Origin of the sequence: Nonomuraea sp. NPDC050478 (assembly GCF_044458265.1) — a bacterium.
Lineage (GTDB): Bacteria > Actinomycetota > Actinomycetes > Streptosporangiales > Streptosporangiaceae > Nonomuraea > Nonomuraea ferruginea.
In genome coordinates this window covers 1,476,196-1,532,290 of the sequence record NZ_JBITHT010000001.1, presented here as the reverse complement: position 1 = coordinate 1,532,290, position 56,095 = coordinate 1,476,196, and the positions used below count along the sequence as shown (strand labels likewise).

Sequence of the window (56,095 nt, the reverse complement as noted above, 5' to 3'; positions counted from 1 at the left end):
GCAGGCGTCCAGACACCTCCCCCGGCAATGGCGGAGAAAATTCCGTAACATCGGATCATGGGCGTTCGGCAGCGGGCCCGGGACGCGTGGTTGTTCTTACGACGCCCACGGGTCTTCGACGTCACGCTCGTGGTCGTGCTCGCCGCGCCGGGGGTCGTCGCCGCCCTCGCCATCTGGCTGACCCGGGGCGAGGGCCTGATCTTCGCCACGCTCTACCTGATCACCGTCCCGGTCCTGCTGATGCGGCGCGAGCGGCCGGTCCTGACCGCCGCCCTGCTGCTCGGGCTGGACATCACCGCCACCTTCCTCGGGGTCGCCTCCGGCAGCCCGATCCTGCTGATCGGCCTCTACAGCCTGGGCCGTTACCTGGACGGGCGCAGGGCCGCGATCGCCGGCGGCGCCGGCGCCCTCCTGTACGCGGCCGCGCTGATCCTCGTGGCCAGGCCGTCCCCGGCGGGCGACCCTCTGGGGATCCTGCTGGCGGGCCTGTTCACTGTCGGGATTCCGGTAGGGCTGGGCCAGTTCGTCCGGATCCGCGCGGAGCTGCGCGAGCGGGCGCAGCGGGAGGCGGCCGACTCGGCGGTGCGGGCCGAGCGGCGGCGCATCGCCCGTGAGCTGCACGACGTGGTGGCCCACCACCTGAGCGTGATCAACGCGCTGGTGGGCGGCGCCAGGGCCACGCTCCCGCCGGAGCAGGAGGTCGCCCGTGACGCCCTCCAGGGCGCCGAGCAGACGGCCCGCCAGGCGCTGGCCGAGATGCGCCAGCTCCTCGACGTGCTGCGGGCCGACGGCGGCGGCGGCGCCGACGCGGCGACCGGGGTGGGCACCGACCGGCTGCCCGCGCTGGTCGAGGAGGCGGGGACCGCGGGGCTGCCCGCCCGCCTGACCGTGCGGGGCGAGCCGGTGGCGCTGCCCACCGCGGTCGACCACGCGGTCTACCGGATCGTGCAGGAGGCGCTCACCAACACGCGCAAGCACTCGGTGGGCGCCCGCGCGACCGTGCGCCTGTCGTACGAGAGCGCGGCGATCGAGGTCGAGGTGCTCGACGACGGCGCGTCCAAGCAGCCGGCCGCCCCGGCCGGGTTCGGGCTCGGCGGCATGGCCGAGCGCGTGGCGCTGTGCGGCGGGCGGTTGTCGACCGGCCCCCGTGAGGAAGGCGGTTTCCGCGTGCACGCGCGCATCCCCCTGGAGAAGACGTGATCTCTGTGTTGCTGGTGGACGACCACGCGCTGGTCCGCAAGGGCTTCCGGCTGATGCTGGACGCGCAGCCGGACCTGACCGTGGTGGGCGAGGCGGGCGACGGCGCGGAGGCCGTGCGGCTCAGCGCTGAACTGCGGCCCGACGTGGTGGTGATGGACCTGCACATGCCCGGCCTGGACGGGGTGCGCGCCACGGAGCTGATCATCGGCGGGCAGCCCGGCGTGCGGGTGCTCGCGCTGAGCACCTTCGACCTGGACGAGAACGTGGTCGCGGCGCTGCGCGCGGGCGCCTGCGGGTTCCTGCCCAAGGACGTCTCGCCGGAGGAGCTGGTCGAGGGCGTGCGGGTGGTGCACAGCGGGGAGGCGGCACTCGCGCCCCGGCTGCTCACCCGGCTGATCGGCACGTTCGTGCGGGCTCCCGAGCCCCGGCGCTCCGCGTCGCGCGGGGCCGGCAGGCTGGACGCGCTCACCGACCGCGAGCGGGAGATCCTGACGCTGATCGCGCGCGGCCTGTCCAACGCGGAGATCGCCGCCGGGCTGGGCGTCTCCCCGTCCACGATCAAGAACCACGTGACGAGCCTGTTCGCCAAGATCGAGGTGCGCGACCGCGCCCAGGCGGTGATCGTGGCGTACGAGGCCGCGCTGGTCAGCCCGGGAGAGTAGGACCACGGTCCTATGGGGCCGGGCCGGAACCGTACCTCGGGCCGACGATAACGATCTTCAGGGCGATCATGCTGGGTCCATGACCGCGATTCGGGCAACCAACCTGAGCAAGCGCTACGGCAAGACCATGGCGGTGACCGACCTGTCGTTCGACGTGGAGCCCGGCCGGGTGACCGGGTTCCTGGGGCCCAACGGCGCGGGCAAGTCGACGACGATGCGCATGGTCCTCGGCCTCGACCACCCGTCGGGCGGGTCCGTGCTGGTCGACGGCAAGCCCTACCAGGAGCTGCGCCACCCGCTGCGCAAGGTGGGCGCGCTGCTCGACGCCAAGGCCGTCCACGGCGGGCGCAGCGCCCGCAACCACCTGCTGGCCATCGCGCAGAGCAACGGCATCCCGGCCGCCCGGGTCGAGGAGGTGCTGGAGCTCGTCGGGCTGGGCAACGTCGCCGGACGCCGCGTCGGCGGCTTCTCGCTGGGCATGTCGCAGCGGCTCGGCATCGCCGCGGCCCTGCTCGGCGACCCGGAGATCCTGCTCTTCGACGAGCCGGTCAACGGGCTCGACCCCGACGGCATCCTGTGGATCCGCACGTTGATGCGCGGGCTCGCCGCCGAGGGCCGCACGGTCTTCGTCTCCAGCCATCTGATGAGCGAGATGTCGCAGACCGCCGACCATCTGATCGTCATCGGCAAGGGCCGGCTGATCGCCGACACGAGCGTGCCGGAGTTCATCGGGCGCAGCTCGCAGGGCTACGTGCTGGTGCGCTCGCCCCGGCTGGCCGAGGTGGCCGAGCTGGTCAAGGTGGGCGAGCTCCACACCGACCACCTGCGGGTGACCGGGGTGTCGCCGCTGGAGATCGGCACGATGACCGCCAGGGCGGGGCTGCCGCTGGAGGAGCTGACGTTCGTCAAGCCCTCGCTCGAAGCCGCCTACATGGAGCTCACCAAAGACAGCTTGGAGTACACGTCATGACCGATGTCCTCCGGTCCGAGTGGACCAAGATCCGATCGGTGCGGTCCACGCTGTGGACCCTCGCCACCACCGTCGTGCTGATGCTGGGCGTCTCCGCCCTTCTCAGCGCCTCGGTCAGGAGCACGGCCGACGGGCCGGTCCCGGGCGAGCAGGCGATGATCGTCAGTTTGCAGGGCGCGTCGCTCGCCGCGCTGGCCATGGCCACCCTGGGTGTTCTGGTGATCTCCGGCGAATACCGCACCGGGGCCATCCGCACCTCGCTGATGGCCGTGCCCCGGCGGATGAGCCTGCTGACCGGCAAGATCGTGGTGTTCACGGCGGTCTCGCTGGTCGTCTGCCTGCTCGCGTCGGCCGGCGCGATCGGCGTCGGCTTGGCGATCTTCCAGCCGGCCTCCGTCGAAGCGGGCGAGATGGCGCGGTCGGCGCTCGGGTCCTCCCTCTACCTGACCGCGTGCGGGCTGTTCGGGCTGGGGCTGGGCACGCTGATCCGGCACACGCCGGGCGCGATCGTGTCGGCCATCGCGCTGATACTGGTGCTGCCCCCGCTGACCACCCAGCTCCCCGGCGAGTGGGGCAGGACCGTGTCCGAACACTTCACCACGAACGCCGGCGCGCTGATCGTGTCCGGCCAGAGCACCGGCTCCCTGGGCCCGTGGAGCGGGTTCGCGGTCTACCTCGTCTGGGTCGCCGCGGCCATGCTGGCGGGCGCCGTGCTGATGCGGCGGCGCGACGCCTGACCTCGGGTCAGCCCGACGCGAGCTCGCGGCCCCGGTCGCGGGCCGCTTCGATGGCCGCCAGGAAGGCCGCGCGCACGCTGTGGCGCTCCAGCTCGGCGATGGCCGCGATCGTGGTGCCGCCCGGGGAGGTGACCGCCTCGCGCAGGATCACCGGGTGCTCGCCCGAGTCGCGGAGCATGACGGCCGCGCCCACGATCGACTGGGTGACCATGTCGAGCGCCGCCGCCCGGGGCATGCCCAGCAGGATCCCGGCGTCGACCATGGCCTCCACCAGGTAGAAGAAGTAGGCCGGCCCGCTGCCCGACAGCGCCGTGGCGGCGTCCTGCTGCGACTCGGGGATGCGCAGCACCTTGCCGACCGGCCGCAGCAGGTCTTCGGTGCGCCGCAGATGGTCCTCCCCCGCGTACGCGCCCGCGGAGATCACGCTCATCGCCTCGTCGAACTTGATGGGCGTGTTGGACATGACCCTGACCACCGGCGTCTCGTGCCCCAGCCGCTGCTCCACGAAGGCCGTGGTGATGCCGGCCGCGGCGCTGATCACCAGGCGGTCGGCGGGCAGGTGGGGGGCGATCTCGTCGAGCAGCGCGCCCATGTCCTGCGGCTTGACCGCCAGGATGAGCGTGCCGGCCGACTTGGCGGCCTCGGCGTTGGAGACGGCGCGCACCCCGTAGGTCTCGGCCAGCGCCCGCGCCCGCTCCGGCCGGCGCACCGTGGCCAGCACGTCGCCCGGCTTGAACCCGGCCCGCAGCATCCCGGACAGCAGGGCCTCGCCCATCTTGCCGGTGCCGAGAATCGCGATCATCAGATGCCCCTCACGCATTAGACGCCGGTCGCAGCCTACCGGCGTCTCCGGTCAGCCCCGCGACAGCAGCGACCGGGCGAAGAACGCCAGGTTGGCGGGGCGTTCGGCGAGCCTGCGCATGAGGTAGGCATACCAGTCGGCGCCGTACGGGACGTAGACCCGCATCCGGGCGCCCTGCGCGGCCAGCCTCTCCTGCTCGTCCGGGCGCACCCCGTACAGCATCTGATACTCGAACCCGTGGTGGTCGCGCCCCTCCAGCACGGCCAGGGTGGCGGCGATGCCGATCAGCCGCGGATCGTGGGTGGCGACCATCGGATAGCCGGTGCCGCCCATCAGCACCCTGAGGCAGCGCGCGTACGAGCGGTCGATGTCGGCCGCCGAGGTGTAGGCGCCCGGCGCGGTGTAGGCCCCCTTGCACAGCCGCACCCTGGCCCCGTCCAGCTTGACGCAGCGCTCGGCCGAGTCGCGCAGGTAGGCCTGCACCACCACGCCCACGCCGGGGTGCTCCTTGCGCAGGGTGGTGTGGATGGAGTGGAGGCCGGGGATGGTGTCGTGCTCCTCGGCGTCGAGGGTCAGCGTGATGCCCCGCAGCGCGGCGGACTCGCAGATGGTGGCGGCGTTGTCGAGCGCGAGCTGCTCCGACAGCCGCAGCCCGAGCGCGGTGAGCTTGACCGACACGTCGGCGCCTTCGGGCAGCACCCGCAGCAGCTCCAGATAGGCCCGGACGGCACCCTCCGCCTGCGCCCTGTCGTGGACGTCCTCGCCCAGGTGGTCGACGGTGACGAGCAGGCCCCTGCGGGTCAGCTCGGCGACCGTGCGGGCGATGTCGTCGGCGACGTAGCGCCTGACCACGTCGCGGGTCAGCGGCGAGGTGGAGATGACGCGCTCGGCGCGCGCGCTCCGGGAGACGGCGAGTAGAGCCTGACGCAGCACGGCTCAACACTACTCACCGCGCCTGCGCCTGCCGCCCACTCCGGTGTCGCCGTACGGCCTGATTTCCCAAGGGGCCTCCACAACGGGGTCAACCGGCTGAACCGGAGGCCTGTCACATCCGTCGTAGGGGTTATGCGCACAGCGACAGCGACTCTCATCGCCGGATGTCTCGTCCTCGCCGCCGGGTGCGGCGCCGAGCGGCCCGCCGAGCAGGCCGCGTCCCCCGGGCCTGACACGCCGGTGTCCAGCACACCCGTGGCCGACGTGGTCACGACCACCCCGCCGGCCACGCCCAAGCCGGTCAAGCCGACGGGCGACGCGCTCAACCCGCGCAAGGTGCGCTTCACCGAGGCGACGCCGGTGTCGAAGGGGCGCCAGGTGCGGCTCACGTGGTGGTCAGGGGTGGAGCCGTGCACGGTGCTCCACCGGGTGAAGGTCAAGGAGACGAAGAAGCGGGTGACGGTCACCCTGTACGAGGGCACGTCGCCGAAGGCGAAGAACGTCTCCTGCATCATGATCGCCATCGAGAAGAGCACGACGGTCAAGCTCAAGTCCCCGCTGGGCAAGCGGAAGATCGTGAGCGGCGTATGACGGGGTAAGCGGGAACCCCTAGGGGAGATCTCAGGGGAACAGAACGCCCTTGTCAGGGGTTGAGTCGAGTACGCTCAAGGCGTTTGACAAAGCACGCCTCCATTCGTAGGTTGAGCGTAACCGACTCAACTTTGACTACAAGGACGTACTCATGGCACGTGCGGTAGGTATCGACCTGGGGACGACCAACTCCGTCGTCTCGATTCTCGAGGGCGGTGAGCCCACCGTCATCGCCAACGCGCAGGGCTCGCGGACCACGCCGTCCGTGGTCGCGTTCGCGAAGAACGGCGAGGTCCTGGTCGGCGAGGTCGCCAAGCGACAGGCCGTCACCAACGTGGACCGGACGATCCGGTCCGTCAAGCGGGAGATGGGCACCAACTGGTCCCAGGAGATCGACGGCAAGAAGTTCTCCCCGCAGCAGATCAGCGCCTTCGTCCTGCAGAAGCTCAAGCAGGACGCCGAGGCCTACCTGGGCGAGAAGATCACCGACGCGGTGGTCACCGTCCCGGCCTACTTCAACGACGCCCAGCGCCAGGCCACCAAGGAGGCCGGCACGGTCGCGGGCCTCAACGTGCTGCGCATCATCAACGAGCCGACCGCGGCCGCGCTCGCGTACGGCCTCGACAAGGAGGAAGACCAGACGATCCTGGTCTTCGACCTGGGCGGCGGCACCTTCGACGTGTCCCTGCTCGACGTCGGCCAGGAAGACGGCCACGGGTTCGTCGAGGTCAAGGCCACCAGCGGCGACAACCACCTCGGTGGTGACGACTGGGACCAGCGCGTCGTCGACGAGCTCGTCAAGCGCTTCCAGAACGCTCACGGCGTCGACCTGTCCAAGGACAAGATGGCTCTCCAGCGCCTGCGCGAGGCCGCGGAGAAGGCCAAGATCGAGCTGTCGGCCCAGTCCGAGACCTCGATCAACCTGCCCTACATCACCGCCTCCTCCGAGGGCCCGCTGCACCTCGACGAGAAGCTGACCCGCGCCGAGTTCCAGCGGCTCACCGCCGACCTGCTCGAGCGCTGCAAGGGCCCGTTCCACCAGGTCATCAAGGACGCCGGCATCAAGGTCTCCGACATCGCCCACGTGGTGCTGGTCGGCGGCTCGACCCGGATGCCCGCCGTCACCGACCTGGTCAAGGAGCTGACCGGCGGCAAGGAGCCCAACAAGGGCGTCAACCCGGACGAGGTCGTCGCCATCGGCGCCGCCCTGCAGGCCGGTGTGCTCAAGGGCGAGGTCAAGGACGTCCTGCTGCTCGACGTTACCCCGCTGTCGCTGGGCATCGAGACCAAGGGCGGCATCTTCACCAAGATCATCGAGCGCAACACGACGATCCCGACCAAGCGCTCCGAGGTCTTCACCACGGCCGAGGACAACCAGCCGTCGGTGCAGATCCAGGTGTTCCAGGGCGAGCGCGAGATCGCGGCCTACAACAAGAAGCTGGCCACGTTCGAGCTCACCGGCATCGCGCCGGCGCCCCGCGGCATCCCGCAGATCGAGGTCACCTTCGACATCGACGCCAACGGCATCGTCAACGTCTCCGCCAAGGACCTGGGCACGGGCAAGGAGCAGACGATGACGATCACCGGCGGCTCCGCGCTGCCGAAGGACGACATCGACCGCATGATGCGCGAGGCCGAGTCGTACGCGGAGGAGGACCGCAAGCGCCGCGAGGAGGCCGAGGTCCGCAACAACGCCGACGGGCTCGCCTACCAGACCGAGAAGTTCCTGCGAGAGAACGACGACAAGGTCCCCGGCGACATCAAGACCGAGGTCAACGACGCGCTCGCCGAGCTGAAGAAGGCTCTGGAGGGCACCGACACCGACACGATCCGCAACTCGGCGGAGAAGCTCGCCACGGTCAGCCAGAAGATGGGTTCGGCGATCTACGCGCAGAGCCAGGGCCAGACCGCGGGCGGCCCCGAGGGCGCTCCCCAGGACGCGTCCGCCACCCAGGAGCAGAAGGCCGACGACGACGTCGTCGAGGCCGAGATCGTGGATGACGAGCCGAAGAAGGACAAGTGAGGCCGTTGCGTGAGAACGGGCACGAAGAGCCGGTGATCCGCGACAACCGCAAGATCGACCCGGAGACGGGGGAGGTAAGGGTGCGAGCCGAGAACGATTCGGCCAAGCAGGACCAGCAGCAGGCGCCGGCGGAGTCCGCTCCGGCCGACGCCGAGCTCCAGGCCCAGCTGGACGAGCGGACGGCCGACCTGCAACGTGTTCAGGCCGAGTACCAGAACTACCGCCGTCGCGTGGAGCGCGACCGGGTGGCCGTGCGAGAGCAGGCCACCGCCAACGTCCTCTCGGAGCTGCTGCCCGTGCTCGACGACATCGGCAGGGCCCGCGACCACGGTGAGCTCACCGGCGGCTTCGCGGCGGTGGCCGAGTCGCTGGAGGCGGTGCTCACCAAGCTGGGGCTCAGCCCGTTCGGTCAGAAGGGCGACCCGTTCGACCCGGTGATCCACGAGGCGCTGATGCACAGCTACTCGCCCGAGGTGACCGAGCCGACCGCGGTCGAGGTGCTGCAGCTCGGCTACCAGATGGGCGACCGGGTGCTGCGCCCGGCGCGCGTGGCCGTGGCCGAGCCGGGCGACTCACCCGCGTCCGATGACGACGACAACTGACGAGGACGAAGGGCCGTAGATGAGCACCAAGGACTACCTGGAGAAGGACTACTACGCCGTCCTTGGTGTGCCCAAGTCAGCCACCGCCGACGAGATCAAGAAGGCGTACCGGAAGCTGGCCAGGCAGTACCACCCCGACACCAACCAGGGCGACACGGCCAAGGAGAAGAAGTTCAAGGAAGTCTCCGAGGCCTACGACGTCCTGTCCGACAGCAAGCGCCGCAAGGAGTACGACGAGGCGCGCACGCTGTTCGGCTCCGGGGTGGGCGGCCAGCGTCCGGGTGGTGGCGGCGGCGGTTTCCCGTTCGACTTCGGCGACCTGTTCGGCGGCACCGGTCAGCAGACCTCCGGCCAGGGGGCGGGCGACCGCTTCAGCGACCTGTTCGGCGGGCTGTTCAACCGGGGCGGCACGACCCGCCCCGGCACCACCACCAGGCCGCGCCGCGGGCAGGACATCGAGTCGGAGGTGACGCTGTCGTTCACGGAGGCCGCCGAGGGCACCACGGTGTCGCTCAGGCTGACCAGCTCGGCGGCCTGCACCGCGTGCAGCGGGACCGGCGCCAAGGCCGGCACCACCCCGCGGGTCTGCCCGACCTGCGAGGGCACCGGCGCGGCCAGCCGCAACCTGGGCAACTTCGCCTTCTCCGAGCCGTGCCGCGACTGCAAGGGCCGCGGGCTGCTCGTGGACGACCCCTGCCCCGTCTGCGAGGGCAACGGCCGGGCCAAGAGCACCCGCACGATCCAGGCGCGCATCCCCGCGGGGGTGGCCGACGGGCAGCGGGTCAGGCTCAAGGCCAAGGGCGCACCGGGCGAGAACGGCGGCCCATCCGGCGATCTCTACATCGTGACGCACGTCAAGCCGCACACCGTCTTCGGCAGGTCGGGTGACAACCTGACCGTCACGGTCCCCGTGACGTTCTCGGAGGCGGCGCTAGGCGCCGAGATCAAGGTGCCGACGCTCAAGGGACTGCCGGTGACACTGCGCATCCCCTCGGGCACGCCGAACGGGCGCACGTTCCGCATCCGCGGCCGGGGTGTCACGCGCAAGGACGGCACCAAGGGCGACCTGCTCGCCAGCGTCGAGGTCATGGTGCCGAAGACGCTCGACGACAAGTCTCGTGAGCTGCTCACGGAGTTCAACACCGCCACAGCGGCCGAGGACCCGCGGGCCGATCTCATCTTGAGAGCCAGAAGCGAGTGAGCCCATGGACGCCAACTACTTCGACCTGTCGGACGACACTCCTGTTTACGTGATCTCGGTGGCCGCGCAGCTGTCGGGTCTGCATCCGCAGACCCTTCGGCAGTACGACCGGCTCGGTCTGGTCTGTCCGGGCCGTACGGCGGGGCGCGGCCGCCTCTACTCCACAAGAGACATCATCCAGCTGCGCGAGGTCCAGCGCCTCTCCCAGGAGGAGGGCATCAACCTCGCCGGCATCAAGCGGATCCTGGAGCTGGAGAACGAGTCGTTGCGGCTGCGTGAGGAGGTTCACCGCCTCCGCGCCGAGCTACAGATGATCAAGGCGCTGATCCGTTACGAGCTGCCACCGGGGGCGTAGATGGAATACAAGCTCACTCAGAAGAGTCAGGAGGCGCTCTCGGGCGCCATGCGGCGGGCCGCCGCCGAGGGCAACCCCGAGATCTCCCCGCTTCACCTGCTGACCACGCTGCTCTCGCAGACGGGCGGCACCGCCGTCCCGCTGCTGGAGGCGGTCAGCGCCGACTGGCGGACGCTGCGGGCCAAGGCCGAGGAGCAGCTCGCGGCGCTGCCCAAGGCTCAGGGCGCGACCGTGGGGGCGCCGACGAGCTCCCGCCACCTGCTCACGGTGATGAACACCGCCGCCCAGCACGCCAAGCGGCTGGAAGACCAGTACGTGTCGACCGAGCACCTGCTGGTGGGCCTCGCCGCCGACGGCGGCCAGGCCGCCGACCTGCTGAAGTCCGCGGGCGCCACCCCGCAGGCGCTGCTCGACGCGTTCGAGAAGGTACGCGGCCACGCCCGGGTCACCAGTGAGACGCCCGAGGACACCTACCAGGCGCTCGAGAAGTACGGCATCGACCTGACCGGGCAGGCCCGCTCGGGCAAGCTCGACCCGGTCATCGGCCGCGACTCGGAGATCCGCCGGGTGGTGCAGGTGCTCAGCCGGCGCACCAAGAACAACCCGGTGCTGATCGGCGAGCCCGGCGTCGGCAAGACGGCCGTGGTCGAGGGCCTGGCCCAGCGGATCGTGGCCGGCGACGTGCCGGAGTCGCTGCGCAACAAGCGGCTGATCGGGCTCGACCTGGGCGCGATGGTGGCGGGCGCGAAGTACCGCGGCGAGTTCGAGGAGCGGCTCAAGGCCGTGCTCGCCGAGATCAAGGAGAGCGACGGCCAGGTCGTCACGTTCATCGACGAGCTCCACACCGTCGTCGGCGCGGGAGCCGCCGAGGGCGCGATGGACGCGGGCAACATGCTCAAGCCGATGCTGGCCCGCGGCGAGCTGCGGATGATCGGCGCGACCACGCTCGACGAGTACCGCGAGCGCATCGAGAAGGACCCTGCGCTGGAGCGCCGCTTCCAGCAGGTGTACGTGGGCGAGCCGACGGTGGAGGACACCATCGCGATCCTGCGCGGGCTGAAGGGCCGCTACGAGGCCCATCACCAGGTGCAGATCGCCGACAGCGCGCTCGTCGCCGCCGCAGCGCTCTCCGACCGCTACATCACCAGCAGGTTCCTGCCCGACAAGGCCATCGACCTGGTCGACGAGGCCGCCTCCCGGCTGCGCATGGAGATCGACTCCCGTCCGGTGGAGATCGACCAGCTCCAGCGGACCGTCGACCGGATGAAGATGGAGGAGCTGGCGCTCTCCAAGGAGACCGACGAGGCGTCCGTACAACGCCTGGAGCGGCTCCACCAGGAGCTGGCCGACCGCCAGGAGGAGCTGAACGCCCTGGTCGGCCGATGGGAGCACGAGAAGGCGGGCCTCAACAAGGTCGGCGAGCTGAAGAAGCAGCTCGACGAGGCGCGCGGCACCGCCGAGCGGGCGCAGCGCGACGGCGACTTCGAGACCGCGTCCCGGGTCATGTACGCCGACGTGCCACGCCTGGAGCAGGCGCTGAAGGCCGCCTCCGAGGCCGCCCCCGACGAGAACGCCATGGTCAAGGAGGAGGTCGGCCCCGACGACATCGCCGAGGTGATCTCGTCCTGGACCGGCATCCCGGCGGGCCGCCTGCTGGAGGCCGAGACGGCCAAGCTGCTGCGCATGGAGGAGGAACTGGGCAAGCGGCTCATCGGCCAGCACGAGGCCGTGCGCGCGGCGTCCGACGCGGTGCGGCGCAGCCGGGCCGGCATCGCCGACCCCGACAGGCCGACGGGCTCGTTCCTGTTCCTCGGCCCGACCGGTGTCGGCAAGACCGAGCTGGCCAAGGCGCTGGCGGAGTTCCTGTTCGACGACGAGCGGGCGATGACCCGCATCGACATGAGCGAATACTCCGAGAAGCACAGCGTCGCCCGGCTCGTCGGCGCGCCTCCCGGCTACGTCGGCTACGAGGAGGGCGGCCAGCTGACAGAGGCCGTCCGGCGCCGCCCGTACACCGTGGTGCTGCTGGACGAGGTGGAGAAGGCCCATCCGGAGGTCTTCGACATCCTGCTCCAGGTGCTCGACGACGGGCGGCTGACCGACGGTCAGGGCCGCACGGTCGACTTCCGCAACACGATCCTGATCCTGACGTCCAACCTCGGCTCCCACTTCCTCGTCGACCCGACGATGGAGAACGGCGCGAAGCGCGAGGCCGTGATGGGCGCGGTGCGCAGCGCGTTCAAGCCGGAGTTCCTCAACCGGCTGGACGACGTGATCCTGTTCGACGCGCTCGGCTCCGAGGAGCTGACGCGGATCGTCGACCTGCAGGTCGACCGGCTGGCCCAGCGGCTGGCCGACCGCAGGCTGACCCTGGAGGTCACGCCGGCGGCCCGCGAGTGGCTGGCCCTGACGGGCTACGACCCGATGTACGGGGCGCGCCCGCTGCGCCGCCTGGTCCAGTCGGCGATCGGCGACAAGCTGGCCAAGGCGGTGCTGTCCGGCGAGATCGTCGACGGCGACAAGGTCCTGGTCGACCTCGGCGACGACGAGCTGTCCGTCCAGCGGGCCTGACACACCCACGCGAACGCCCGGAGGCCATCCTCCGGGCGTTCGACGTTCCCGCCCGGGTCATCCGCGCACCCGGTTCGTAAGGTTCGGTCCAGCCTTCCGGCAAGCCGCCTCCAGTCCCTCGCGCGTCTGGCTAGCTTCGCGTTCGTCGGATCACCGAGAACGATCAGGGGGACGGGACGTGCCGACTCGAAGCATCCGGGGAATTCTTGCCATCGCCACTCTGACCGCGGGGGTCACCTGGCTGGGGGCGAGCTCCGCGGCCGCCGACGACTGCCGGGAAACCCGGACCAGCATGGGCTCGCCCGCCGCGGCGCTCTGCGACGAGCTCACCAAGGTGCGGCTGAGCGACAGCACCGGCCCGCTGCTCGGGTCGGAGAGCACCCACCTGGCCCTGGGCGCCGTCAGGCTGGCCGAGCACCTGGGCCTGACCGGGCTGGCCACCTCGCATTCGGCGATGGGGCTGTCGGACCTGGGCGGCGTCATGGCCACCTCGGCCATGCCGTCGGCGCTGCCCGCCGCGCCGACGGTGGCGGGCGTGACGAGCCAGGCCAAGCTGCCCGCCCTGCCCGCGCTGCCGGTGAACACCAGGACCGGACGCTATCCCTCGAAGACGGCGCCGCGCTCGTCGTCGGGCGTCCCGCTCGACCTGACGCGCCCGGTCGGCAAGACCAAGGACCGGCTCGTGCGCCGCACGCTGCCTCAGGGGCCGCGGCCGCTGAACGAGACCAAGCTCCCGGCCGACTCCCTCGACGGCGTGACGGGCCTGCTGCGGAGCCTCGACCTGCGCTGAGGGATCAGGAGACGAGGGCGTCGATCTCGTCCTCGGGCAGGCCCAGGTCGAGTCGGATGCGGTAGCGGGTGCGCAGCATCGACACCCGCTCCGGATCGTCGGAGTCGCAGGTCAGCAGGGCCTGGGTGACCCATTCGTGGCCCGCCTCCAGGTCACCGTAGGCGACCAGCGTCTCGACGATGCTGTGGGCGGTGGCCGCCGAGACACCGCCCTCGGCGCGGATCGCCTCGATGACCTCCCTCGCCTCGTCGTGCCGGTCGAGCTCGAAGAGGGTGTCGGCGATGCCTGCGCGCGGGTCGATGCCCGTCTCGCCGCCGTCTTCCAGCGCGCGCTGGAAACACTCCAGCGCGCGAGCGGGCTGGCCTGCCGCGCGCCACTCCTCCGCCGCCTGGACCAGGATGGACGCCCTGGATACGTCGCCGCTGGAGTAGTCGAGCGCTACGTCGTACAGCCGGCTGGCCAGGGAGCCGTGGTCGTCGGCCAGCAGCGCCTGCTCAAGCAGGCGATCAAGGTGCTCACGGGTCACATGCGCCACAACGCGAGACTACCGACCGCGGTGCGGTTTCGCCCGCTCAATACGCATCGCCGATGCCCTGATGAGACCACCACGAAACGTCATCGAGTCCTTACGCCATGCATATATGCGCAGGTCGTTGGGCATATACCGGTCACTTCGCGCCCGCGAGCGGAAGGGGCTGGGATGGGCAGGTCCAAGCAGATGACGTTCGCGCTGGCGCTCGCCGTGGTGTTGTCGGCGGTGGGGCCCGGGGTCGCGGGCTACCTTTCGGCCCGGCTCGAAGGGGTCGAGGCGGCCGAGCGGAGACTGCGGGTCCTGGAGGCCCAGCTGGAGGCGAGCCGGCAACGGTTGATCCGGCCGATGTCGCATTCCGAGGCGTGCGCGCGGCCCGGCGAGCCCCACTGGCTGCCGGAGCTGCTGGAGGCCGGGGGCTGACGCGCTAGTCGGGCTGCGGCGTGTACGACCTGAGCTGGCGGGACAGGAAACCCCGCACGAGCTGCCTGGCCGCGTCGATGATCTCCTCCGAGCCGTTCTGGTCGTAGCGGAAGGCCAGCTTGAGCACCGCGTCGCAGGCTTCGACGGCCACCAGCGCGGCGATGTCGAGCTCGTGACTGTCGGCCAGGCCGAACTCGTTGAGCAGCAGCCCGCGCAGCCGGCCCGCGATCACGGTGTTGTTGTCGGAGTCGGAGTCGAGCAGGTTGAGGTCGACCACGTCACCGAACTGGAGACTCTTGAACCCGGGCACCGAGCGATGCATGTCGACGTACTCGTCGATGATCGCGTCGATGGCCTCCCACCAGCCGCGGTAGTCCTCCTCCATGAAGCGCCGCCCGACCCGGGTGACGAACAGCTCCACGTTGCGCCGGGTCAGCTCCTGCGTGATGGCGCGCTTGTCGGGGAAGAACTGGTAGACCGAACCGATCGCGACCCCCGCCCGGTCGGCGATGCGGGTCGTGGAGAGCGATTCGTAGCCGATCTCGTCGAGGAGCTCGGCGCAGGCGTCGAGCATCCGCTCGACCCGTCGGGCGCTGCGGCGCTGCGTGGGCTGTCGCCGGAGCGGCTTCGGCGACGCACAGTCATCTTCCAGTCGCGGCATGGACACGACCTCATCTTCCCCCTCCAGGCCCGATCGTTACCCGCGATTGACCGGATTTCCTGGGAATCCACTGAGCCCGGCCGCCCGAATGTGGAGATCCCGGACATCTTCCACGCCGTCAGGGCCGGGCGTCCAGCTCGGTGCAGGAACGCAGCGCCTTCCAGTCGGCCACGGCCTGCTTCCTCGCGGCGCCGGTCATCGGGACCGGCACGCCGTTCTGGATGGTGGCGGGGGTCCACTGGTCCTTGAGGATCTTGCGGCCGTTGATGGTGAGGGTCAGCACGCCGGTGCGGCCCGTGGTGGCCGGGTTGGAGTTGTAGAAGACGAAGTTGCCGAGGCCGTAGCTGACGTACGCCTTGCCGAGGTATCCGGCCCCCAGCAGGATGTGCGCGTGCCCGCCGACCACCACGTCGGCGCCGGCCTTGACGAGTTTGGGGGCCAGGGAGAGCTGCGCCGGGTTCGGGCACTTCTGCATCTCGGTGCCCCAGTGCAGGTGGACGATGACGGTGTCGGAGTTCTTGCGCGCCTGCCGTACCGCCTTGATCAGGCGCGGCTCGTCCTTGGCCGACGCGAGCCCGCCCTTGCCGGGGGCCGCGGTCCAGGCGTTGATGAACTCGGAGTCCAGCACCTGTGTCGCGCCGATGATCGCCACCCGGTTGCCGTTCACCGTCTTCCTGAACGGCTTGAACGCCTGGTCGTCGTCCCTGCCGATGCCCACGATCGGGAACCTGGACTTCTTGATCGCGGCGAGCGAGTCGGCCAGGCCGGTCTCCATGTAGTCCATGCCGTGGTTGTTGGCCATGGAGGCCACGTCCACGCCGGCGGCCTTGAGCGCGGTCAACGCGCTGGCCGGGGCCCGGAACGTGTACTGCTTGCCGGGCGCCGGGGTGCCGCCAGTGGTGATCGCGGTCTCCAGGTTGATCATGGCGAGGTCGGCCTTGCGCAGCACCGAGGAGATGGGGCCGAGCGCGGTGCGCGGGTTGTCCAGCCGGGACCGCAGGAAGCCCTCGAAGTGCACGTCCCCGCCGAAGGCGATGGTGTACGGCTCGCGCTCCGGGGTGGCGGGGGCCGTCGGCTCGGCCGAGGAGGTGGCCGCGGCCTGCCGCTGCCGCTCGGGCGCCTCCGATCCGGCGGCCGTGCAGGCGGCGAGTGAGGCCATGACGGCCAGCACCGAGAGTGCGCGGGGGAAGTTCATCGGGGGCGCCATCCAGCTCAATCGGGACATCTGGGATTGAGCATGCCATGTGCTGCCGATTGCCGCGTAGTGCCCCCACCTTGACCTACGGGCAGTTATGGAGTTGTTGAGTCAAGTCATCGGGGCAGCCGAGCGCCGCCGGAGAAGTCCTGTGGTGCCCACCTCGTGGGCGAGATCATCGGCCCTTGCTCCAGGCCGGAGGTCACGGGTGAATACACGACTCCATCAACGGAGTAGTCACGACATCAGCGCGTACACGAGAGGCACCAGGAGGAGCGTCACGATCAGCCCGGCTACCACGCCCGCCCAGACGTGGCCCGCGAACCATTGCCACAGCCTCCAGGGCCAGCGCCACCATCGGCTCGCAGGCGGTGAGCAGTGGCGCTGAATCTCCGCCACGATGTCTTCTACGATGGAATCCGGCGGCTCGCCGTTGACGAAGAGCCGAACCTCCCTGGCGCGGGAGTCGCCGACCACCCTGATCCAGTAGCCGCATGAGGGCTTCCCGACGTTAAGGGTGATCTGCCTCAGCTTGCTAGCCAGTGCTTGGTCGACATCGGGACAGGTGCGCAGCGTGCCCGATCTGGTCTCTCCCTGCACCCGGCAGGCCAGGGACAAGCGGTTCGAGAACGCCTCCACTCTCCGAAGGCAGCGAGCAACGGTTGACCGGTCACTCACGGACCAGATCCTGTCCATGTCGCGGGGGGCGTACATGATGACTCCTGGCAAGTGCTCATGAGCATTACGTGAAATGGGTGGCCCGCGGGAGGCCGGCATGGGAGTATTCATGCGAGACATACGGCAGACGTCGCGGACGCATGGAGGGCGCAGCCCCCATGACGAGGGCACGACGAGTTGATCATTGAGCGCGGCTTGCGCCATGATGTGCGAGAAATCTTGCGTTCGCCAAGCGAACGGGGACCCGAGGGTCGTTGACGAGCCTCTTCTGGAACGGCCCTGTCCGGTTGTGCCATCAACCTGCCAGGGCCGTTTTTCACGCGCTGGCCTGCAGAGCCTCCAGGTCGAACTCTCCATCCCTGACCCCGGCCGTGAAGGCGGCCCACTCGGACGGGGTGAAGACCAGGACGGGTCCGTCCTGAACCTTGCTGTCCCTCAGCGCGACATTCCCGTCGGCGAGGGGGGCGACCTCAACGCAGCTGCTAGCGCCGTTGCAGAAAGTGCTCTTCTGCCATGCCGCCGTCTTGTGATGGATAGACATTTTCTCCCCAAATGGGCAAAGGGGCACCATTGCCCCTTTTGTTCTGATCGATCGCTGACCTCAGCCTCGCCACATCATCGCCTTGCGCTGGATGAGCACGCGTGTGTCGTCCTCGTCCAGTGCCTGTGACCTGATGTTTTCGAAGGCTGCCTCGTAGCCCGCTACCCGCTCGAGGTCGTCGACGAAGTCAGCAGTATAAAGCTGCTCCAGATACACCACATCGTCGAATTCCGCGAACTTGAGGTGGATGAACGCACCCGTGCTTACGGGGTGCAACGCGTCCATGGGCAATACCTGAACGCTGACGTGGGACAGAAGAGACAACTCCAGGAGATGCTCCATCTGTGCCCGCATCACCGAGGGCTCGCCGAAGCGGCGCATCAAGGCGGGCTCGTCCAGCACGAAGCGCATCTCACATGGATCGGGGCGGTGCAGCACGCGCTGCTGCCTGTCGAGGCGGGCCTCGACCCTGCTCCTGACTCCGCTGTGGGTGATGCGCGAGATGCCACGGACGGCCAGGACGACCTCTCTGGCGTAATCCTCGGTTTGGAAGAGGCCGGGCACAATCTGGGGTTCCCAGTTGCGCTGGATGATGGCCTCCGCCTCCAGCCCGAGGAATCTTGTGTACTCCTCAGGCAGGGCGTCTTCGTAATCTTCCCACCAGCCCCGCTGATCCGCATCCCGCAACAGGCCGAAGAGTTCGTCAAGTTTGGCTTCGTCGAGACGGTAGAGCTTCCCCATCGCCTTGACGTCGTCTGCGCTGGGCATGGTCTTGGCGGCCTCGATCCGCGAGACCTTGCTGGGGGACCAGCCGAGCTCCTTGGCGGCCCTGGCGCCGGTGAGCTTGCGTCGCTCGCGGAGAAGCCTGAGCTCCTGGCCGAGCCTGAGCTTGCGGACAGTCGGACTGCCCTGCGTCGGTGGCACCGTCGACTCTCCTTGCCGGGATGAAGGTGTAGCCGGAGTGAACCGTTTCGAGCCCGCAGTCTTGGGCCGTTCCACCAATCTTACACTGCAACTTGCACGAGTACTCCCATTTGCTCTTGCCAAGAGCCTTCCACGGAGAGACGGTGTCAAGCAAGCAGAGCTTCTGCCCGGGGGAAAACGGGGAAGGGGGCAAGGTGACGACCTCTTGTGCTGGCCTGACTACATTCAAGGCCACTCCGTGCAAGTTGCACAGCAACAAGAAGGCACCTTGCGGAAGAAACGGGAATATTTCTTGCGGGAGGCCTTGCAGCAAGGCAATCTCCGGGAGACGATCGAGACACGAGGGATCTCTCCAGAGGTGAGGAGGCCGACATGACCGCACGGCCCCGCCCGCAGAAGATCCCCACCACGACTTACGCGCGGCTGGTCAGGCCGCAAAACCGGCAACGGCGCCGTCCCGGAAATGGACACCATCACAGGGAGGCCGTCAGCCGGAAGGATCCCGCACTGAGTTAAAGAGTCATCGCCGCGATTGTCGCTCGCTTCAGAGCACACGAAGCAGGAACAACAAAGCCGGACCGAGGCCGCGCACTCATCCGCCGCAAATGGGCTGCCACCCAGCGGCGCGACGGTCGTCGGCCTGCAGTCCGGCGTAAGAAGCCACCTCTGTGATGCCGCGAAAGGGGTCTTCTCATGTACTCACAAGGTACCAAGGGACTCAGCCGACGCAAGTCCCGGGTGCTCACCCGCCTCCAGGAACTGCTCGCCTGGGCGGACCGCGAAATCTGCATGGAACCCGACGAGTTCGCCTACCGCCGGGGCTGGACGGTCACCAGGACCGGCTTCGCCTCCCGGCGCTACCGCGACCCACGCTTCGACCTGCTCAAGATCCCGCCACGGGTCCCGGAGGAGGTGTCCTGACATGGCGAGGAACCCGCGCAACCAGATCTACCCGGGCTACGAGGACCTGCCCGCCCCGCGCGGCTCGGGACCCCTCACCAGGCTCTGGCGGTTCCGTACCGAATTACTGCTCCTCGCCGGGCTCGCGCTGCTCGTGCCGGCCGTCCTGGGCGCCACCCAGGAGGGCAGATGGCTCCCGTTCGTCCTGCTGAGCAGCGCCGTCTCGGTGCCGGCCGCGACGCGGTTCGGCCGCAACTGGGCCGTCGCGCACTTCTGGTGCGTGGTGTCCCGCCACCGGCTGCAGCGGGTCTGCCTGGAGACCACCCTGCACACCCGCGCCGGCCGCATCCCGCTGGTGCTGTGGATCACCCCCACGGCCACGGGCGAGAAGGCCCTGATCCTTACCAGGGCCGGCATCAGCGCCGAGGAGTTCGAGGCCTACGCCGAGGAGATCGCGGCGGCCTGCTGGGCCAGGACCGCCGCGGTCTACAAGCACCGCACCCGCGCGAACCTGGTGATCGTCGAGGTCGTCAGGCGGGACGTGCTCCCCGGGGCCGTCTCCCCCGGTCTCGACCGGCTCTACGGCCGGCGGACCTGGATCCCGCTCCGGCCCGACCTCGACGAGCCGCCTGATCTGCACCGGCCGCTGGTTCTGCAGCGGGCGGGCTGAGGACCTAGGGACCCGCGCCTCCCTAGGAAAAGCCCCGGAGACCGCGGGGGCTCCGGGGCTTCCCCATGTCCCGCGTACGAGTCAAGATGAGTTCAGCTTACGAACTCAGGAGTCGTGATGACGTCGACCGTCCACCGGACCTGTCCCTTGTGCGAAGCCGTCTGCGGCCTGACGCTGACCCTCGACGACGGCGGCCACGTGACCAGCGTGCGCGGTGACAAGGCGGACCCGTTCAGCAAGGGCTTCATCTGCCCGAAGGGCGCCAGCCTCGGCAGGCTGGACGAGGACCCCGACCGGCTGCGCGCGCCGCTGATCCGGGAGGGCGACCGGTGGCGCGAGGTGAGCTGGGACGAGGCGTTCGCGGCCGTCGAGCGGGGGCTCGCCGAGGTGACCGCCGCGCACGGCCGCCAGTCGGCCGCCGTCTACCTGGGCAACCCGAGCGCGCACACGATGGCCGGCGCGCTCTACGGCGCCCCGCTGATCAAGTCGCTCGGCACCCGCAACGTCTTCTCCGCCAGCACCGCCGACCAGATGCCCAAGCACGTGGCCAGCGGGCTGATGTTCGGCCATCCGCTCGCCATCCCGGTGCCCGATCTGGACCGCACGGGCTACCTGCTGATGCTGGGCGCCAACCCGCTGGAGTCCAACGGCTCGCTGTGCACGGCTCCCGACTTCCCCGGCAGGCTCAAGGCGCTGCGCCGGCGCGGCGGGCGGCTCGTCGTGGTCGACCCGCGCCGCACCCGGACCGCCGCGTCCGCCGACGAGCACGTGTTCGTGCGCCCGGGCACCGACGCCTACCTGCTGTTCGGGATCGTCCACACGCTGTTCGCGGAGGACCTCGTCACGCTCACCCACCGGGTCAACGGGCTCGACGAGGTGCGCGAGGCGGCCAAGCACTTCCCGCCCGACCTGGTGGCCCGCCGCACCGGCGTGCCGGCCGAGGTGATCGTACGGCTCGCGCGGGAGCTGGCGGCGGCCGACAGGGCGGCGGTGTACGCCAGGATCGGCACCTGCACGGCCGAGTTCGGCACGATCGCGCAGTGGCTCGTGGACGTGCTGAACACGCTGACGGGCAACCTGGACCGGCCGGGCGGGGTGATGTTCCCCAAGGCCGCCACCGAGTTCGGCGGGCGGCGCGGCCCGTACCGGGTGGGGCGGTGGCGGAGCCGGGTGCGCGGCCTGCCGGAGGCGAACGGCGAGCTGCCGGTGGCCACGCTCGCCGACGAGATCGAGACGCCGGGCGAGGGGCAGGTCAGGTTCCTCGTCACGGTGGCGGGCAATCCGGTGCTGTCGGCGCCGAACGGCGACCGCCTGGACCGGGCGCTGGCCGGGCTCGACTTCATGGTGAGCGTGGACCCGTACCTCAACGAGACCACCAGGCACGCGCACGTCATCCTGCCGCCGCCGCGGATCCTGCAGTCGGGGCACTACGACTTCGCGCTGCTGGGCTTCGCGGTGCGCAACTACGCCCGCTACTCGCCGCCGCTGCTGCCGCTGGGGGACCGGCCGTCGGAGGCGCTGATCCTGTCCAGGCTCGCCATGATCGCCTCCGGGCTCGACGGCGACCTGGACGAGTTCGTGATCGGCCAGCAGCTGGCCAAGGCCGTGGAGACGCCCGGTTCCGGCGTCGAGGGCAGGGACCCGGCGGAGCTGCGCGCCCTGCTGGAAGGCGAGACCGGCGCCGAGCGGCGGCTGGACCTCATGCTGCGGCTCGGACCCTACGGCGAGTGGGCCGGCGGGGGCGACCTGTCGCTGCGCAAGCTGCTCGACAACCCGCACGGCATCGATCTCGGCCCGCTGGAGCCGCGGCTGGCCGAGGTGCTCAGGACCGCCTCGGGCGTGGTCGAGCTGGCGCCGCCGCTGCTGTTGGAGGACGTGGACCGGCTGCGCGCGGGGCTGGACGCCGAGCCTCCCGAGCTGGTGCTGATCGGGCGGCGGCACCTGCGCTCCAACAACAGCTGGATGCACAACGTGGGCCCGCTCATGGGAGGCAGCAACGCCTGCACGCTCCAGATCAACCCGGTCGACGTGGCCAGGCTCGGGCTCGGCGGCGAGGCCGTGGTCCGCTCGGCCACCGGCGAGCTGACGGTGCCGCTGGAGCCGACCGACACGATCATGCCGGGAGTGGTCAGCCTGCCGCACGGGTGGGGGCATCAGGGCAGCTCGCAGACGGTCGCGGCGAAGCACCCGGGGGTCAGCGCGAACACGTTGACCGACGAGTCCGCTGTGGACGTTCCGTCTGGTAACGCAGTGTTCAACGGAGTTCCGGTAAGAATTTCACCTACCAGTATGATCAGCGCACATTAAGGTGTCGCGCGTGACTATCGTGCCAGAAGAGGACCGCCTGACCACCCAGATCGCCTTCGCCGTAGAGATCGACAAGCTGAAGCGGATCGTCCGCCGCAACCTGCTGATGGACGGTTCCAGGCGGGAGAACGACGCGGAGCACTCCTGGTACGTGGCCACGCTGGCGATGGTGCTGGGCGAGCACGCGCCGCCGGGCACCGACATCCAGCGCGTCATGGCCATGCTGCTGGTGCACGACCTGGTCGAGATCGACGCGGGCGACACGTTCATCTACGACCCGGTGGCGGTGGCCGCGCAGGCGGAGGCCGAGCGCGCCGCCGCCGACCGGCTCTTCGCGCTGCTGCCCGACGGGCAGGGCACGCCGCTGCGGGAGCTGTGGGAGGAGTTCGAGGACCGCAAGACGCCCGAGGCGAGGTTCGCCAAGGCGCTCGACCGGTTCGCGCCGATCCTGGCCAACCACCACACCGAGGGCGGCACCTGGCAGCTGTTCAAGGTGACCGCGGCCCAGGTGAGGGAGAAGGTCCGGCTGATCGAGGAGGGCTCGCCGTCACTGGGGGCGTACGCGCGCGCGATCGTCGAGGAGTCGGTCGCCAGGGGTCACCTTCCCGAGTGACGTCCGCACCCCTGGGGTAGGGGACTTGTCGTGAAAGAGACAGTACGGGCGAGACGTCGGCACTTGCGGCGTTTCGTGGGACCGGTCGATCTCACTGACCGGCTTGAGAAGTCCACGTCCATGGACCGGCCGATCCGCGCGCTGGCCAAGACCATGCGTCAGCGGCTCCGCCCAGGCCTGGTCCGCGACCTGCTGCACGGGGTGCCCACGGGCAAGCCGGCGCACCCGCCCCTGGCCCAGGCGGCCCTGGGCTGCTGGATCTCGGCCACCCTGCTCGACGCGGCCAAGGCCGATCAGCGCGCCGTCCGGCTGCTGCTGGCCGCCGGCATCGCCACCTCGCTGCCCACCGCCGCCGCGGGACTGACCGACTGGTCGTCTCTCCACCAGGAGCAGCAGCGGGTGGGGTTCGTGCACCTGGCGGCGAACGTGCTCGCCCTCGGGCTGTTCTCGGGCTCGCTGCTGGCCCGGGTACGCGGTCGCGAGCGGGCCGGCCGCGCGCTGTCGTACGCCGGGCTCGCCGCGGGCGGGTTCGGCGGTTATCTGGGCGGCCACCTGGCCTACCGCATGGCGGCGGGGGCCAACCACGCCCCCCAGGTCTCCCACCTGGTGCCGCTGGGCTGGCACGACCTGTGCCTGCTGAAGGACCTGCCGGACGGCCGCCCGGTGTCGCGGCGGCTCGGCTACATCTCTCTCTTCGTGCTGCGGCGCGCCGAGAACGTCACGGTGATGGTCGACACCTGCCCGCACCTGGCGGGCCCTCTCCACCAGGGCAGGCTCGTCGAGGAGGACGGCGAGGCGTGCGTGGTGTGCCCGTGGCACGGCAGCACCTTCCGGCTGGACGACGGCTCGGTCCGGCACGGTCCGGCCACCGCGCCCGCGCCCACGTTCGAGACCCGGCTGCGCAAGGACGGCACGATCCAGGTGCGGCCGAGCTTGACCTGAAGTCGAGTTGAGGTTTTACGGTCGCCGCATGAGCACGATTCTGGTGACCGGCGCGACCGGCAACGTCGGCGGACATGTGGTGAGAGAACTCGAACGGGCGGGCCTGCCGGTGCGCGCCCTGGTGCGCGACCCGGCGCGGGCGCGGCTGCCTGAGCGGGTGGAGACGGTCGCGGGCGACCTGACCAGGCCCGAGACGCTGGGACCCGCCCTGGCGGACGTGGAGACGGCGTTCCTGGTGTGGCCGGGCTTCGCTGCCCGGACCGCCGAACCCGTGGTCGAGGCGCTCGCCGGGCGGGCCAGGCGGGTGGTCTACCTGTCGGCGAACGTGCCCCAGGGCGACGGGGAGCCGACGATCTTCCATCAGGAGCTGGAGCGGCTCATCCGCGCCTCCGGGATGAGCTGGACGTTCCTGCGGCCGAGCGGCTTCGCCGTCAACACCCTGGGCTGGGCCGACCAGGTCAGGACGGGCGTGGTGCGCTGGCCGTACGGGCAGGCGGGGCGCACCCTCATCCACGAGAAGGACATCGCGGCGGTGGCGGTGCACGTGCTGACCTCAGCCGGGCACGGCGGCGCGGCCTACCCGATCAGCGGGCCCGAGGTCCTCACCCAGGCCGAGCAGGTGCGGATCATCGGCGAGGTGATCGGCCGCGAGGTGCGCTGGGAGGAACTGCCGCCGGAGCAGGCGCGCGAGCAGTTGCTGGCGGCCTGGGGCGACGCGAACTTCGTGGACGCCGCGCTGGCGGGCTGGCGGAGCCTGGTGGACTCCCCCGAGGAGGTCACGGACGTCGTGGAGAAGCTGCTGGGCAGGCCGGCGCTGCCGTTCCGCTCCTGGGTGCGCGACCACGAGGCCGACTTCCGCTAGTCCTTCTCGTCGGCGGGGTGCTCGACCAGGGCGAGGATGCGGCTGGACATGAAGCGGGCGGTCCGGATGACGGTGCCGCTCCTGGTCACCTCGGTCACCTCGACGAGCCCCCGCCGGGTGGCCACCTCGACGCGGCGGCCCGCGCGGGTGGCGACGACCTCGTACGTGCGCGGGGTGCCGCCCGCGTCGATGACGATCTCCACCCGATCACCCTTCATGTACTGATTTATGCCCAGAATGTCGGGAAATTATCCGTACACCAGTTTGATTATCGCCACTATCCCCACCGCCACGATGACCACGCGCAGCAGTGGCGCGGGGATGCGGCGCCCGACCTTCGCCCCCAGGAAGCCGCCGATCATCGCGCCCAGGGCCACGGCCAGCACCGCCCACCAGTCGACGTCCGCGATCAGGACGAACAGCACGGCGGCGGTGGAGTTGACCACCAGCGAGAGCACGTTCTTGGCCGCGTTCACCCGCTGCAGGTGCTCGTCCAGGAAGCTGCCGAGCAGCCCGATGAGCAGCACGCCCTGGGCGGCGCCGAAGTAGCCCCCATAGACGCCCGCCCCGAACACCCCGAGCCAGAGGGCGGGGCCGCCGTGCGGATGCGCGTGCTCGCGCCGGGCGGCCAGCCAGAGGTTGAGCCTCGGCTGGATGATGACCAGCACGCAGGCCAGCCCGATCAGCACGGGGACGACCACCTGGAAGACGTCCGGATCGAGGTAGAGCAGCAGGATCCCGCCGGCCAGCGAACCGAGCGCGGACCCCATGGCGAGCCTGACCAGGCGGTCGCGCTGCCCGCGCAGCTCCGCGCGGTAGCCGTAGGCGCCGGTGACGGAGCCGGGGACGAGGCCGACGTTGTTGGACACGTTCGCCACGACCGGATCAATGCCGACGGCGACGAGGGTGGGGAAGGTGATCAGGCTCCCCGAGCCGACCACCGCGTTGATCGCCCCGGCCGCCATCCCGGCGACCCACACGGCGAGCGCTTCCCAGACCGTCACCCCGACCCCTTCCCAGCATCAGCGTCGAGTGCCGAGCCTAGGGGGCCTGGCGGGGCGGTTACGCGTCCGGGGTGGCGGGGGGATTGCGCGCGGGGGGATTCGGCGGGGTGAACAGGCCGCCGAGGCTCTCCAGCGCCTTGCCCATCTCCGAGGGGACTATCCAGATCTTGTTGGCGTCGCCCTTGGCGATCTCGGGCAGGGTCTGCAGGTACTGGTAGGCCAGCAGGTGCTGGTCCGGGTTGCCCTCGTGGATGGCCTTGAACACCATGCCGATCGCGTCGGCCTGGCCCTTGGCGCGCATCGCCTGGGCCTCGGCCTCGGCCTGGGCGCGCAGCACCGCCGCCTCCGCGTCGCCCCTGGCCCGTAAGACCGCCGCCTGCTGCTCGCCCTCGGCCGCCAGGATGGCCGCCTGCCGCTGGCCCTCGGCGGTGAGCACGGCGGCCCGCTTGTCGCGGTCGGCGCGCATCTGCTTCTCCATCGAGTCCTGGATCGAGGCCGGCGGGTCGATGGACTTGAGCTCCACCCGGTTGACCCGGATGCCCCACTTGCCGGTCGCCTCGTCCAGCGACCCGCGCAGCTCGGTGTTGATCTCCTCGCGGGAGGTCAGCGTGCGCTCCAGGTCCATGCCGCCGACGACGTTGCGCAGCGTGGTGACGGTGAGCTGCTCGACGCCGATGAGGAAGTTCGCGATCTCGTACGTGGCCGCCTTCGGGTTGGTCACCTGGAAGTAGATGACGGTGTCGATGGAGACGACCAGGTTGTCGGAGGTGATCACCGGCTGCGGCGGGAACGACACCACCTGCTCACGCAGGTCGATCATGTCCTTGATGCGGTCGATGAACGGCACCACCATGTTGAGCCCCGGGGCGAGCGTGCGGTGGTAGCGGCCCAGCCGCTCCACGATCGCCGCCGTCGCCTGCGGGATGATCCTGATGGTCCGCGCCACCCCGAAGCCCACCGCCGCGACCAGGACGAAGGCGACGATGAGCTGCTCCACGGACATGGCAACGCTCCGAAATCGACGGGCCTGACCCGCTGCATGATATTTCGTCCGGCGTGCCTGCGGGCGATCTAGAAGGGACGGACGTACCAGCGGCCCTCGGCGCTGCGGTCGAGCGACAGCGGCACCCCGAACGTCTGCGACAGGTTGTCGGCCGTCATGACGTGATCGAGCGGCCCCTGGGCCACGACCGAGCCGTGGCGCAACATCAGGGCGTGGGTGAACCCGGCCGGGATCTCCTCCACGTGGTGGGTCACCAGGACCAGCGCCGGCGACCGGAAGTCGCCCGCCAGCACCGACAGCCGCCGCACCAGGTCCTCGCGGGCGCCCACGTCGAGCCCGGCGGCGGGCTCGTCGAGCAGCAGCATCTCCGGGTCGGGCATGAGCGCGCGGGCGATCTGCACCCGCTTGCGCTCCCCCTCCGACAGCGAGGCGAACCGCCGCCTGATCAGATGGGCCGCGCCCATCATGTCGATCAGCTCGACGGCACGGGTGACGTCGTTGGAGTCGTACTCCTCCGTCCAGCGCCCCAGCAGCGCGTACGAGGCGGTCAGCACCAGGTCGATGACCTTCTCGTCGGGCGGGATGCGCTCGGCCAGCGCGGAGCTGCACAGCCCGATGCGCGGCCGCAGGTCGAACACGTCGGCCACCCCGACACGCTCGCCGAGCACCTCCAGCGACCCTTCGCTGGGGAACAGCAACGTGGCCGCGAGCTGCAGCAACGTGGTCTTGCCCGCGCCGTTGGGGCCGAGCACGACCCACCGCTCGTCCTCCTCGACCGTCCAGTCGATGCCGCGCAGCAGGGTCGCCCCGTCGCGCTTGTAGGCGACGTCCTGGAACCGCAGCACCTGACCACCCATCCCCGATCCCTCCTTGAGGAGTAACCCTGGGGACAAACCTATTGCAGGGCGAGCGCTTATCGTGGATCGGTGCGCCCTGAATCGCCTATCTGTCCCGTGCTCGTCGCCTGGGGTAACGCCTGGCTCTCCGGCCACATCGGCCTGGACGAGGCGGCCGACCACGTCGAAGAGGTCGGCGGCCCCGCTGTCGTGGGCGAGGTTCCGCTGCGTAAATACCTGGCCAACCTTCGCTCCGGTGGCCTGAGCGGGTTCCGGCTCGCCCTGCCGGCGCCCGGTGACCCGCTCGGGCTCTCCGGGCCGCCCGGGTTCAACTCGGCGGCGGTCGACGCCGGGCAGGCCGCCATCGCCGTGCTCGACGACACCCGGCTCGGGCTGGTGCCCTCGCTCGATCTGCGCGGTTCCTCGTACGTGGGAGTCAAGCTGGACGTGCACGAGGCCGGGCCGGTACGGCAGGACCTGCCGTCCGTCGCCGAGGCCGAGCGCGAGCTGTCGGAGGCGATGCGGGACGCGACCCAGGCGCTGGCCGCGGCGGGCGGGCCCGCGCGGGAGCGGCCGTCGCACGTGCCGGACGGCGGCGAGCTGGCCCCCGGCTATCCGGCGCGCGCCCACCGGGTGTCGGCGCTGGCCACCCGGTTGGGCGCGGTGCTGCGCCTGGCCGAGGAGCGCGGGCTCACCTCCGGCGAGATCGCCTCCCGCGGCGCCGCGGTGCGCGAGCTGGACCGCGCCGTGCGTCGCGCGATCGTCGCGGCCCACCACGCCATCTTCGAGCCCGTCAGGAACCTCTGACCCCGGCACGCCGCCTTCGAGCCCTTCAGGGACGCCCTGAGGGATCAGGACAGGCCGTGGCGCACGGCGTAGAGGGCGGCCTGGGTGCGGTCCTGCACGCCGAGCTTCATCAGCACGTTGGAGACGTGGGTCTTGACCGTCTTCTCGGCGACCGCGAGGCTGCGGGCGATCTCGCGGTTGGACCGGCCGGCCGCGATCAGTTTCAGCACCTCGCGCTCGCGGTCGGTCAGCGGCACGGGCGGACCCCCCGCCGGCCGCGCGCCCTCGCCGCCCGCCAGCATCGCCTCGGCCGCCTCCGGCGCGAGCAGCACCTGCCCGCTGTGCACGGCCCGCACGGCCCGCACCAGCGCCGTCGGGTCGACGTCCTTGTAGAGGAAGCCGGACGCGCCCGCCCGCATCGCGGGGCCCACGTCGGCCCTGTCGCTCACCGAGGTCAGCACCAGCACCCGGGTCGCGGCGCCGGTCAGCTCGCCCAGCGTGGCCAGCCCGTCCAGCACCGGCATCTTGAGGTCGAGCAGCAGCACGTCGGGCGCGAGCTCGCGGACCAGCTCGACGGCGCGCGCGCCGTCGCCCGCCTCGCCCACGACCGTGATGTCGTCCTGCAGGTCGAGGAACGTGCGCAGCCCCTGACGCACCACCGGATGGTCGTCGGCGACCAGCACCCGGATCACCCGCACACCTCCATACGCACGGTCGTCCCCTTCCCGGGGGCCGAGCTGACGGTCATCCGGCCGCCCACCGACTCGGCCCGGTCCTTCATCGAGATCAGGCCCAGCCCGCGCGAGGCGCCCTGCTCGAAGCCCGTGCCGTCGTCCTCGACGGTCAGGGCCAGCCCGCCGCCCTCGTACGACAGCCGCACGGTCACCCGCGCGGCCTCGGCGTGGCGCAGCGCGTTGTGCAGCGCCTCCTGGGCCACCCTGAGCACGGCCACCTCCGCGGCGGAGTCCAGCGGCGGCAGCTCGTCCGCCTCGTACGTGACGCGCGCGGGGTGCAGGCGGTCGAGCATCCGCACGTGCTTGCGCAGCGTCTCGGCCAGCCCGTGGCGGTCCAGCTCGGCGGGCCGCAGCTCGACGATCACCGCCCGCAGCTCGCCCAGCGCCTCCCCCGCCAGCCGCTGCACCCGCTCCAGCTCGGCCGCGGCCCTGTCGGGCTCCGACTTCAGCATGGCCCCCGCCGCCTGGGCGCTCAGCCGCAGCGAGAACAGCTTCTGGGTGACGGCGTCGTGCAGCTCGCGGGCCACCCGGTTGCGTTCCTCCAGCATCGCCAGCTCCCGGCTCCGTTCGTAGAGCCGGGCGTTGGCCAGCGCCATGGCGGCGTGCGCCGCGAACACCTGGAGCAGGTCCTGGTCGGCCTCGGTGAAGCCGCCCGCGCGCTTGTTGGCCAGGAAGATGATGCCGAGCACCTCGCCGCCGTCGGTGATGGGGACGCCGAGGAAGTCCTTCATCACCGGATGCGCCTGCGGCCAGTATTCGAACCTGGGGTCGGCGCGCAGGTCGGCCAGGCGCACCGGGGCGCCCTCGCGGAGCATCGCGCCCAGCATGCCGTGCTGGCGCGGGAGGGGCCCGATCGCCTCCCACTGCTTGTCGGTGATGCCCTCGGCGACGAACTCCGCGAACGAGCCGTCCTCGTCGGGCACCCCCAGCGCGGCGTAGCGGGCGTCCAGCAGCCGCCGCGCCGAGCGTACGATGACCTGCAGCACCTCGCGCACCGACAGATGGCGGGTGACCGCCAGCACCGCGGAGCTCACCGCCTGCAGGATCTCGTCGCGTTCGGCCGTCACGCCATCACTCTACTGACGGGCGAACCGGGGACCGGGCGCCGGTGACCTCCGCGGGACTCTCGACCGGCGCCGGGAAGGTCCTAGGACGAAGTGCCCAGGCGGCCACGGGACCACGGCCCGATGTGTGGACGGCGGCGCGTTCCTAACGTCACGAACATGACGAACACCGCACTCATCACCGGCGCCTCCCGCGGACTCGGCCTCGCGCTCGCGCGGTCACTGGCGGAGGCGGGCTGGCGTCTCGTGCTCACCGCGCGCGGCGTGAACGAGCTGGAACGGGCCGCGGCCGAGCTGGGCGCCACCGCCATCCCGGGCGACGTCACCGAACCCGCGCACGTCCGCCGCCTGGCGGACGCCGTCCCCGAGCTGGACCTCCTGGTCAACAACGCCAGCGGCCTCGGGGCCACGCCGCTGCCGCCGCTGGCGGGCTACCCGCTGGAGGCCTTCCGCGTCCTGCTGGAGACCAACGTCACCGCGCCGCTCGCCCTCATCCAGGCCACGCTGCCCGCGCTGCGCGCCCGGCGGGGCGCCGTCGTCAACGTCACCTCCGACGCCGCCACCGGCGCGTACGAGGGATGGGGCGGGTACGGGGCCACCAAGGCGGCGCTGGATCAGCTCTCGAACGTGCTCGCCGCCGAGGAGCCCGAGCTGGCGGTCTGGTGGACCGACCCGGGCGAGATGAACACCCGGATGCTGGCCGACGCCGTCGGCGCGGACGAGGCCGCGTCCGCCACCGACCCGGCCAAGGTCGCCGCCGCCCTGCACGACCTCGTACGCACCCGTCCCGCCAGCGGCCGGGTGACCCTCCAGTGACCCGCCCGACGACGCCCCCCGAGACGACCGCCGCATCCCCCGCAACGACCGCGGTGACAACCGCGGTGACGGCCGAGGTGACGGCCGAGGTGACGGCCGAGGTGACGGCCGAGGTGGCGAACGCCGCGTTCGACTTCGTTCTGCCGCCCGCGCTGTCAGCGCAGGAGCCGCCGGAGGCGCGCGGGGTGGGCAGGGACGGGGTCCGCCTGCTGGTCTCGGCGGGTGACGGCGAGCCGGCGCACCACCGCTTCACCGACCTGCCCGGCCTGCTCGACCCGGGCGACCTGATCGTGGTCAACAACTCGGCGACGCTGCCCGCCGCCGTGCGGCTGGACCGGCTCGCGGTGCACTTCTCCACCGCGCGCCCGGACGGCACCTGGCTCGTCGAGCTGCGCCGCCGTACCGCCACCGCGACCGAGCAGTACCGCGGCGGCGCGCCCGGCGAGTGGCTGCCGCTGCCGGGAGGCGCCACGCTGCGGCTCGTCGCTCGCGAGACGCCCCGGCTGTGGCGGGCCGTGCTCGACCGCGACGTGGAGACTTACCTGCGCGGGTACGGGGCCCCGATCCGGTACGCGTACGTCACCAGGGACTGGCCGATCGAGGCGTACCAGACGGTGTTCGCGACCGTGCCGGGCAGCGCGGAGATGCCCAGCGCCGCGCGGCCGTTCACGCCGGAGCTGGTCACGGCGCTGGTGGCGCGCGGCGTCGGCATCGCGCCGATCACCCTGCACACGGGGGTGGCCTCGCCGGAGAAGGACGAGCCACCGTACGCCGAGCGCTACGCGGTGCCGGAGGCCACGGCCCGCCTGGTCGACCTGACCCTGGGGAGCGGAAGGCGGGTGGTCGCCGCCGGCACCACGGTGGTGCGGGCGCTGGAGACCGCCGCCGCCGGCGGCCTGGTGACCGCGTCCGAGGGCTGGACCACCCACGTCGTGACGCCCGCGACGGGGGTGCGGGCGGTCACGGGGCTCATCACCGGCCTGCACGAACCGCGCTCCAGCCACCTCATGATGCTGACCGCGGTCGCCGGCGAGCGCCCGCTCCGCGCGGCGTACGAGGCGGCGCTGCGGGAACGTTACCTGTGGCACGAGTTCGGCGACGCCCACCTGATCTTGCGGACGTAAAGCAGGACCTGCGGCGCGGGCATCGGGGCGGGCGCAGTACCGTGGCTGAATGTGGACCAGCGCACCCTCTTGATCACCTTCACCGGCCCCGACCGGCCAGGCGTGACCTCGCGCCTGTTCTCCGTCCTGTCGGGCTTCCCCGTGACCGTGGCCGACATCGAGCAGGTCGTCATCCGCGGCCGGCTCACGCTCGGCGTCCTGGTCGCCTACGCCGGAGGGCCGTCCACCGGCACCGGCAGCACCCTCGGCGCCATGTGGACCGCCGTCGAGCGGATCGCCGAGGACCTGGGCATGGAGGTGGAGCTGTCCACCGGCTCCCTGGCCAAGGAGCACCGCCGCCGCGGCCGCCTGTCGGTCAGCGTGCTCGGCGCCACGCTCCAGCCCGCGGCCATCGCCGGCATCGCCCGCCGGATCGCCGCCGCCGGCGCCAACATCGACCGCATCGAGCGGCTGGCCCAGTGGCCGGTGACCTGCATCGAGCTGTCCGTCTCCGGCGCCAACCCCGACGAGCTGCGCGTCCAGCTCGCCGCCGAGGCCGCCGCCCAGCAGGTCGACGTGGCCGTGCAGCGCACCGGGCTGTCCAGGCGGGCCAAGCGGCTCATCGTCATGGACGTCGACTCCACCCTCATCCAGGGTGAGGTCATCGAGCTGCTGGCCAAGCACGCCGGCTGCCTCGACGAGGTCGCCAAGGTCACCGAGGCGGCCATGCGCGGCGAGCTCGACTTCGCCGAGTCGCTGCGCCGCCGGGTCGCCCAGCTCGAAGGGCTGCCCGCCGAGGTGTTCGAGCGGGTGCGCGGTGAGGTCGTGCTCACCCCCGGCGCCCGCACCCTGGTCCGCACGCTCAAGCGGCTCGACTACCGCTTCGCCATCGTCAGCGGCGGCTTCACGCAGATCACCGACACGCTCGTGGAGGAGCTCGGCATCGACTACTCGGCGGCGAACGTGCTGGAGGTCATCGACGGCAAGCTGACCGGCCGGCTCGTCGGCGAGATCGTCGACCGGCCCGGCAAGGCCCGCGCGCTGGAGCGGTTCGCCAGCGAGGCGGGGGTGCCGATCAGCCAGACCGTGGCCATCGGCGACGGGGCCAACGACCTCGACATGATCGCGGCGGCAGGGCTGGGCATCGCGTTCAACGCCAAGCCCGTGGTGCGCCAGGCGGCCGACACCGCGGTCAACACGCCCTACCTCGACTCGATCCTCTACCTGCTCGGCATCTCCCGCGACGAGGTCGAGGCCGCCGACGCCGAGGACGCGCTGCTCGTCAGTCGTGCTGCGGACCCCAGCTCGTGACCAGCTCTCCCTCACCGGCCGACAGCTCGGGCCACGGCACCGCTGTCTTGATCACCGCGAACGTGCCCGGCCGGAACAGGTAGTCGCCCTCCGCGAGCATCAGCGCCAGCTCGTGCACGGCCGGGTTGTGCCCGCACAGCGCCACCGTGCCGTGATCGGGGTCGAGCAGGCGCAGCCGCTCCAGCAGCTCCTCCGGGTAGGCCTGGTAGATCGCCGGCTCGTACCGCACCTCGACGCCGGGGAAGGCCAGCTCCGCCGTGCGGCGGGTGCGCCGGGCCGGCGAGCAGAGCACCACCTCCGGCTCCAGCCCGAGCATCCGCAGCTCCTCACCGGCCCGCTTGGCGTCGCGCTCGCCCCGGTCGGTCAGCGCCCGGTCCTTGTCGGGCAACCCAGGCGCCTGGGCCGCCTTGGCGTGACGGAGCAGGATCAGCGTTCGCACCTCGGTCATCCTCTCGACGCCCAGACGGCCAGCATCGCGATCACCGCCATGATGGCAAGCATCGCGAGCAGGATGACGGCCAGGGTCTTCCCGCCGGACGGCGGCTTGTTGTCCATCTGCCCAGTTTCCCACCGAACAAGGCCACTCCGCGTATCACCCTCCGGCGTGGCCGGACGACGACGCCCGCCCCTCGGTGTCGAGGAGCGGGCGTCGTGGTGGAACGGTGTCAGGACGCGACGGGTTCCTTGTCGCGGTCGTTGTCGTTGGCCGGCTCGGCCGTCACCGAGCGGCGCTTGGAGACGATGATGGCGCCGACGACCACGGCCACCGCGACCACCGCGATGCCGACGCGGAGCCCGACGTTGTCGGCCCACAGCACCACGGCCGGGGCCACCAGCAGCGCGACGAGGTTCATCACCTTGATCAGCGGGTTGATGGCCGGGCCCGCGGTGTCCTTGAACGGGTCGCCGACCGTGTCGCCGATGACCGTGGCGGCGTGTGCCTCGGAGCCCTTGCCGCCGTGGTGTCCGTCCTCGACCAGCTTCTTGGCGTTGTCCCAGGCGCCGCCCGAGTTGGACAGGAAGACGGCCATCAGGGTGCCGGCGGCGATCGCGCCCGCCAGGAACGCGCCCAGCGGCGCGTACCCGAGCGCGAAGCCGACGGCTATCGGCGTCATGACCGCGAGCAGGCCGGGCGTGGCCAGCTCGCGGAGCGAGTCGCGGGTGCAGATGTCGACCACGCGCCCGTAGTCGGGCAGCTCGGTGCCCTGCATGATGCCCGGCTTGCTGCGGAACTGCTCGCGTACCTCGAAGACCACCCGCATCGCCGCCCGGCCGACCGCCATGATGGCCAGCCCGGAGAACAGGAACACCACGGCCGCGCCGATGATCAGGCCGACCAGCACGTTGGGCGCGTCGATGCCGAGGCTGAACACGCTGCCGGCCGGCAGCTCGCCTTCGACGGCGGTGCGGAACGCGCCGAACAGCGCCGTGGCGGCCAGCACGGCCGTCGCGATCGCGATGCCCTTGGTGATGGCCTTGGTGGTGTTGCCGACCGCGTCCAGGCTGGTGAGGACGCGGGCGCCCTCGCCCTCGACGTCGCCGGACATCTCGGCGATGCCCTGGGCGTTGTCGGAGACGGGGCCGAAGGTGTCCATCGAGACGATGACGCCGACCGTGGTCAGCAGGCCGGTGCCGGCCAGGGCGACGGCGAACAGCGCCACCGTCACGTTGCCGAAGCCGAGCAGGAACGCGCCGTACACCGCCGCGCCGATGATCAGCGCCGAGTAGACCGCCGACTCCAGGCCGACGCTGATGCCGGCCAGGATGACGGTCGCCGGGCCGGTACGGGAGCTCTCGCCGATCTCGCGGACCGGGCGCCGGTTGGTCTCGGTGAAGTAGCCGGTGAGCAACTGGATGGCGCTGGCCAGGACCAGGCCGATGAGCACCGCGCCGATGGCGATGACCCGCGGGTCGGCGTCGGACTGCACCTGCGCGCCGGCCAGGCCGTCGAAGGTGGCGGGAAGGTACCAGAAGGCGGCGGCCGCGACCAGGACCGCGGAGATGCCGGCCGAGATGAAGAAGCTGCGGTTGATGGCCGCCATGCCGTTGCGGTCCTTGGCGCGCAGGCGGGTGACGAAGATGCCGATGATGGCGGTCAGCACGCCGATCATCGGGACGATGAGCGGGAAGATCAGACCCTGCTCGCCGAAGGCCACCCGGCCCAGGATGAGGCTCGCGACCAGCATGACCGCGTACGACTCGAACAGGTCGGCCGCCATGCCGGCGCAGTCGCCGACGTTGTCGCCCACGTTGTCGGCGATGGTGGCGGCGTTGCGCGGGTCGTCCTCGGGAATGCCCTGCTCGACCTTGCCGACCAGGTCGGCGCCGACGTCCGCGGCCTTGGTGAAGATGCCGCCGCCGACCCGCATGAACATGGCGAGCAGCGCCGCGCCGAAGCCGAAGCCCTCCAGCACGCCGGGCGCGTCGCCCTGGTAGAGGAAGACGACCACGGCCGCGCCGAGCAGGCCGAGGCCCACGGTGAACATGCCGGCGACGCCGCCCGTACGGAAGGCGATGCGCATGGCGCGCTGCTCGCCCGAGTCGCGGGCCGCGGCGGCCACGCGCACGTTGCCGCGCACCGCCAGCCACATGCCCATGAAGCCGGTCAGCGCGGAGAACACCGCGCCGACCACGAAGAAGATCGAGCGCCCGATCCGTACGTCGGTTTCGCCCGGTAGGAGGAGCAGCAGGAAGGGTATGATCACGACGAAGATCGCCAGGGTGCGGAACTGCCGCGTCAGGTACGCCGCGGCCCCTTCCTGGACGGCACGGGCGATGTTCTGCATGCGCTCCGTGCCCTGGTCGGCGGCGAGCACCTCACGCACCAGACCGCCGGCGACGGCTAGCGCGATCAGCGCGACCGCGGCGACCACGATCACGATGGTGAGATTGTTTCCGCTAAGGGTCAGATTGGACGCTGGCTCCAGTGCCAGCATGTGCCTAGACATCGTTCTCCTCGGCAAGACCGGTCGTCCTGCCCGGTGGCGCTGCAATGTAGGCGGGCGGTGCGGCACCATCCGGGTTGTGGGTGCCGCTTCCGGTTGAATCCGCTGTTAGTGCCGGATCACCTTGGCCGGTGCCGGGAGTCTACGCAGGGGATACGCAGATATGAAGGCTCTGGAGCCGGGCATTTGCGCGCCTGGTCAGTAAGCCGCTGACAGCGGGGTGTATTGCGACTTGACTGGTGAAATATCCGTTGGTTTACGGTCATGACTACGGCCTGAAAAGGTACGACCGAAATACGCCTCTCCTGAGGCCGAGCATCCGGGCCAGGTCAGCGGGTAGCGGGACCGTGGGGGGTGGCGATGATGAGCGGACCAAGAGGATCGGTGGCCCTGGTGACGGGGGCGAGCCGCGGCATCGGCAGGGCGCTGGCCGTGCGACTCCACCAGGCGGGGATGCGGGTCGGGGTCACGGCCCGGTCGGCGGAGGCCCTGGACGCGCTCGCGGCCGAGCTGGGCGGCGAGGGTGACGTGCTGGCACTGCCCGGCGACGTCACCGACCCGCGGGCCGTGACCGCCGTCGTCGAGACCGCCGAGCGCGTCCTCGGCCCGATCGACCTGCTGGTCAACAACGCGGGCGCGGCCGAGCCGCACGAGGCGCCGGTCTGGGAGTCGGACCCCGAGGAGTGGTGGGGCACCGTCACGACGAACGTGCTCGGCCCGATGCTGTACGTCCACGCGGTGGTGCCCGGCATGCTGGCCCGCGGCAGCGGCCGGATCGTCAACGTCAACAGCCTGCTCGGGGTGTGGACGCTGCCCACGCAGACGGCCTACAGCGTGTCCAAGGCCGCGCTGGCCAAGCTCACCGCGGCGCTGTCGGCGGGACTCGCGGGCACGGGGGTGCTGGCGTTCGACTACAGCCCCGGCCGGGTCCGCACGGAACTGACCAGCGACCTCGGCGACCTCCCCGGGGCCAGGGACGACTCGTGGACGTCGATGGAACAGGCGGTGGACGGCGTGCTCGCCATCGCGCGGGGACGTCTCGACGCACTCGCGGGCCGGTTCATCCACGCGCGCGACGACCTCGAGATCCTCGTCCTGCGGGCCGCCGAGATCGCCGAACGCGGCGGCAGGGTCATCACGCTCGCCGAGGCGTTCGACGGGGATCCCCTGTCGCAACGGTGACCGGTCAGCCCGGCGTCGTAACGCGAAGGACGTCTCCTTGACCGCAGCGGTCAGGAGACGTCCTTCGCCAAGCTCAAGCCCGACGGCCGGAAAGGCACGTCAGCGGAGATGGCCGTTGGTGGCGGCCGGCCAGCTCATGCGGATCCGCATGCCCTTGGGACTCGGGAACACCTCCACGTCGTCCGCCAGCCCCGCGATCACCGCGATACCGAAGCCGGACATGAACGAGTCGGAAAGCATTCCCAGGTCGAGGGGCTGCTCCTGCTTGATCTCATCACTGGGCGCCTGGTCGCTGACCGTGACCTCGAAGCGCCCCGAGTCGTCCTTGAGCTCGATGCGGATGGGCTCACCCGGACAGTGGGCGCGATGCGCCTCGACCGCCCGGGAACACGCCTCACCCACGGCGAGCCGGACCTCGTCCAGCAAGGACTCCTCCACGCCGGTGCGCCTGGCGATCGCAGTGGCCACCAGCCGCGCGGTGCGCACGTGCGCGGGAAGAGCGCTGAACGTCAGCTCGACGGTGGCCATCTACTTGTCTTTGCCGTGAGCTTCCTTGGCCTCGTCGACCGAAGCGTAGATCCCGAAGACCTTGGTCAGACCGGTGATCCGGAAGATCTTGAGGATGCGCTCCTGGGTGCAGACCAGTTCGAGCGAGCCGTCGTGGGCGCGGACCCGCTTGAGTCCGCCCACCAGGACGCCAAGCCCCGTCGAGTCGAGGAAGTCGACCTTCTCCATGTTGACCAGGAGGTGGAAGTTTCCCTTGTTCACCAGGTCGATGAGGAGCTCACGCAATCTCGGCGCCGTGTAAACATCGATCTCACCTTCGACCTCCACGATGGTGAGTCGGTCTTCGGTGCGGTGATCCAACTTCAGATCCACAGATCCTCCAGCGCCTCGCCTGCGAAAGTACTCTTGCGGGCCTGGCAGTCTGGAGCGATGCTCCCGACTGTCGGACCCTGACGCGCGGCATTCAACCACGCGTCTGGCTTGTGTCTATACGAAATCACGATTCCCGGCGACTTTGCCCACGGATGCAGACTGGAAACAGTGACTTCCTCCGCTTCCTCCCCACACCGACCAGGTCCACTCCTCCAGCACCTGCTCGGCATACCCGCACGTCACGAGCGTGTCACCCATGTGGAGCATGTTCCAGCACGTCAGGCGGGTCAAGTGGGATGGCCCAAATGGGCGCCCGAACTCCTGGTTACGCGCTTGGCGAACCAGGGCGTGGCGGGGCTGTGGCAACACCAGTACGAGGCCGCTGACCTGGCCCATTGTGGCCGAAACGTGATCATTTCTACGGGGACGGCCTCCGGCAAGTCGCTGGCCTACCTGACCCCGGCGGTCACCGCCTGTCTCGACGGCGGCACCGTGTTGTACCTCACACCCACCAAGGCCCTCGCCGCCGACCAGCTTCGCGGCATCCATGACCTGCGCATCACCCAGGTGCGGGCCGCCTGCTTCGACGGCGACACCCCGTTCGAGGAGCGCACCTGGGTGCGCAAGCACGCCAACTACGTGCTCACCAACCCCGACATGCTGCACCGGAGCATCCTGCCCAGGCACGCCCAGTGGTCGCTGTTCTTCCGCCGGCTGCGGCTGGTGGTCGTGGACGAGTGTCACGGCTACCGGGGCGTGTTCGGGTCGCACGTGGCGCAGATCCTGCGCCGCCTGCGCCGCGTCTGCGCCAGGTACGGGTCGTCGCCGGCCTTCCTGCTGGCCTCGGCCACGGCGAGCGAGCCCGGCGAGTTCGCCAAGCGGCTGACCGGGCTCGACGTGGACGAGGTGACGGCGGACGCCTCTCCCAAGGGCTCGACCACCATCGCGCTGTGGGAGCCGCCGCTGACGGAGCTCAGGGGCGAGAAGGGGGCCCCGGTGCGCCGGACGGCCACGGCCGAGGCCGCCGACCTGCTGGCGGACCTGGTGCTGGCCGACGTCCGCACGCTCGCGTTCGTCCGCAGCCGTCGCGGCGCCGAGACGGTGGCGCTCCAGGCCCGCGCCAAACTCTCCGACGTCGCCTTCTCCCTCTCCGCCCACGGCCCCCACCCCTCCCCCCTCGGACCCCCCCACCCAACACCCCGTCCATCGACACCCCCATCGTCGGACCCCTCTCCAGCCGGGCCCTCTCCGGCGGAACCCTCATCGACAGAGCCGTCCCCAGCGGAACCCCGTCCGGCAGAACCCTCCACGGCGAAACCCACACCAGCCGGACCCTCACCATCAGCCCCCTCATCGACAGAGCCGTCCCCAGCGGAACTCTGTTCAGCGGAACCCTCTACAGCGGAGCACTCTCCGACGAGGGCGGACCCTCCGCTTCTGGGGGCCAGCCCGATGCCGTCCTTTCGTGAGGGCACCGGCAACCGGACCGGCCGTGAGGAGCCCCGGGATTCCGCGGCCGGGTCCGCGGGAGGGGGTGCCCGTGGGCCGCTGGCGTGGGCGTGGCCCGAGGACGAAGGGTTGGCGGATCTGCCCGAGAAGGTTGCCGCCTACCGGGCGGGCTACCTGGCGGAGGACCGCAGGGTGCTGGAGAAGGCTCTGCGCTCCGGCGCGCTGATGGGCCTGGCCACCACCAACGCCCTGGAGCTCGGGGTCGACGTGTCCGGCCTGGACGCCGTGCTGATCGCCGGCTGGCCGGGCACCCGCGCCTCGCTCTGGCAGCAGGCCGGCCGCGCGGGGCGCGAGGGCCAGGACGCGCTGGCCGTGCTCATCGCCCGTGACGACCCGCTCGACACCTACATCGTGCACCACCCGGAGGCCCTGTTCGGCCGGCCCGTCGAGGCGATCGTCCTCGACCCGGACAACCCGTACGTGCTGGGCCCGCACCTGTGCGCCGCCGCGGCGGAGATCCCGCTGACCGAGCAGGACCTGACGGTCTTCGGCGACGCCGCGCGCGGCGTGCTCGACGACCTCGTCACTGAGGGCCTGCTGCGCCGCCGGCCGGCCGGCTGGTACTGGACCAGGCGGGAGCGCGCCACCGACCTGGCCGACATCCGCGGCGGCGGCGGCGCGCCGATCCACGTCGTCGAGTCCTCGACCGGCCGCCTGCTCGGGAGCGTGGACGAGCCCTCGTCGCACACGACCGTGCACACTGGAGCGGTCTACCTCCACCAGGGCGAGACGTTCCTCGTGGAGGAGCTGGACCTGGAGGCCGGGGTGGCGCTGGTCACGAGTGCCGCTCCGGACTACTCCACGTTCGCCCGGGACATCACCGACATCTCTGTCCTTTCCACCCTGCGCTCCCATCCTCTCGGGCCCGGCACCCTCCACTTCGGCGAGGTCGAGGTGACCAGGCAGGTCGTCTCGTACCTGAAGCGCCGGGCGCAGTCGGGCGAGAGCCTCGGCGACGAGCCGCTGGACCTGCCGCCGCGCACCCTCCGCACCCGCGCCGTCTGGTGGACGCTCCCGGCCGCCGAGGTCGCCACCCTGGCCGAGGAGGGCTTCGACCTGGGCGGATCGGCCCACGCCGCCGAGCACGCCGCCATCGGTCTGCTCCCCCTCTTCGCGACCTGCGACCGCTGGGACATCGGCGGCGTGTCGACGGAGCTGCACGCGGACACCGGCCTGCTCACGGTGTTCGTCTACGACGGCCACGAGGGCGGCGCCGGCATCGCGGAACGCGGGTACGCGCGCGCCAGGGAATGGCTGACGGCCACGCGCCAGGCCATCGACTCCTGCGAGTGCGAGCGCGGCTGCCCTTCCTGCATCCAGTCGCCCAAGTGCGGCAACGGCAACGAGCCCCTGGACAAGCAGGGCGCACTCCGCCTCCTCGCGACCCTGCTGCGCCCCTGACCTCCTTCCGTCCCGCCGAGGGCAGTGTCGGGGCCGAGGGCAGCCTCCGGGCCGAGGGCAATCTCCGGGCCGAGGGCAGCCTCCGGGCCGAGGGCAGCCTCCGGGCCGAGGATGCGAGCCGGGCGATTCCGGGCAGGGCTCCAGTGGTTCGGTATGACCGGCCGGAGCACCAGCTGACTCGCCAAGGGGGCAATCGCCATGACCGATCAGTCGTTCGGCGTCCACTCGGAGGTGGGCACGCTGCGCAAGGTCATCGTGCACCGCCCGGAGCTGAGCCTCAGGCGGCTCACCCCGGCCAACCGTGACCGGCTGCTCTTCGACGACATCATCTGGGTGGAGCACGCGCAGCGGGAGCACGACGCGTTCGTCGCCGTGCTGCGCGAGCACGGCGTCGAGGTCTTCTACCACCAGGAACTGCTCGCGGAGGCGCTGGACGGGAGTTTCGAGGCCAAGCGGCACGCGGTGGAGCAGGCCGTCACCCACCTGACCGTCGGCCCGGCGCTCGTGGACGGCGTCCGGGAGACGCTGTCCGGCTGGAGTGGCGAGAAGCTGGCCACCCACCTCATCGGCGGGCTGACCAAACAGGAGTACGGGATCCCCGGCCTGGAGGCGAACTCCCTGGTCGCGGCCTCGGCCCGGATGGACGACTTCATGCTGCCGCCGCTGCCGAACTCCCTCTACCAGCGCGATCCGGTCGCCTGGCTCTACGGCGGGGTGTCGCTCAACCCGATGTACCACCACGCCCGCCGGCTGGAGACGTTGAACCAGAGCACGATCTACCACTTCCACCCCATGTTCGCCGGAGAGGAGTTCGCGTTCTTGTATCCGGAGCGCGGCGAGGAATCACGGTTCGACGAGGAGGACTTCGGCGCCGCCGCCATGGAGGGCGGCGACATGATGCCCATCGGCAACCGCACGGTGGTGATCGGCCTGAGCGAACGGACCAACCCGCGCACCGTGGAGCACCTCGCCCTGTCGCTGTTCGGCGGAGGCTCGGTCGACCGGGTGATCGCCGTCGAGATCCCCAAGCGGCGTACGTACATGCATCTGGACACCGTTTTCACCCTCCTGGACGTGAACAAGGCGGCCGTCTACCCGCCGTTCCTGGAGACGGCCACCACATACGCGCTCCGCCCCGGCGACAAGCCGGGCACCCTCGACGTCCACATGGCCGCCGGCTTCGCGCACGCGGTGGCGGAGGCCCTGGAGATCGGCGAGCTGGAGCTGATCCCCACCGGCGGCGACGACTATCAGCAGGCGCGCGAGCAATGGGACTCGGGCAACAACTTCTTCGCCCTCTCCCCCGGCGTGGTGATCGGCTACCACAAGAACCAGTTCACCAACCGGCAGCTGCGGAACAGGGGCGTGGAAGTGATCGAGATCGAGGGCTTCGAACTCGGCAAGGGCCGGGGCGGCGCCCGCTGCATGACCTGCCCCATCCAGCGGGCTCCCATCTAGCACCGCATGTGGTAATCATCCTCGTTAATCCCATATGTCGTGATTATCTTGCGGGCCTCAACCCGTCCCACTTGCGGCGAGATCCCGGAGAGGTGCGCAGTCGGGCGCTCACTACGGAACCGCTCTGCAGCCATGTACTCACTACGGGGCCTCTCTTTTTTGGGAGATGCAGTCCACGCTCGTCTCATTCATCCCATTCGTCTCATTTCAGCAAGTAAGGGAACTTTGGGAACCCCCTCGGGCTGAGCGCCGTGATGCGTGCCTTCGGCCCGCTCAGCCCGCCGTAGCTTCAGAGGGGACGGACTGGCTGGGCCGGCGCGGGAGCGGCCGGTCAGGGTGCGGACGCCGAGGCCGGGGATCGAGATCGTCAGCGATGTCCTGACGTCCGCCACCGCGCCGCTGATCTCGCAGTTCGTCAGTTCGACCCCGTTCGCCTTCGCCAGGGTCGTCGCTCTCGCGCAGGCGCTTTCCGGGTCTACGAGGGCCAGTTCGGCGGCGGCCAGCGCGCTGAGGTCGGCAGCGTCGTACACGCGGTGGCGTGCGACGCGCGCCTCGCCAGCCAGGGCGAAGGCCATGGCCACGGCCATCAGCAAACCCATGAGCGCGACGCCCCAGAGCGTAGCCGAGCCTCGGTCATTACGTGGCATCACAGATCTCCTCAGCGCGCGGCCGTGCCCGGCGCCGTTCTGGCTGCCGCACGAGCGGTCCGCACGCGACGTCAGGATTCGGTTCTCGCTGCCGCATGACCGGTCCGCACGTCAGGCCAGGGGGTCTGGCTGCCGCACGGGGGTCCGCACCGTGAGGTCAGGATTCGGTTCTCGCTGCCGCATGAGCGGTCTGCACGTGAGGTCAGGATTCGGTTCCGGCTGCCTCACGGGCGGTCCGCACCGTGAGGTCAGGATTCGGTGGGTGCGGTGGCGGACGCGGTCACGTGGATCGCGGGCAGGACGGGGCCCCAGGGCGGGCGGACGGCGAGCGAGATGTGCACGGTCGTGTGTTCTGGGGTGCGGTTCACAGTTACCTCTGCATCGGGCCGGGTGGCTGAGCGGGCGAGGTCTCGTACCTGATCGAGACGCTCGCCCCTGGCCGCGGCGCGAGCGGCGGAGCGGGCGGCGTCGACGCATTCGAGGTGGGCTCCGACGGCCTGGATGGCCCACAGCGCCGCCGCGAGGACGACCATGAGTGCGGGGAGCATCGCGGCCGTTTCAGCGGTCACGGAGCCTTTTGACGACCTCCGGCGCGCGTGGCCGGTCATCCCTTGGTGTTGAGCGCCCGGTCTATCAGCGAGGAGAGCATCTCCTGCACTTCGGGACTGCTGACCACCTTGAAGAGCAGAGCGGCGAAGGCGCAGGCGGCGATGGTGCCGACCGCGTACTCGGCGGTGGACATGCCCCTGTCGCGGGCGGCTCCCGCCAGGCGGGCCTGCCTGACGGACCACCAGCGGCGGTGGCGGGTGCGGAGCGACAGGTTCTTGTGGTCCTGCATCGTGCCTCCAGGAAGATCGGGCCGGGGCGACGCCCCGGTGTGCGGGTCCAAGATTCGCTTGGACCGGCATGGACCCAAGGGGCCGAGCGCCGTTCTGTGGATAAGCGAGTACGTGGCGCCGAGGCTGTGGAGGGAGCACCCGTGAACGGAGGCGGGATCGGGTGGACGCGACGTTGGGTGGACGCGAAGGTTGAGCGGACGCGACGTTGGGTGGACGCGAGATTGAGCGGACGCGGAGGTTGAGCGGACGCGGAGGTTGAGCGGACGCGGAGGTTGAGCGGACGCGGGCCCGGTGGACCTGGTGGCATGGTCTCGTCAGCGGACGCGTGCTCGCCGGAACGAAGCGCTCTCGTCAGCGGACGCGAGCCCGGCTGACCCAGCGGTGCTGTCTAGACAGCGGATGCGAGCTCGCTGAAGCCGGTGGAGCACTCTCGTCAGCCGACGCGAGCCCGGTGGAACCGGCGGAGCGCTCTCATCAGCCGACGCGGACTCGCTGGAACCGGCGGAGCGCTCTCGTCAAGGGAGGACGATCGCGGTGGCCAAGCCTGCTACCACGGGGACGATTCCCAAGAGGACGAAGGCCGGGAGGAAGCAGAGGCCCAGGGGTGCCACCGCTTTGACGCCCACACTGCGGGCCGCGGCCACAGAGGCGGCCCTTGACGTTTCGCGGGCGTCGTCCGCCAGGCGGGTCAGGATGTCGGCCACGGGGGCGCCGCTCTGGGACGCTCGGATCATCGCTCGGGCGAGTTGGGCTGTGGCCGGGTCGCGGGACAGGTGGGTCCAGGTCGGCTCGGGGTCGGCGCCGAGTTTGAGCTGGGCGGACACCCAGGTGAGTCTCAGCCCGAGGGGGCCGCCTATCGCCGTGGCGGCGATCTCGGTGGCGGCGCTGGTGGGCTGGCCCGCGAGCAGGCAGGCGGACATGAGGTCGGCGGCGAACGGCAGGTCCGTGGTGATCCGGTTGCGGTCGCGTTCGAGCTCTGGCGGATCTCTGCGGTGGAGGGCCGCCGCGGTGATGGGAGTAGCGAGGAGGGCCGTGACGATGCCGGGGACGCCGCCTACCAGCAGGGCGACGACGACACCCAGGCAGAGCGACGGGACGAGGGTGCGGCTTGAGAGCCGGCGCCCGGTCTGCGCCCTGTCAGTGAGCCAGACGGGCGGAGGTGGGTCGGCGGGACGGGATCCGTTCTGCCGGGGTGAGGGCTCGGGGAGCAGGCGGGCGAGGCGTTGCGCGGGAGTGGTGGGCGAAGTCCAGAGGTAAGCCGCCAGGGCAGTGCAGAGGATGGAGGCGAGCGCGAGCATCGGGTGGTCCTAGCTGTGACGGAGGTCGAAACTTTCCGCAGCGGATGGGTTTTGACGCCTGGCCTTGTAAGGGCGGGTCAGGGGTTCACCGCTTTGGTGGCCATGCGGTGGGTCCACCAGAGGCCGCAGGCGTCCAGGGAGATGCCGGCGGCGAGGCAGAGGAGGCCTGGGAGGCCGCCCAGCAGGAAGGTGAGGGGACGCATGCCCAGGGCGGCGGCCATCAGGAGGCCCAGCGCCGGGAGGATGGCCAGCATCCTGGCTGTCGTGCGAGGGCCGGCCAGTTGGGCGGCGACGTCCTGCCGGTGGGCCTGGGAGGCGCGCAGGGTCGCCGCCACGCGGTCCACGAGGGCGCTCAGGCCGGCGCCGACCGTCACGCTGACGTCCCAGCAGGCGGCGAGGCGGCGCAGGCCCTCGCCGCCCTCCTCCGGGGCGGCCCGGAGCAGGGCGGCGGAGACGTCGCCGCCGTCTCTGGCCGCGGCCGACACGGGGCGGAGGGCGCCGGGGTCCGGCAGGTCGACGGCGTCGAGTGCTCTGGACAGGGCCTCGCCGGGGGTCCGCCCCGCTGACAGCTCGGCGGTCATGGCGTGGCACAGCTCGATCGACGCGCGGCGCCAGGCGTCGGCTCGGCGTGACCTGCTCGGGCGAGCGAACAGGGCCTTCAGGCTGGGCGGGCGCGGCTCGTCGTCGTGGTGGGTGAGCCTGGCCAGACGGAGGGTGGCGGCGTCGGGGCTGGTCCAGAGCCAGACGGCGAGGGCGATGAGGAAGGCGGCTGCCACGGCGGTCATGACGCGGACTCCTCGGGAGAGGGAGCCTGGCCGATGGGGAGAGGGCGAGGGCTCTCGGACGGCGACACTTCTCGCGAGGCCGGAGACGTCGGGTGGTGGCGGGGGCTCCCGGACGGCGGGGCTTCTCGTGAGGGCGGAAGGGGCGGGGAGTCGCCGGTCAAGGTTGTGTAGGCGGGGCCTGGGTGTGCGTGGCCTTCGGGGGTGAAGGTCACGGCGGGGATGGCTCGTACGAGGTCGTCGTCGGTTCTGGTCAGGAGGCGGATCTCGGAGATGCGGCGTCTGCCGTCGGTGCGGCTGCGAGTGAGGTGGATGACGACGTCCAGGGCGGCCGCCAGCTGGCTGTGGACGGCTTGTCTGCTGAGGCCCGCGGCGCAGCCCAGGGCCTCCAGGCGGGGCGGGACGTCGGCGGCCGTGTTGGCGTGGAGGGTGCCGCAGCCGCCCTCGTGGCCCGTGTTGAGGGCCGCGAGGAGGTCGACCACTTCCGCGCCTCTGACCTCGCCGACCACCAGGCGGTCGGGGCGCATGCGCAGGGCCTGGCGGACGAGGTCGCGCAGGCCCACGCCTCCCGCGCCCTCGACGTTGGCGGGTCTGGACTCCAGGCGGACCACGTGCGGGTGGAGCGGGCGGAGCTCGGCGGAGTCCTCGACCAGGAGGAGGCGTTCGCCGGGGTCGGCCAGGGACAGGAGGGCGGAGAGGAGGGTCGTCTTCCCCGTGCCGGTGCCGCCCGAGATCAGGAAGGCTCTCCTGGTGGTGACCAAGGTGGTGAGGATCGGGACGGCGGCAGGGGTGATGGTCCCCGCCGCCACCAGGTCGGGCAGGGTGAACGTGCGGCGGGGCGGCAGGCGCAGCGAGACGCAGGTGCCTCCCGAGGCGATCGGGGGGAGGATCGCGTGGAGGCGGACGCCTCCGGCGAGGCGGGCGTCCACGTACGGGGAGGCGTCGTCGAGGCGGCGGCCCGCCGCGGCGGCCAGGCGCTGGGCGAGCCTGCGGACCGCGGCGTCGTCGGTGAAGGTGACGGGGGTGAGGCGCAGGCCCCTGCCGTCGTCGACCCATACCTCGCGGGGGCCGTTGACCAGGACGTCCGTCACTTCGGGCGCGGCCAGGAGCGGCTCCAGCGGGCCCGCGCCGATGAGGTCGGCGCAGAGGGCCCGGGCGACGGCGAGGATCTCGGCGTCGCCGTAGACCGCCCTCTCGGCGCGGAGTGCCACGGCCACCTGGGCGGCCGTGGGTTCGGCCCCCGCTCTGGCGAGGCGTACGCGGACGGCTTCCACGAGCTCGGGGGTTACCTGCACGGTGGTCTCGATTCGGGTGGGATCGCGGGCGGCGGCCGAAGGGGTCACGCCGGGAGGAGGTCGTGGAGGAGCGTCGTGCAGAGGGCGCCGAGGGTGGTGCGGGGGCCCAGTCTGGGGAGTTCGCCGCGGTTGAGCGTGGCCGTCAGGCGGGGGTGGTCGGGCAGGTGGGCGGCGGCGGGGATGGACAGGGAGGCCGCCGCCGCGTCGGCGTCGAGGACGCCGGGGCGGATGACGGCGCGGATGTCGGAGGTGTGCTCGGCCGCCTGCCGCAGGACCTGGGCGGCGGACAGGACCCCGCGGACGTCGGCCGTGACCACCAGGAGGGTGGTGGTGGCCCTGCCCAGGGCTTCGGCGGCGGCCGCGTCGAGGTGGCGGGGAAGGTCGACGATCACCAGGTCGAAGCCCCGGCGGCCGGCTTCGAGGACCGAGCGCATGGCCTCCCTGGGGATGGGGCGGACCTCGCCCCGGTGGAAGGACAGGACCGCGAGGTCGCCGAAGCAGGGAAGGGCTCCTTGGAGGGCCGAGGAGCTGATGCGGCCCTGCCTGGCCACCAGGTCGGCCCAGCGGGCCCCCTGCGTCTCCTCCTGGCCCAGAAGGGCGTCCAGGCCACCGCCCAGTGGGTCGGCGTCGACCAGGAGGGTGCGGAGGCGGTCGCCGGAGGCTCTGAGCGCCAGGCACGCCGACAGGACGCTGGCGCCCGCGCCGCCCCGGCCGCCGATGACGCAGAGGACCGCCCCAGACCGCGGGTGGGGCTCCATGGCGTCGGCGAACTCCTCGACCAGGCGGCGCTCCTCGTCGGGGAGGGGCACGACGGCCTGGGCGCCGACCGAGACGCAGCGGCGCCAGGTGTCGGGGTCGTCGGGGGCGCGGGTGACGAGGAGCACGCGGTCTCTGGCGGGAGGGGCGCAGGCGGCGACGGCGTCGGCGAGGTCGGCGCCGACGACCACCAGCGGGGCGAGGCTCCAGAACGGGCGGGCGTGGGCCGGCGCGTGGGCCACGTCGATCTGGGCGCCGGCCGCGGCGGCGACGCGGACCAGGTCGTCGAGCAGGTCGCGGTCCTCGGTGATGACCAGTGGGCGATTCATCGGACTCCCTCGGGGTCGGGGAGGTCCGACCATGCCCGGGACGAGGCCGGGCGCGGGGAGGCGAACGCGGTTCTGGGGATGACGCCGCAGGCCGTGCACAGGCTGTGGACGACGGCTACGGGCGAAGTCCGGAAATGGGGCGACCCCCGCCGGGGGGGAGAGCGGGGGTCGCCTGTTCGGTCCGGCTCCGGGGGGGTAGAGCCGGTCCCGTTTCAGAAGAAAGCTTTCATCACTTCACCGGAGCATGGCAAGGGACTTGGAAACCCAACCCATGCGCAGTCACTCCAGTTTCTGGTGATACCACCGTATGCTGCCCGATCCACTCGAGTTTCGTCGAGGCGCAATCTGGTATTTCCGCCAAGTTTTTTCATAATCGCATAACGATCACATAAAGCCGATCACGGACAGTGATCATCACGGCTTGATAACCACGCCCCGTACCGCGACGCCGATCCGCCACACCGGACACGCGGCCAACCTCCGGTAAAGGTCTTGCTCCCGGGGGTTCCCATCAGGGCTGATCCGTCATAGAAAGGTGTCACGGACCAGTGGTCCGGGTGCGTCAACCGGGTACCCACGCGCGACCAGCCGCGGGAGGCGCGTCGTGACGGGCTTGACCCGCTCCGACGAATTGAGGTGCACGCTTGGTAACCCGGCGTGATGCACCGGCGGACGGCGTCTCTTGACAGAGGCGCCGTCAGCTACGTTTCTCAGCCTCTTTGCATGGCTTCGCAGATGGCGACCGCTTCCCGCACCCCCAGGCTTACCGCAGAGGCACATTGCTGTATCCACTGGGCCACGCCCTCGGGTGTGCCGCTCAGATAGGCCCGCAAGCCCTCGGCGTACGGCAGCTCCAGATGCCCCACCTCGACGGCCACCAGCGACTTGGGGTCGAGCCCGTACTCCACCAGCGTGAGCCGCTCGGCGGCGCGCGCCACGACGCCGTCGGCCGTGCCGAAGGGCCGCAGCACCGCCAGCTCGGCGTGCATGACGGCGGCCAGCACCAGCGCCGGGGCGGCCTTGGTGGCGCCGTCCATCAGCCAGATCAGGCGCTCCATCCGGGCCGCGGTCTCCTCGGCGGACGGCGCCGCGCCCAGGCCGAGCGGGTCGGGAGCGGCGTCGGCGGTCCGGGGCCGGCCCAACGCCTCCTGGCCGGTCAGTCCGGCCGCGGCGACGGTGTGCAGGCGGGCCAGCACCTGCCTGGGGGCCTTGCGCCAGGTCGGCCCGAGGCGGCCCAGCTCCGCGGAGGCGCGCAGCGCCCCCTGCACGACCGGGTCGTGCGCCTCGTCCCTGCGCAGCGCGTCGAGCGGGACGTCCGCGCCCTCGATCGCGGCGGACGCGCGGGCGCCGCGCAGCGACGACTCGGTGGACACGGCCGGGCTCGCCCGGCGCAGGACGCGGTGGCGGTAGAGCCGGTCGACGGCCTCCCGTGCGGCGTCGACCGCTTCGGACACGCCGGGAAGCCGCGCGAGGGCGGCCAATGGGTCACTCACGGATATCGACCATACCCGCGGGTAGAGGATCACTCTCGCGGGGCCCATAAAGCCGCCTCCAATTGGCGCGCTCCAAGGGAGACATTTCAGGATGACAACGTTTCAATAGCTTTTGTCATTCAAATCGGCAAGCTGTCGACTTCCTGCGCCGAACGGTACAGACCTGTCTAGACCTCTTGTGTGGGGGTGCTGTGACCTGGTGAAGTGGGACATGACCTACCCGATCTGGCCCTAGAAGGAGCGCGAAGGTGGCCCCGGAGACCCCTGGCAAAGAGACCCAGGCCCTGTCCAACTTGCTGCAGGAGAACCGCCGGTTCGCGCCACCGGCCGAGCTGGCGGCGGCCGCGAACGTCACCGCCGCCGCTTACGCCGAGGCGGACGCGGATCGCCTCGGCTTCTGGGAGCGTGTCGCCGAACGGCTGACCTGGGCCAAACGCTGGGACACCACGCTCGAGTGGAACGCGCCCTTCGCGAAGTGGTTCGTCGGCGGCGAGCTGAACGTCGCCTACAACTGCGTCGACCGGCACGTCGAGGCCGGCCACGGCGACAAGGTCGCCTACTACTGGGAGGGCGAGCCCGAGGACGACTCCCGGGTGATCACCTACGCCGAGCTGCAGGACGAGGTCTGCAAGGCCGCCAACGCCCTGCGCGAGCTGGGTGTGGGCAAGGGCGACCGGGTGGCCGTCTACCTGCCGATGATCCCCGAGCTGCCGATCACCATGCTGGCCTGCGCGCGCATCGGCGCCGTCCACTCGGTGGTCTTCGGCGGCTTCTCCTCGGCGGCGCTGAAGAGCCGCATCCACGACGCCGACGCCAAGCTGGTCGTCACCGCCGACGGCGGCTACCGCCGCGGCGCCCCGTCGGCGCTCAAGCCGACCGTGGACGAGGCCGTCGCCGAGAGCCCTCAGGTGGAGAAGGTCCTGGTGGTCCGGCGCACCGGACAGGACGTCGCGTTCGGCGACAAGGACCTGTGGTGGCACGACGTCGTCGACCGCCAGAGCACCGAGCACACCGCCGAGCCGCACGGCGCCGAGGACCCCCTCTACATCCTCTACACCAGCGGGACCACCGGCAGGCCGAAGGGCATCCTGCACACCACCGGCGGCTACCTGGCCCAGACGGCCTGGACGCACGACGCGGTCTTCGACCTGAAGCCCGAGACCGACATCTACTGGTGCACCGCCGACATCGGCTGGGTGACCGGCCACTCCTACATCGTGTACGGCCCGCTGGCCAACGGCGCGACGAGCGTGATCTACGAGGGCACGCCCGACACCCCCCACCGCGGGCGGTTCTGGGAGATCGTGCAGAAGTACAAGATCTCGATTCTCTACACCGCGCCCACGGCCATCCGCACGTTCATGAAGTGGGGCGACGACATCCCCGCCAAGTTCGACATGTCGAGCCTGCGCGTCCTGGGCTCGGTGGGCGAGCCGATCAACCCTGAGGCGTACGTCTGGTACCGCGCGAACATCGGCGGCGACCGCTGCCCGGTGGTCGACACCTGGTGGCAGACCGAGACGGGCGCCATCATGATCAGCCCGCTGCCCGGCGTGACCCACGCCAAGCCGGGCGCGGCCATGCGCCCGCTGCCCGGCATCGTCGCCGACGTGGTCGACGACCAGGGCAACAGCGTGCCCGACGGCGGCGGCGGGTTCCTCGTCATCCGCGAGCCGTGGCCGGCCATGCTCCGCACGATCTGGGGCGACGACCAGCGCTACATCGACACGTACTGGTCGAGGTTCGACGGGATGTACTTCCCCGGCGACGGCGCCAAGAAGGACGAGGACGGCGACCTGTGGCTGCTGGGCCGGGTCGACGACGTCATGCTCGTCTCCGGCCACAACATCTCCACCACCGAGGTGGAGAGCGCGCTGGTCAGCCACCCGAAGGTGGCCGAGGCGGCGGTCGTGGGCGCCACCGACCCGGTGACCGGCCAGGCCATCGTGTCGTTCGTCATCCTGCGCGGCACGGTCGAGGAGAGCGACGACATCGCGGCCGAGCTGCGCGCGCACGTGGCCAAGACGCTGGGCCCGATCGCCAAGCCCCGCCAGATCCTGGTGGTGCCCGAGCTGCCCAAGACCCGGTCCGGCAAGATCATGCGGCGGCTGCTGCGCGACGTGGCGGAGAACCGGAGCATCGGTGACGTCACGACGCTGGCCGACAGCACGGTGATGAACCTGATCTCGGAGAAGCTCCCGTCGGCCAAGGCCGAAGACTAGAAGCCCTCGTACGCGACCCCCTGCCCTGGATCATCCGGGCGGGGGGTCGCTCGTGTGCCGGACCGGCTCGGCGCTATGTTCTCGGATCGGGTAGATCTGGGAGTGATTGCGGGGCGCGTGGTGGGCAGGTTCCTGGGATGTTCGGCCGGGGCGGCGAGGCAGTCAGGCGGGCTCCACGGGTGGGACGCGGCGGTGGGGCCGGGTCCCATACGGTATGCGGGCGTCGCATCCCGCTGACGATGATTGACACGGCCATCAGGCCTCGATAGGAGACGTTCATGCCGCAGACTCCCGAGGAAGAATCGCTGGGCTCGCTCGTCGCCCAGGCGAGCGATCACATCTCGACTCTGGTCCGTTCGGAGATCGAGCTGGCCAAGGCCGAGTTCAGGTTCGACGCCAAGCGGGTCGGCACGGCCGGGGGCCTGTTCGCCGCCGCCGCCTTCATGGCCCACCTGTGCCTGATCCTCGCCTCCTTCGCGATCGCCTTCGTGCTCGCTCAGTGGATGCCGACGTGGGTGGCCTTCCTCGCCGTGACCGTCTTCTACCTGCTTGTCGCGGCTTTGCTGGTCTACGTCGGAATCCGCAAGCTGAAGGGGCTGGCCGGGATGAAGCGGACCGCCCGGTCGCTGAAGGGCCTCAAGGAGATCGCCCATCCGGATGAGGTCCCGGTGGCGGACGATCGACCGGTCCCGGTCAAGAGGCCGGTGACACCCGGTGGCGTCTGACGAGGCCGTCGTCCAGATCGAAGGCCCTTGGACGCACCGCACGGTGCACGCGGGGGGCACGCGGTTCCACGTCGTGGAGGCCGGCGACGGCCCGCTGGTGCTGCTGCTGCACGGCTTCCCGCAGTTCTGGTGGACGTGGCGGCACCAGCTCAGGTCGCTGCCCGAGGCGGGCTTCCGCGCGGTCGCGGTCGACCTGCGCGGCTACGGCGGCAGCGACAAGCCGCCGCGCGGCTACGACCTGCCGACGCTGGCCGCCGACGCGACCGGGCTGATCAAGGCGCTCGGCGAGACCGGCGCGATCGTGGTCGGCCACGACTGGGGCGGGCTGCTGGCCTGGACGATGGCCGTGCTCGACCCCAAATGCGTGCACCGGCTGGTGACGGTGTCCGCCCCGCATCCCCTGCGGCTGCGCAACGCGCTGCTGACCGACCCGTTCGGCCAGCTCAAGGCGAGCCGGCGGGCGTTCGGCTTCCAGCTTCCGCTGCTGCCCGAGCGCAGGCTGACCAGGCGCGGCGGCGCGCTGGTGGGCAGGCTGCTCGACGACTGGTCCGGGCCCGGGTGGCCGGACCAGGAGACCTCGCGTACGTATCGCGAGGCGTTCACGATCCCGGCCGTGTCCCACTGCGCGCTGGAGTATCACCGGTGGTTCGGCCGCTCGCAGCTCCGCCCCGACGGGCGGCGGTACGCCAGGGCCATGCGGACCGAGGTCGAGGCGCCGACGTTGCAGCTGCACGGGGCGCTCGACACCTGCACGCTGCCGCGCACCGCGCAGGGGTCGGGCCGCTACGTGGCCGCCCCGTACCGGTGGCGGCTGTTCGAGGGGGCGGGCCACTTCCCGCACGAGGAGATTCCCGACGTGTTCGACACCGAGCTGCTCGGCTGGCTCGACGACCCGGAGCCCGACCGATGAGAGACCGAGATCCGGAGGGCCGCCCGCGCAACGCCCGCCCGCGTGACGCGTTCGGCCGGCCGCTGCCGTACGGCTCGGAGGGCATGCCGAGGGTGCCCGACGACTACGCGCCCACCACCGGGCAGGCGGTCGCCGACGGCCGCCGGTTCCTGGAGGAGGGCCTGCCGTTCAGCGCGCACGAGGTGTTCGAGGGGCGCTGGAAGTGCGCCCCCGAGGAGGAGCGCGAGCTGTGGCAGGGCCTCGCGCAGATCTGCGTGGGCCTGACCCACCTGCAGCGCGGCAACGCGCGGGGCGCGCTGACGCTGTTCGCCCGCGGCGCGGCCCGGGTGCAGTCGTACGGCGACCCGTACGACGCGGTGGGCAGGGCGGCGTCCGGCCTGCACGACGACAGCGACGCCGCCGAGGCGGTCGCGCTGATCCTGGCCGAGCTGCCGGAGCCGGACGACCTGACCTAGTCGCACTGCTGGGTGTCGGCGGGGCTGGTGTCGTTCTTGCCCTGCTCGGCGTCCGGGCGGACCTCGTCGGCGGTCAGCGCGTAGCCGGTCTCCTCCTGGCTGACCGCGGCCGCGAAGATCACCCCGTACACCCGGCCGTCGACCGAGAGCAGCGGGCCGCCGGAGTTGCCGGGCAGCACCAGGCCGCGGATCGCGTACACCGAGCGGGTGACGTTGGTGTCGCGGTAGATGTCGGGGCTCTCGGCGTTGTTGATGCGGCTGCGGATGCGGGCCGGCTCGGCGGAGAAGCCCTGGCCCTTCGGGAAGCCGGCGATGATCGCGTTGTCGCCCTTCTCGGCCTCGCCGTTGAAGGCCAGCGCCGGGAGGTCGAGCCCCGGGACGCGCAGGACGGCGATGTCGCGGCGCGGGTTGTAGCGGACCACGGTGGCGGCGTGACGCCGGCCGCTGTGGTCGACGATCTGCAGGTCGCGGGTCACCCCGGCGACCACGTGGGCGTTGGTCATGATGCGGTCGCGGGCGTAGACGAAGCCGGTGCCCTCGATGTGCTTGTTGCAGCTCTCGGCGTTGCCCTGCACCTTGACGATGGCGCGGGTGGCCCGCTCCAGCTTGGCGCCCTTGAGGATGCTGCGGGGGGCCGGTTCGACGTCCACGAGCTGGCCCGCGCCGATCGCGTCGAACACCGGCGGGAACTCGGAGCGGTCGATGAACTTCTTGAACGGCTGCTGCCAGTTGCGCGCGGCCTGCGGGATCGCCTGGTCGACGGTGGTGAGCAGCAACGACCCTTTGACCTGGTCGACCAGCGGGGTGAACGAGGTCGAGACGATCAGCGACCCGATCAGCCACGCGATCACCAGGACCGACAGCGCGCTGGCGAACGTGCCCCCGACCGCGTCGGCCACCTTGGCGGGCTCCCACGTGACGTGCGAGCGCACCACGGCCCCGATGGTCGAGGAGGCGAACTGTCCGATCGTCGCGGCCAGGAAGACGATCACGATGGCGAGCAGCGCCTGCGGCGTGTCGCCGTCGACGACGGTTCGGGAGATCGGCGGCGCGATGAACACCCCCAGGACGGCCCCGCCCACGAACCCGACGAAGCTCATCACCCCGATGATGAAGCCCTGCCGGTATCCCGAGATCCCGAAAGCGATCACGAGGCCGATCAATATGAGGTCAAGCAGATCACCGCGCACGCTTCAAAGCTAACCAGGGTCTGGGTCAAGTGTGCATGTCTTCTGCCAGGACCGCCCGCGGCCCGTGGCTAACGTGATCCGCATGCCGCCGTTCGAGGGAACAGTTCGTGGTCTCATCGAGGCAGCTCTGCGCGACACCGACCCGGACGGGCCGGTGCGCTGGCAGGTGATCAGCCGGCTGCGGGAGCGCGGCGATCTGGAGTGCTTCATCGAGGCCCGGCGGCTGTGCGCCGCCGACGGGACCGCCGAGCGGCTGCTGGGCGTCGACATCCTGGGCCTGCTGGGGGCGTACGTGGACCGCGCGCTGCCGATCCTGCGCTATCTGGCGGCCAGCGAGGACGACGCGGTGGTGCTGTACTCGGTGCTGATCGCCTTCGGTCATCTCGGGGACCCGCGCTCGCTGCCGTCGGTGATCGACCTGGCCGCCCATCGCGACCCGCG

The 56,095-nt window shown here is 70.9% G+C and carries 57 protein-coding genes (1 of these 57 cut by a window edge); 30 read left to right on the top strand and 27 right to left on the bottom strand.

The features are described 5' to 3' along the window. Positions 1-57 precede the first annotated feature (57 nt). The 4 genes from ACIBF7_RS07375 to ACIBF7_RS07360 all read left to right on the top strand — a co-directional run bounded on the left by ACIBF7_RS07375 (position 58) and on the right by ACIBF7_RS07360 (position 3,569). Positions 58-1,200 (top strand): sensor histidine kinase, encoded by a 1,143-nt coding sequence (locus ACIBF7_RS07375; protein ID WP_271274774.1) that lies wholly within the window; start codon positions 58-60, stop codon positions 1,198-1,200. Continuing rightward, the gene (locus ACIBF7_RS07370) at positions 1,197-1,862 is read left to right on the top strand and encodes a response regulator transcription factor (protein WP_271274773.1); all 666 of its coding nucleotides are present in this window, start codon (positions 1,197-1,199) and stop codon (positions 1,860-1,862) included. Before ACIBF7_RS07375 ends, ACIBF7_RS07370 begins: the two co-directional genes overlap by 4 nt. 79 nt (positions 1,863-1,941) lie before the next feature. Beyond that, entirely contained in the window at positions 1,942-2,832 is an 891-nt protein-coding gene (locus tag ACIBF7_RS07365; RefSeq protein WP_148036336.1) for an ABC transporter ATP-binding protein, read from the top strand. Then, entirely contained in the window at positions 2,829-3,569 is a 741-nt protein-coding gene (locus tag ACIBF7_RS07360) for an ABC transporter permease (RefSeq protein ID WP_271274772.1), read from the top strand. Before ACIBF7_RS07365 ends, ACIBF7_RS07360 begins: the two co-directional genes overlap by 4 nt. 7 nt (positions 3,570-3,576) lie before the next feature. On the opposite strand, the gene proC is transcribed toward ACIBF7_RS07360, so the two are convergent. Continuing rightward, entirely contained in the window at positions 3,577-4,371 is a 795-nt protein-coding gene (proC, locus tag ACIBF7_RS07355; RefSeq protein WP_271274771.1) for a pyrroline-5-carboxylate reductase, read from the bottom strand. Between the two features lie 51 nt (positions 4,372-4,422). Beyond that, complete coding sequence (locus tag ACIBF7_RS07350) at positions 4,423-5,304, bottom strand: proline dehydrogenase family protein (RefSeq protein WP_148036333.1); 882 nt, start codon at positions 5,302-5,304, stop codon at positions 4,423-4,425. A gap of 132 nt (positions 5,305-5,436) precedes the next feature. Here ACIBF7_RS07350 and ACIBF7_RS07345 point away from each other — a divergent pair, with 132 nt between their 5' ends. The 7 genes from ACIBF7_RS07345 (at position 5,437) to ACIBF7_RS07315 (ending at position 13,437) form a co-directional block, all read left to right on the top strand. Beyond that, a complete protein-coding gene (locus tag ACIBF7_RS07345) occupies positions 5,437-5,895 on the top strand; it encodes a hypothetical protein (protein WP_148036332.1) in 459 nt (152 codons plus the stop codon). A 151-nt stretch (positions 5,896-6,046) separates the two neighbouring features. Then, entirely contained in the window at positions 6,047-7,918 is a 1,872-nt protein-coding gene (gene dnaK / locus ACIBF7_RS07340; RefSeq protein WP_148036331.1) for a molecular chaperone DnaK, read from the top strand. Then, the gene (grpE, locus tag ACIBF7_RS07335) at positions 7,915-8,520 is read left to right on the top strand and encodes a nucleotide exchange factor GrpE (RefSeq protein WP_219544827.1); all 606 of its coding nucleotides are present in this window, start codon (positions 7,915-7,917) and stop codon (positions 8,518-8,520) included. Before dnaK ends, grpE begins: the two co-directional genes overlap by 4 nt. 19 nt (positions 8,521-8,539) lie before the next feature. Beyond that, positions 8,540-9,721: a molecular chaperone DnaJ gene (dnaJ, locus tag ACIBF7_RS07330; RefSeq protein WP_397196649.1), complete on the top strand. Its 1,182-nt coding sequence runs from the start codon at positions 8,540-8,542 to the stop codon at positions 9,719-9,721. A 4-nt stretch (positions 9,722-9,725) separates the two neighbouring features. Further along, entirely contained in the window at positions 9,726-10,076 is a 351-nt protein-coding gene (locus ACIBF7_RS07325; RefSeq protein WP_148036329.1) for a heat shock protein transcriptional repressor HspR, read from the top strand. Beyond that, a complete protein-coding gene (clpB, locus tag ACIBF7_RS07320) occupies positions 10,077-12,647 on the top strand; it encodes an ATP-dependent chaperone ClpB (RefSeq protein WP_271274770.1) in 2,571 nt (856 codons plus the stop codon). Positions 12,648-12,825: 178 nt separating this feature from the next. Beyond that, positions 12,826-13,437 carry a hypothetical protein gene (locus ACIBF7_RS07315; protein WP_271274769.1) on the top strand — a complete coding sequence of 204 codons (612 nt, stop codon included), beginning with the start codon at positions 12,826-12,828 and terminating at the stop codon, positions 13,435-13,437. Between the two features lie 4 nt (positions 13,438-13,441). Here the strand turns inward: ACIBF7_RS07315 and ACIBF7_RS07310 are convergent, their stop codons facing one another. Continuing rightward, positions 13,442-13,972 carry a tetratricopeptide repeat protein gene (locus ACIBF7_RS07310; RefSeq protein ID WP_261809033.1) on the bottom strand — a complete coding sequence of 177 codons (531 nt, stop codon included), beginning with the start codon at positions 13,970-13,972 and terminating at the stop codon, positions 13,442-13,444. A gap of 165 nt (positions 13,973-14,137) precedes the next feature. Between ACIBF7_RS07310 and ACIBF7_RS07305 the strand changes: the two genes are divergently transcribed. Beyond that, on the top strand, positions 14,138-14,389 hold the full coding sequence (locus tag ACIBF7_RS07305) for a hypothetical protein (protein WP_148036326.1): 252 nt from the start codon (positions 14,138-14,140) through the stop codon (positions 14,387-14,389). A gap of 4 nt (positions 14,390-14,393) precedes the next feature. Here the strand turns inward: ACIBF7_RS07305 and ACIBF7_RS07300 are convergent, their stop codons facing one another. From ACIBF7_RS07300 to ACIBF7_RS07280, 5 genes are all read right to left on the bottom strand, one after another. Next, positions 14,394-15,050: a TetR/AcrR family transcriptional regulator gene (locus ACIBF7_RS07300; protein WP_148036325.1), complete on the bottom strand. Its 657-nt coding sequence runs from the start codon at positions 15,048-15,050 to the stop codon at positions 14,394-14,396. A 118-nt stretch (positions 15,051-15,168) separates the two neighbouring features. Further along, positions 15,169-16,245, bottom strand: a complete 1,077-nt coding sequence (locus tag ACIBF7_RS07295) for a CapA family protein (protein WP_148036324.1) — start codon at positions 16,243-16,245, stop codon at positions 15,169-15,171. Between the two features lie 237 nt (positions 16,246-16,482). Beyond that, entirely contained in the window at positions 16,483-16,884 is a 402-nt protein-coding gene (locus ACIBF7_RS07290; RefSeq protein WP_148036323.1) for a hypothetical protein, read from the bottom strand. A gap of 355 nt (positions 16,885-17,239) precedes the next feature. Further along, positions 17,240-17,464 (bottom strand): DUF397 domain-containing protein, encoded by a 225-nt coding sequence (locus tag ACIBF7_RS07285; protein WP_148036322.1) that lies wholly within the window; start codon positions 17,462-17,464, stop codon positions 17,240-17,242. Positions 17,465-17,524: 60 nt separating this feature from the next. Continuing rightward, entirely contained in the window at positions 17,525-18,388 is an 864-nt protein-coding gene (locus ACIBF7_RS07280) for a helix-turn-helix transcriptional regulator (RefSeq protein WP_148036321.1), read from the bottom strand. Between the two features lie 693 nt (positions 18,389-19,081). Between ACIBF7_RS07280 and ACIBF7_RS07275 the strand changes: the two genes are divergently transcribed. From ACIBF7_RS07275 to ACIBF7_RS07250, 6 genes are all read left to right on the top strand, one after another. Then, complete coding sequence (locus tag ACIBF7_RS07275; RefSeq protein WP_271274768.1) at positions 19,082-19,309, top strand: hypothetical protein; 228 nt, start codon at positions 19,082-19,084, stop codon at positions 19,307-19,309. A 1-nt stretch (position 19,310) separates the two neighbouring features. Then, positions 19,311-19,958: a hypothetical protein gene (locus ACIBF7_RS07270; RefSeq protein ID WP_219544821.1), complete on the top strand. Its 648-nt coding sequence runs from the start codon at positions 19,311-19,313 to the stop codon at positions 19,956-19,958. Between the two features lie 117 nt (positions 19,959-20,075). Continuing rightward, positions 20,076-22,265 carry a molybdopterin-dependent oxidoreductase gene (locus ACIBF7_RS07265; protein WP_271274767.1) on the top strand — a complete coding sequence of 730 codons (2,190 nt, stop codon included), beginning with the start codon at positions 20,076-20,078 and terminating at the stop codon, positions 22,263-22,265. A 1-nt stretch (position 22,266) separates the two neighbouring features. Beyond that, entirely contained in the window at positions 22,267-22,878 is a 612-nt protein-coding gene (locus ACIBF7_RS07260) for an HD family hydrolase (RefSeq protein WP_271274766.1), read from the top strand. A 120-nt stretch (positions 22,879-22,998) separates the two neighbouring features. Beyond that, positions 22,999-23,820, top strand: coding sequence for a Rieske (2Fe-2S) protein (locus tag ACIBF7_RS07255; RefSeq protein ID WP_187281588.1), 822 nt, complete (start codon positions 22,999-23,001; stop codon positions 23,818-23,820). Positions 23,821-23,848: 28 nt separating this feature from the next. Further along, positions 23,849-24,682: an SDR family oxidoreductase gene (locus ACIBF7_RS07250; protein WP_397196648.1), complete on the top strand. Its 834-nt coding sequence runs from the start codon at positions 23,849-23,851 to the stop codon at positions 24,680-24,682. On the opposite strand, the gene ACIBF7_RS07245 is transcribed toward ACIBF7_RS07250, so the two are convergent. From ACIBF7_RS07245 to ACIBF7_RS07230, 4 genes are all read right to left on the bottom strand, one after another. Continuing rightward, the gene (locus ACIBF7_RS07245) at positions 24,679-24,900 is read right to left on the bottom strand and encodes a hypothetical protein (RefSeq protein ID WP_148036314.1); all 222 of its coding nucleotides are present in this window, start codon (positions 24,898-24,900) and stop codon (positions 24,679-24,681) included. The genes ACIBF7_RS07250 and ACIBF7_RS07245 overlap by 4 nt on opposite strands. A 30-nt stretch (positions 24,901-24,930) precedes the next feature. Beyond that, entirely contained in the window at positions 24,931-25,686 is a 756-nt protein-coding gene (locus tag ACIBF7_RS07240; RefSeq protein ID WP_271274764.1) for a sulfite exporter TauE/SafE family protein, read from the bottom strand. 58 nt (positions 25,687-25,744) lie between these two features. Further along, the gene (locus ACIBF7_RS07235; protein WP_148036312.1) at positions 25,745-26,689 is read right to left on the bottom strand and encodes an SPFH domain-containing protein; all 945 of its coding nucleotides are present in this window, start codon (positions 26,687-26,689) and stop codon (positions 25,745-25,747) included. 68 nt (positions 26,690-26,757) lie between these two features. Then, on the bottom strand, positions 26,758-27,546 hold the full coding sequence (locus ACIBF7_RS07230; protein ID WP_148036311.1) for an ABC transporter ATP-binding protein: 789 nt from the start codon (positions 27,544-27,546) through the stop codon (positions 26,758-26,760). 69 nt (positions 27,547-27,615) lie between these two features. Here ACIBF7_RS07230 and ACIBF7_RS07225 point away from each other — a divergent pair, with 69 nt between their 5' ends. Then, entirely contained in the window at positions 27,616-28,332 is a 717-nt protein-coding gene (locus ACIBF7_RS07225; RefSeq protein WP_261809032.1) for a hypothetical protein, read from the top strand. 44 nt (positions 28,333-28,376) lie between these two features. Here ACIBF7_RS07225 and ACIBF7_RS07220 read toward each other — a convergent pair whose 3' ends face one another. Together ACIBF7_RS07220 and ACIBF7_RS07215 are read right to left on the bottom strand one after the other, a co-directional pair. After that, positions 28,377-29,003, bottom strand: coding sequence for a response regulator transcription factor (locus tag ACIBF7_RS07220; protein WP_148036310.1), 627 nt, complete (start codon positions 29,001-29,003; stop codon positions 28,377-28,379). Next, positions 29,000-30,112 (bottom strand): GAF domain-containing sensor histidine kinase, encoded by a 1,113-nt coding sequence (locus ACIBF7_RS07215; protein WP_271276121.1) that lies wholly within the window; start codon positions 30,110-30,112, stop codon positions 29,000-29,002. The genes ACIBF7_RS07220 and ACIBF7_RS07215 overlap by 4 nt, the downstream gene beginning before the upstream one ends. A gap of 156 nt (positions 30,113-30,268) precedes the next feature. Here ACIBF7_RS07215 and ACIBF7_RS07210 point away from each other — a divergent pair, with 156 nt between their 5' ends. The 3 genes from ACIBF7_RS07210 to serB are packed head-to-tail and all read left to right on the top strand — an operon-like array spanning position 30,269 to position 33,339. Further along, positions 30,269-30,925 (top strand): SDR family oxidoreductase, encoded by a 657-nt coding sequence (locus ACIBF7_RS07210; RefSeq protein ID WP_148036309.1) that lies wholly within the window; start codon positions 30,269-30,271, stop codon positions 30,923-30,925. Between the two features lie 53 nt (positions 30,926-30,978). Further along, positions 30,979-32,049, top strand: a complete 1,071-nt coding sequence (locus ACIBF7_RS07205; protein WP_397196647.1) for an S-adenosylmethionine:tRNA ribosyltransferase-isomerase — start codon at positions 30,979-30,981, stop codon at positions 32,047-32,049. Between the two features lie 51 nt (positions 32,050-32,100). After that, positions 32,101-33,339: a phosphoserine phosphatase SerB gene (gene serB / locus ACIBF7_RS07200; RefSeq protein WP_219544816.1), complete on the top strand. Its 1,239-nt coding sequence runs from the start codon at positions 32,101-32,103 to the stop codon at positions 33,337-33,339. Here the strand turns inward: serB and ACIBF7_RS07195 are convergent. Both ACIBF7_RS07195 and ACIBF7_RS07190 read right to left on the bottom strand, forming a co-directional pair. Further along, positions 33,311-33,778 carry a histidine phosphatase family protein gene (locus tag ACIBF7_RS07195; RefSeq protein ID WP_364231637.1) on the bottom strand — a complete coding sequence of 156 codons (468 nt, stop codon included), beginning with the start codon at positions 33,776-33,778 and terminating at the stop codon, positions 33,311-33,313. The genes serB and ACIBF7_RS07195 overlap by 29 nt on opposite strands. A 226-nt stretch (positions 33,779-34,004) precedes the next feature. Then, positions 34,005-36,287: a sodium-translocating pyrophosphatase gene (locus ACIBF7_RS07190; protein ID WP_148036306.1), complete on the bottom strand. Its 2,283-nt coding sequence runs from the start codon at positions 36,285-36,287 to the stop codon at positions 34,005-34,007. Between the two features lie 381 nt (positions 36,288-36,668). Between ACIBF7_RS07190 and ACIBF7_RS07185 the strand changes: the two genes are divergently transcribed. Next, complete coding sequence (locus ACIBF7_RS07185) at positions 36,669-37,466, top strand: SDR family NAD(P)-dependent oxidoreductase (protein ID WP_397196646.1); 798 nt, start codon at positions 36,669-36,671, stop codon at positions 37,464-37,466. A 99-nt stretch (positions 37,467-37,565) separates the two neighbouring features. Here the strand turns inward: ACIBF7_RS07185 and ACIBF7_RS07180 are convergent, their stop codons facing one another. Both ACIBF7_RS07180 and ACIBF7_RS07175 read right to left on the bottom strand, forming a co-directional pair. Then, the gene (locus ACIBF7_RS07180) at positions 37,566-37,994 is read right to left on the bottom strand and encodes an ATP-binding protein (RefSeq protein ID WP_148036304.1); all 429 of its coding nucleotides are present in this window, start codon (positions 37,992-37,994) and stop codon (positions 37,566-37,568) included. After that, on the bottom strand, positions 37,995-38,345 hold the full coding sequence (locus ACIBF7_RS07175) for an STAS domain-containing protein (protein WP_043629845.1): 351 nt from the start codon (positions 38,343-38,345) through the stop codon (positions 37,995-37,997). Positions 38,346-38,756: 411 nt separating this feature from the next. Between ACIBF7_RS07175 and ACIBF7_RS07170 the strand changes: the two genes are divergently transcribed. Further along, positions 38,757-41,255: a Zn-binding domain-containing protein gene (locus tag ACIBF7_RS07170; protein WP_378525353.1), complete on the top strand. Its 2,499-nt coding sequence runs from the start codon at positions 38,757-38,759 to the stop codon at positions 41,253-41,255. Positions 41,256-41,453: 198 nt separating this feature from the next. Beyond that, positions 41,454-42,713 (top strand): arginine deiminase, encoded by a 1,260-nt coding sequence (locus ACIBF7_RS07165; RefSeq protein ID WP_271276115.1) that lies wholly within the window; start codon positions 41,454-41,456, stop codon positions 42,711-42,713. A 188-nt stretch (positions 42,714-42,901) separates the two neighbouring features. Here ACIBF7_RS07165 and ACIBF7_RS07160 read toward each other — a convergent pair whose 3' ends face one another. The 8 genes from ACIBF7_RS07160 to ACIBF7_RS07125 all read right to left on the bottom strand — a co-directional run bounded on the left by ACIBF7_RS07160 (position 42,902) and on the right by ACIBF7_RS07125 (position 50,152). After that, positions 42,902-43,360, bottom strand: a complete 459-nt coding sequence (locus tag ACIBF7_RS07160) for an Rv3654c family TadE-like protein (RefSeq protein WP_271276114.1) — start codon at positions 43,358-43,360, stop codon at positions 42,902-42,904. A 248-nt stretch (positions 43,361-43,608) separates the two neighbouring features. Next, a complete protein-coding gene (locus tag ACIBF7_RS07155; protein WP_397196645.1) occupies positions 43,609-43,929 on the bottom strand; it encodes a TadE family type IV pilus minor pilin in 321 nt (106 codons plus the stop codon). Positions 43,930-43,964: 35 nt separating this feature from the next. Then, complete coding sequence (locus ACIBF7_RS07150) at positions 43,965-44,198, bottom strand: DUF4244 domain-containing protein (RefSeq protein ID WP_148036299.1); 234 nt, start codon at positions 44,196-44,198, stop codon at positions 43,965-43,967. 516 nt (positions 44,199-44,714) lie between these two features. Then, positions 44,715-45,497, bottom strand: a complete 783-nt coding sequence (locus ACIBF7_RS07145) for a type II secretion system F family protein (RefSeq protein WP_397196644.1) — start codon at positions 45,495-45,497, stop codon at positions 44,715-44,717. 77 nt (positions 45,498-45,574) lie between these two features. After that, positions 45,575-46,282, bottom strand: a complete 708-nt coding sequence (locus ACIBF7_RS07140) for a type II secretion system F family protein (protein WP_397196643.1) — start codon at positions 46,280-46,282, stop codon at positions 45,575-45,577. Next, complete coding sequence (locus ACIBF7_RS07135; RefSeq protein ID WP_397196710.1) at positions 46,279-47,586, bottom strand: TadA family conjugal transfer-associated ATPase; 1,308 nt, start codon at positions 47,584-47,586, stop codon at positions 46,279-46,281. Before ACIBF7_RS07135 ends, ACIBF7_RS07140 begins: the two co-directional genes overlap by 4 nt. Before the next feature lie 32 nt (positions 47,587-47,618). Continuing rightward, positions 47,619-48,659, bottom strand: coding sequence for a septum site-determining protein Ssd (gene ssd, locus ACIBF7_RS07130; protein WP_271276110.1), 1,041 nt, complete (start codon positions 48,657-48,659; stop codon positions 47,619-47,621). A 710-nt stretch (positions 48,660-49,369) separates the two neighbouring features. Continuing rightward, entirely contained in the window at positions 49,370-50,152 is a 783-nt protein-coding gene (locus ACIBF7_RS07125) for an oxidoreductase (protein WP_397196642.1), read from the bottom strand. Between the two features lie 248 nt (positions 50,153-50,400). Here ACIBF7_RS07125 and acs point away from each other — a divergent pair, with 248 nt between their 5' ends. The 4 genes from acs to ACIBF7_RS07105 all read left to right on the top strand — a co-directional run bounded on the left by acs (position 50,401) and on the right by ACIBF7_RS07105 (position 54,464). Further along, positions 50,401-52,374: an acetate--CoA ligase gene (gene acs / locus ACIBF7_RS07120; protein ID WP_364231663.1), complete on the top strand. Its 1,974-nt coding sequence runs from the start codon at positions 50,401-50,403 to the stop codon at positions 52,372-52,374. A gap of 278 nt (positions 52,375-52,652) precedes the next feature. After that, positions 52,653-53,099: a phage holin family protein gene (locus ACIBF7_RS07115; RefSeq protein ID WP_271276107.1), complete on the top strand. Its 447-nt coding sequence runs from the start codon at positions 52,653-52,655 to the stop codon at positions 53,097-53,099. After that, complete coding sequence (locus ACIBF7_RS07110; protein ID WP_219544805.1) at positions 53,089-54,009, top strand: alpha/beta fold hydrolase; 921 nt, start codon at positions 53,089-53,091, stop codon at positions 54,007-54,009. The genes ACIBF7_RS07115 and ACIBF7_RS07110 overlap by 11 nt, the downstream gene beginning before the upstream one ends. Beyond that, on the top strand, positions 54,006-54,464 hold the full coding sequence (locus ACIBF7_RS07105) for a DUF309 domain-containing protein (protein ID WP_271276106.1): 459 nt from the start codon (positions 54,006-54,008) through the stop codon (positions 54,462-54,464). Before ACIBF7_RS07110 ends, ACIBF7_RS07105 begins: the two co-directional genes overlap by 4 nt. Here ACIBF7_RS07105 and ACIBF7_RS07100 read toward each other — a convergent pair. Next, complete coding sequence (locus tag ACIBF7_RS07100; protein ID WP_148036290.1) at positions 54,461-55,654, bottom strand: MarP family serine protease; 1,194 nt, start codon at positions 55,652-55,654, stop codon at positions 54,461-54,463. The two genes, ACIBF7_RS07105 and ACIBF7_RS07100, sit on opposite strands and share 4 nt — an antisense overlap. 82 nt (positions 55,655-55,736) lie before the next feature. Here ACIBF7_RS07100 and ACIBF7_RS07095 point away from each other — a divergent pair, with 82 nt between their 5' ends. Next, positions 55,737-56,095, top strand: partial view of a HEAT repeat domain-containing protein gene (locus tag ACIBF7_RS07095; protein ID WP_219544804.1) — the 5' portion only. It continues 160 nt past the right edge of the window; only the first 359 of its 519 coding nucleotides appear in the window; the start codon lies at positions 55,737-55,739; the stop codon falls past the right edge of the window.

Coding starts and splice junctions, on each gene's coding strand:
- ACIBF7_RS07265 (WP_271274767.1), top strand. CDS start 20,076: ATGACGTCGACCGTCCACCGGACCTGTCCCTTGTGCGAAGCCGTCTGC.
- ACIBF7_RS07305 (WP_148036326.1), top strand. CDS start 14,138: ATGGGCAGGTCCAAGCAGATGACGTTCGCGCTGGCGCTCGCCGTGGTG.
- ACIBF7_RS07140 (WP_397196643.1), bottom strand. CDS start 46,282: ATGACCGCCGTGGCAGCCGCCTTCCTCATCGCCCTCGCCGTCTGGCTC.
- ACIBF7_RS07325 (WP_148036329.1), top strand. CDS start 9,726: ATGGACGCCAACTACTTCGACCTGTCGGACGACACTCCTGTTTACGTG.
- proC (WP_271274771.1), bottom strand. CDS start 4,371: ATGATCGCGATTCTCGGCACCGGCAAGATGGGCGAGGCCCTGCTGTCC.
- ACIBF7_RS07190 (WP_148036306.1), bottom strand. CDS start 36,287: ATGTCTAGGCACATGCTGGCACTGGAGCCAGCGTCCAATCTGACCCTT.
- ACIBF7_RS07365 (WP_148036336.1), top strand. CDS start 1,942: ATGACCGCGATTCGGGCAACCAACCTGAGCAAGCGCTACGGCAAGACC.
- ACIBF7_RS07295 (WP_148036324.1), bottom strand. CDS start 16,245: ATGAACTTCCCCCGCGCACTCTCGGTGCTGGCCGTCATGGCCTCACTC.
- ACIBF7_RS07345 (WP_148036332.1), top strand. CDS start 5,437: ATGCGCACAGCGACAGCGACTCTCATCGCCGGATGTCTCGTCCTCGCC.
- ACIBF7_RS07255 (WP_187281588.1), top strand. CDS start 22,999: ATGGACCGGCCGATCCGCGCGCTGGCCAAGACCATGCGTCAGCGGCTC.
- ACIBF7_RS07235 (WP_148036312.1), bottom strand. CDS start 26,689: ATGTCCGTGGAGCAGCTCATCGTCGCCTTCGTCCTGGTCGCGGCGGTG.
- dnaJ (WP_397196649.1), top strand. CDS start 8,540: ATGAGCACCAAGGACTACCTGGAGAAGGACTACTACGCCGTCCTTGGT.
- ACIBF7_RS07165 (WP_271276115.1), top strand. CDS start 41,454: ATGACCGATCAGTCGTTCGGCGTCCACTCGGAGGTGGGCACGCTGCGC.
- ACIBF7_RS07160 (WP_271276114.1), bottom strand. CDS start 43,360: ATGCCACGTAATGACCGAGGCTCGGCTACGCTCTGGGGCGTCGCGCTC.
- ACIBF7_RS07210 (WP_148036309.1), top strand. CDS start 30,269: ATGACGAACACCGCACTCATCACCGGCGCCTCCCGCGGACTCGGCCTC.
- ACIBF7_RS07270 (WP_219544821.1), top strand. CDS start 19,311: ATGGCGAGGAACCCGCGCAACCAGATCTACCCGGGCTACGAGGACCTG.
- dnaK (WP_148036331.1), top strand. CDS start 6,047: ATGGCACGTGCGGTAGGTATCGACCTGGGGACGACCAACTCCGTCGTC.
- ACIBF7_RS07145 (WP_397196644.1), bottom strand. CDS start 45,497: ATGCTCGCGCTCGCCTCCATCCTCTGCACTGCCCTGGCGGCTTACCTC.
- clpB (WP_271274770.1), top strand. CDS start 10,077: ATGGAATACAAGCTCACTCAGAAGAGTCAGGAGGCGCTCTCGGGCGCC.
- ACIBF7_RS07180 (WP_148036304.1), bottom strand. CDS start 37,994: ATGGCCACCGTCGAGCTGACGTTCAGCGCTCTTCCCGCGCACGTGCGC.
- ssd (WP_271276110.1), bottom strand. CDS start 48,659: ATGAATCGCCCACTGGTCATCACCGAGGACCGCGACCTGCTCGACGAC.
- ACIBF7_RS07230 (WP_148036311.1), bottom strand. CDS start 27,546: ATGGGTGGTCAGGTGCTGCGGTTCCAGGACGTCGCCTACAAGCGCGAC.
- ACIBF7_RS07245 (WP_148036314.1), bottom strand. CDS start 24,900: ATGAAGGGTGATCGGGTGGAGATCGTCATCGACGCGGGCGGCACCCCG.
- ACIBF7_RS07275 (WP_271274768.1), top strand. CDS start 19,082: ATGTACTCACAAGGTACCAAGGGACTCAGCCGACGCAAGTCCCGGGTG.
- ACIBF7_RS07105 (WP_271276106.1), top strand. CDS start 54,006: ATGAGAGACCGAGATCCGGAGGGCCGCCCGCGCAACGCCCGCCCGCGT.
- ACIBF7_RS07150 (WP_148036299.1), bottom strand. CDS start 44,198: ATGCAGGACCACAAGAACCTGTCGCTCCGCACCCGCCACCGCCGCTGG.
- ACIBF7_RS07250 (WP_397196648.1), top strand. CDS start 23,849: ATGAGCACGATTCTGGTGACCGGCGCGACCGGCAACGTCGGCGGACAT.
- ACIBF7_RS07300 (WP_148036325.1), bottom strand. CDS start 15,050: ATGCCGCGACTGGAAGATGACTGTGCGTCGCCGAAGCCGCTCCGGCGA.
- ACIBF7_RS07375 (WP_271274774.1), top strand. CDS start 58: ATGGGCGTTCGGCAGCGGGCCCGGGACGCGTGGTTGTTCTTACGACGC.
- ACIBF7_RS07360 (WP_271274772.1), top strand. CDS start 2,829: ATGACCGATGTCCTCCGGTCCGAGTGGACCAAGATCCGATCGGTGCGG.
- ACIBF7_RS07115 (WP_271276107.1), top strand. CDS start 52,653: ATGCCGCAGACTCCCGAGGAAGAATCGCTGGGCTCGCTCGTCGCCCAG.
- ACIBF7_RS07285 (WP_148036322.1), bottom strand. CDS start 17,464: ATGTCTATCCATCACAAGACGGCGGCATGGCAGAAGAGCACTTTCTGC.